The following is a 57,671-nucleotide window of genomic DNA, read 5'->3' on the forward strand; positions in this document are numbered from 1 at the left end:
ATATTGTTTTTAGTGATTCAACATTTTAGCATAGATTCTTATTAGATGTGTCTTTTTTTTTATTTATTTGTGCAATTAATTATACAATGTTCCAAATTTTAAGGATATTTTAAAAAGAAAATTATAAAATCAAAATAAAGAGAGTCTAAATTTAACATAAAAGCTTCAAATATAAAAAAATTTGATATTTATAAAAAAATACTTTACAAAATTTTAAATATATTTTAAGCTAAGATATACTAAAAGAGTTAGAAAAAACTCAATTATTTGTTTTTACTAAAAATAAATCATAAAATATATGAATGCGGGGATAAGATGAAACATATTTTAAAAAAAAGAAATATAATTTTTGTAATAATAGTTTTTATAATAACAATATACTTCATGTTAAAAAATAATTACATACATAAAGAAATGTTTAAAAATTTGAATTATTTTTATTTGTTGATAGGAATATTGATTTCTTTTGGTGTTTGGGTTAGTGAAATTTTAATGCTAAAATCGATTTTACATAAAGATATATCAATTCATGATAGTTTTGAAAATATTGCACTTGGACAGCTATTTAATGGATTAACTCCTTTTGCTAGTGGAGGTCAAGTAGTTCAAATATATCATATGAATAGTAAAAAAGTAGCATATGCAAAATCTACAGCGACTCTTTTTATAATGTTTTTTATTTATCAAATAATTCTTACAATTTTAGGAATAATTAGCATATTTTTTAAATATAGTTATTTTAAAGTCGTTTTAAAAGAAAAAATATATTTTATTTTTTTTGGATTTACATTAAATTTAATAATAGCAATATTTTTAATATCATTATTTTTTATATCTAAAAATAGTGGTAGATTTATGTTTGGAGTAATCAAAAAAATACCTTTTTTAAAAGAAAAATATAAAAATAAATTATACATAAAAATAAGAAAATTTATAAAAGAATTTTATTTAAGTATAAATATTATAAAAAATGATAAGAAAATAGTAGTAAAGTTAATAGTACTAAATTTAATAAAATTATTTTGCATGTATATAATGCCATATTTTATAATACTGTCGCTAAAAGAAAATATAAAATTGGAAATATTACTTCCTGGAATGGCATTTTTAAATATGATAACATCATTTATTCCTTTACCAGGCGCAAGCTTGGGAGCAGAAGGTGGATTTATACTTATATTTCATAAATTTTTATTACAAAAAAATATATTTTTTATAATGTTTTTGTGGAGAGTTTTATCATATTATTTAAATATTTTAGTAGGTTCATTAATAATGATATATATTATTTTAAAAGAAGAAAAAGAGATAAAAAATTTTATTAAATAAAGAGGAGGGGTTATGAAAGTACTACTTTATTCTGAAGGAAAAAATTTATTTAGTAAATCAGGAGTAGGAAAAGCATTAGAACATCAAATGAAAGCTCTAGAATTGAATGGGGTTTCTTATACTTTAAATCCAGAAGATAACTATGATATAGCACATATAAATACAATAGGGATAAAAAGCTTGAAATTACTTAGAGAATTAAAAAAAAGAAAAATCCCTGTTATATGTCATACTCATACAACATATGAAGATTATAAAAATAGTTTCTTTTTTAGTAACTTTACATCTAAAATTATAAAATTTCAGTTAAAACTCATGTATAATATGGCTGATTTTTTAATATATCCAAGTAATTATACAAAACAATTGATAAAGAGTTATGATATACATAAAAAAGGGGCAGTAATATCAAATGGAGTAGATATTAATGAATTTGAAAATAAAAAAGAAAAATTAATAGAAAAATTTAAAAAAGAATTTGAAATAGATAAACCGATAATAATGTCGGCAGGACTTCCATTTGAAAGAAAAGGTGTAATAGATTTCTATGAGTTAGCACAAGAGATGCCAGAGTATAACTTTATATGGTTTGGTGCTAAAATGACAAAATTATTGCCTAAAAAAATAAAAAATATTCTTGAAAACCCACCAAAAAATCTTATTTTCCCCGGATATGTATCAAGAGAAGTTTTATTAGGAGCTTACTTAGTTGCAGATGTGTTTTGTTTTCCAAGTTATGAAGAAAACGAAGGAATAGTAGTACTTGAAGCTTTAGCAGCAAAGACTCCGATTATTATTAGAGATATACCAGTTTATAGAGATTGGTTAAAAGATAAAAAACATTGTATGAAAGCTAAAAATAAAGATGATTTTAAAAAATTAATATCTCTAATAATAGAAAAAAAAATTAAATTAAATGGATATGAAGTAGCAAAAGAAAGAGAATTAGAAACTATAGGAAAATATCTAAAATCAATATATGAATATCTTGTATATGAAGAAAAAGAAGAAATTCATAATGGAATAATATAAAGTTTTGGTAATATTCTCCGATAAAAAATATATAGATATTCAAGGAGTGAATATTAAGTAATTAGTCCAAGGAGGGATGAAAAATGAAAATCGGAAGAATAAATGGATATACTGCTTATTATAAAAGTAGTATAAAAAAAGAGCCACAAAAAACAAAAAAGCAACAATATGTTGCACCACATGTTGAAAAAAATATTGATAAACTAGCAAGTAAATTACAAAAAATAGGATTATATAATAAACAAGGTGCCAAAATTGTTGCAAAATCCATTGTAACGGGCAATATAAATATTGTAGCTTAAAACTAGAAGTTTTTAAACTTCTAGTTTTATTTTTATTTATTCTATTAACGTTTCCAAAATATTATAAAAAAATTCCAAAAAATATAGAATGAATATTGACTTTTTTGTTCTAATATGATATATATTATACTGTAATAAGATTTTTATTAGAATATAGTGGAAAACAAATTATTTTTTAATAAAGATTGATTTGTAATTATACTTTTAAGTTTATTTTTTTTAAATAAATATTGGAAACGATATTGAAAAAAGTTTTATTAAATAAAAAAGGAGGATTATATGAAAAGAAATATTAAGGCAGTATTTTTATTAGTTATTTTATTTAGTTTTGTTTTTACTAGTTTTTCTTTTGCTGAGGAGAAACTAGTTGTTTTACCGGGGACAATACAAAGTGCACTTGGGGGAACAGATTGGGATCCAGCAGGCGATGTAACAAAAATGACAAATATTGGAAACGATATTTATCAATTTAAAGGAATTTTTCCAGCTGGAAAATATGAATATAAAGTAGCAGTAGGTGGAAGTTGGGCAGAGAATTATGGAATGAATGGAGAACAAGATGGAAAAAATATTAAATTAGAAATTCCAGAAGATAATACAGAAGTAACATTTACATTTGATTATAATACTAAAAAAATTACTGATAGTATTAATGGAGAAGCTGTTGTAGAAGAAACAGCACCTAAAGTAGCTGTATTAGGAGGATTAGAAATAAGATTACCAGGGACAATACAAAGTGTACTTGGGGGAACAGATTGGGATCCAGCAGGCGATGTAACAAAAATGACTCATATTGGTGATGATGTATATGAATTTAAAGCTATATTACCAAAAGGAAACTATGAGTATAAGGTAACAGTAGGTGGAAGTTGGGATGAAAACTATGGTAAAGATGGTGCAGCAGATGGAAGTAATATAGAGTTAACAGTTCCAGCTGATAATACAGAAGTAACATTTACATTTGATTATAAAACAAAATCTATTTCTCATAATTTAGAAATAGTAGGAGTTAATTTTATACCTGTATTAACAAATACATTTGAAAAAAAAGGTAAAGATGCAGATATTAATGTAACAAATGAATTTGAATTTGGAATATTATCAAAAAATTTAACAGTTAATTCAAAAACTAGCTTAAATTTTGATTTAGATCATAAAAAATATACTATTGTAGATAGTTCAATAGAAAAAGAAAACTTATCATTAAAAGATGTAGAAATAGAAGATTTTTCAGCGGATTATAAAATAGGAAACTTAACAGTTGGAGGAATGATAAATAAATCATCATATGAAAAATCTACAGATTTTTTAGGAGTAATAGATCCAAATACAGGTAGTGATGATAGAGATAATACTAAAAATCCAGAAGATATAGCAAATAATAATATAGCAGGAAAAGTATCATACAATAATGGAATAAAATTAAATGCGGCAGTATCTAGTTATAAAGCAGATATATTTGAAGAATCAAAAACTAAAAAAACTTTTGGATATTTGAATTTAGAAAAAACATTTGCAAACGATAAAATAAAAGTAGGAACATCAAATGGTTTATATTCTGTAAAATATGATGGTAAAAAAGAAAATACAGCAATTGATTCAACAGTATATGGAGAAATTAAAGTAAATGATAAATTTTCTTTAAAAACTGAAGTAGGATATGTACCAACAGGAACAATTGAGACAGCTATTACAGGTACACATAAAAATGGAACTAATTGGGACTTTATATTTGATCCAGCGGATTATGATATAACTGATGATATTTCAGAAGTACATTTAGTAGGTGCGTTTAATGGTTGGGATCCAGCAGATAAAACTTATACATTAACAGAACAATCAGATGGAACTTGGACAGGAACATTTGCAGACTCAGTAGTAGGTGGAAAAGAATATAAATTTATATATGATGCAACTTCATGGAATGGAAATGAAAAAGGATTACCTGAAAGTTCTGGAAGTAATGCAAAAGTAGAAGAAACAAATAGACTTGATCCAAAATTAGATTATGGATTAAATTTATATTTTGCAGAAGCAAATTATAATTTATTTGATAAAGGAAACTTAAAAGTTGGAACTAAATTTTTAAAAGCTAATACATATATGCCATTTGCAAGTGATGATTTATTAGATGACAGCTCAACAGGGTATGTGGATAATTATTTAAACGCAGATTATAAAGTATTAAAAAATTTAAAATTATATGTAGAAAAAACTCATAAAACACAAGAAGTAAATAGAGATAAATTATTATCAACTAGATTAAAAGCAGGATTTGAATTAACAGAAACTCCAGTAGTAAGCTATGTAAAAGGATATTATTTAGCAGATCCACAAGATTCTAATTTTAATGCAGAATTAAAAGAAATATTTATAGAAACAAAAACAGAAAAATTACCATTAGTAAAATATATAACTGTAAATACAACTCAAAGATTTGAATCAAAAACATCTCAATACTATGTAGAATCAGAATTAAAAGAATTTAGTAAAATGATAGAATACGTAAAAGGTAACTTAACTTATGCAGTAGATGATGTTTATTATTCTGATCAAGATGGTAAAGCAGTTCAATACTGGACAGAAGCAAAAGCGCACAATTTACCAATAGTATCATATGTAAAAGCAGGATATGAGTCAGATGATAATGGCGGAGATGGAATAGTTGAAAGAAGTGATTATAAAGATCAAGATGATAATGATTGGTTGAAAAAATTCTATGCTGAAACAAAATTAGAAGCAAAATCATTAAAAAATTGGGATGGACTTACAGTTAATTATGAAACAAGAAAATTAGAAGAAGGGAAAACTGATTATACTCCTTCTGATTTAAATCAAGATGAGCAATATTATGTAGCATCAGAAAAATCATTTATTGATTGGTATTCAATATTAACATTTACTACAGGATATAAACTTCCTTTTGATATACAAACTAATTTTACATATAAATATGATTTAGCTCATAAAAATACATCAGAATTTGAAGATGACGCAATGAAAGTAGAGTTAGAGAAAAAAATTGGTATAACTACAATAAATGCTTCATATAATAAACAAGATGGAGATGAAGGAGAAGATTATACTAAAGTAAGCTTTAAATCAGTATTTTAATCTAAAGGGGGGGATCCCCTTTAGAATTTTAAAAAATGAAATCAATCAAAAGGAGTGATTAGTTTGAAAAAAATATTAAATATATTTTTAATATTATTATCTTTAGCAATAATAGGTTGCGAAGGTATGTTAAAAGATGCAAGTGAGGCAGGAGCTGGATTTGGAGATATAATAGTAAAACAATCAAATATTTTAATAGATTCAAATTTAGAAACAACATCAGGTTCAGGAGTAACAGTAACAGAAGGCGGGATAGATTTCACAACAGCAGAAGTAAAAATAAATGGAACATCTAAAGGGATAGGTGAAAAATTTGAAGGGTTAAAATCTGGAGAATATAAAGTAACAGTAGAAGTAAAATCAATAGATAAAAAAGACTTATATTATGGAACAGAAGTAGTAAAACTGAAAGTAGCAGAAGTATTACAACCAAAAATAACTTTAGATAGTTGGGAATCTGCTGTAAATTCATGGAAAATAACATTTAATCCGACAGAAGCAGGAGTAACAGTAGCAAATGAAGTACATTTAGTAGGTACGCTTAATGGTTGGGACCCAACAGATAAAACTTATTCGTTAGTAAAACAATCAGATGGAACATGGTCAGCAATATATGATTTAGATGAAGGAACAGAATTTAAATTTATTTATGATAGTACAGAATGGAATGGTAATGATATAGGAAATAATGGTGCTAATTATAAATTAGGAACAAATACAGATGGTGTAGCAGAACCAGTGCTTGCATGGAAAATAACATTTAATCCGACAGAAGCAGGAGTAACAGTAGCAAATGAAGTACATTTAGTAGGTACGCTTAATGGTTGGGACCCAACAGATAAAACTTATTCGTTAGTAAAACAATCAGATGGAACATGGTCAGCAATATATGATTTAGATGAAGGAACAGAATTTAAATTTATTTATGATAGTACAGAATGGAATGGTAATGATATAGGAAATAATGGTGCTAATTATAAATTAGGAACAAATACAGATGGTGTAGCAACAATGGACTTTTAATATAAAGTGACATCAAAAAAACTCCTCTTTTTTCCGCTAGAGTTTGAGAAATCTAACTTTAGCGGTTTTTTATTTTACTTGAAATATTTAAATATTTCAAGTAAAATAAAAATAACATTAAAAATGAGAGTATTTTATAAAAAAATCAAGTGTTATAAAAATTATTTAATAGATTTAAAAGGGGAGAAAAAATGAAAAAAATCTTAAAATTATTAATATTATTTTTATCATTATTTGAATTAAGCTTTGCAAGTAATATATCTATTTTAGAAAAAAATATAAATGAAAATGCAAAAAGTTTTATTGAAAAAACTGATTTAGCTATTTTTTATTATACTTTATCTAATGTATCAAATGAATTATCTAATGAAATAAATGCAAATGAAAAATTAAATAATATAATATCAAATAATTTGAAATCAGAAAAAATAAATAATATGGAGATGTTTAATAAAGATTTTTTTTATAGACAGTCTATATTAGATAATCTATATTTTGGAAAACGTATAGGGAAAAAAATTCCAGAAAAATTTAAAGATTTAAATTGGAATATAACAAATGTAGATGATGATAAAGGAAATATAATATTAAATTATATTTTTAAAAGAATTTTAAATGATTTAAAATATAGAAAAATAAATATAAAAAATATGGAAAAGAATATAGAAATAGAATTAAAAAACAAACCATTTTATTATGGATATTTTTTAACCCATATTATTTTATATGATTCAGAGTTTTTTTCTAAAAATATAAACATTTCTCCATATTATAAAATAATAAAAGAATTAGAAAATTTAGTAGATTATGTAATCAAAAATAAAGAGTATGATTTAGGTTATGAGTTGTATATGTGTCTTAGTTATTTTCAGTTATTTGAAAATAAAGAGTATAAAAAACTAGAAAAATTTTTATTCAAAAAAAATGTATTCAAAGATACTATATTAAAAGGTGATACACATTTAAAAGTAGTATATGGTATATCATATGCAATGAAATATGAGTATACTCCAAAAGAAAAAGGTTTTATTGAGTCAATTAATGGTAAAATTTACTATGAGGTATACGGAAGTAAAAGTAAAGAAGAACCGTTAATTCTTATATCAGGTGGTCCAGGTTGGTCACATGAAATATTATACCCATTATTAAATCTTTCTAGAAAAAGACAAGTAATATTGTATGATCAAATCGGAACAGGAAAATCAAATAAAGTTTTAACTATAGAAAATTTATCAATAAATGATTATATTATTGATTTAAGTAATATAATTCAAAATTTAGGGTTAGAAAAAGTAAGTATTTTAGGTCATTCATGGGGAACTATGGTAGCAATAGATTATACTTTAAAATATCCTAAAAAAGTATCAAAGTTAATTTTAGCTTCACCTGTTATAAGTGCAAGTGACTGGGCTAGAGATACAAAAATAAAATATAATACTCTCAAATCTAGTGATAAAGATGATGAATATACAGAAAAATACTTATTAAAAGATTTATATAAATATATGGATTATTTTATAGATTTTAATGAAAATATTTATTTAAAATTATGGGGTGAAAGCGAGTATAATATAAATGGATGGTCTAAAGTATATGAAAAAAAAGAAGAATTAAACAAAATAGATAAGAAAGTTCTTATAACAGCAGGAGAGTTTGATGAAATATATCCTGAAACTATAAAAGATTGGAATAATTATTTAGAAAATAGTAAATATATTATTTTTAAAAATACAAGGCATGTACATTATATAGAAGATAGAGTAAACTTTATAAATGAGGTAAATAACTTTTTAAAAGAAGAAAATTAAATAATATTAAAATATAAAATTCTTGACAAAAACATTAAATAGGAATATAATTATAAAAAATAAAATATAAAATCTTTAGGGGCAGGGTGAAATTCCCGACCGGCGGTAAAGTCCGCGAGTTAAATCATTTAATATTTGTCAAATGATTTAACATGAACTGGTGAAATTCCAGTACCGACAGTAAAGTCTGGAAAGGATAAAGATTAAATAAAAAATAAAATATAGATGAAGAATTTATATTTATTATTGATTTAAAATGCCCCGATTAAAATCGGGGTTTTTTATTTTAAGTTTGATGATCGAAAGGAGAAATAAGAATGGAAAAGAAAAAAATATGGTTAGGCTCAATATTTGTAATAATAGCAGCAGTTTTATGGGGGCTTGATGGAGTTGTTTTAACACCGAGACTTTATAATTTGCCAGTGCCATTTGTAGTATTTTTATTACATGCTATACCATTTGCACTAATGAATTTTATATTTTATAAAGAATATAAAAAATTAAAAGAATTTAAAATACATGATTTGATATTTATGGGGTTAATTGCTTTATTTGGAGGAGCAATAGGAACATTATCAATAGTGAAAGCACTATTTTTAGTTAATTTTCACCAATTATCTGTAGTTGTTCTTTTACAAAAATTACAACCAATATTTGCTATTATTTTAGCTAGATTAATATTAAAAGAAAAAACAGGTAAAGATTTTATAGTATGGGCTTCAATAGCAATAATAGCAGCATATTTTTTAACATTTGGATTAAATGCACCACATATAGATGCAGGAAATAAAAACACAATATTAGCGGCGATGTACTCTATAATAGCGGCATTTTCATTTGGTAGTGCAACGGTTTTTGGAAAGTTTATAGTTACTAATTTTGATTTTAAAACAGCAACATTTTTTAGATATGGATTTACTACTGTAATTATGGCAGGTATACTTTTATTTACAAAAGGATTTATTCCATTAGTAAATGTTACAAAAGCAAATTGGATAATATTATTAATAATTACATTTACAACAGGAGCAGGTGCAATAGCACTTTATTATTATGGTTTAAAATTCATAGATGCTCATATATCTACAATTTGTGAATTAGCATTTCCTCTTTCAGCAGCATTTTTTGATGTGATAATTAATAAAAGTATATTATCTCCTGTACAATGGATAGCGGCTTTTGTATTGATGATAACAATAGTTAAAATTAGTTTAAATCAAAATGAAATAATAGAATATAAAAAAGCATAAAAAATAACAGGAAGAAGCTTAATATTTCTTCCTGTTATTTCTTTTATCTTGATACATCAAATTATCACTTTCTTTTAATATTTCATTTAAATTTTTAATATGCTTTAATTGTTTTATTACACTTCCAATAGAAAAATGAATATTATTATCTTTACAAATATTTGAAATACGTTCAAGAATTAAATTATGAGTATTAATTGTACACTTAGTAATAATTAATACAAATTCATCTCCACCAATTCTAAAAATATAGTCACTATTTCTTATTTCACTTGATATTATTCGTACAAATTCTTTAATTAATTTATCTCCATTATTATGTCCTTTTAAATCATTTACTTTTTTTAGATTATCAATATCCAAAAAATTAAAAGAGATATAGTCATCTGAATCAAGTTCTAGCATTAATTTATCAAAAATTCTGAAAAGAGCTTTTCTATTATAAGCAGTTGTAAGTGAATCATAAAGAGTTTCTTTCTCTAAAATATTTTGTAGAATTACTTTTTTTTCTATTTCTTTTTCAAGTTCTTTAGTTTTATTCATTAAGGTTAATTTTGTAATAAAGAAAGTTTTATCTTGCTTTTTATAAAAAAAAGCAATTATTGAAAAAATAATAGAAAGTAATATTGGAAATATTAAAGTATAAAAATGGTTTGTATTAACTTTATTGTATAAAATTAGTAAAACTAAATTTATATAAAATGGTATTATAGTTATTAATAAAATCAAAAAATAATTTAAAGAAATACTAAAAACAAATTGAAAGAAAAAAATAAATATGATTGTATGAAATAAATTATAATTTGTTTTTAAATTGTTTTCAAAGTTAAAAAAAATTAAAAAATTAAAAAATATATTTGGTAAAAAAATTAGAATAATACCCAAGAAATATGTAATTTTTTTATTTTTTTTATGAGTATAATAAAAATAAATATATATAAAAGATGAAAAAATTAAAGTTATTAAAAAATATATGTTAAAATATTTTAATTTGGTATGAAACTGTAAAAAATATATAGGAACTATAAATAAATTTAATATAGATCCTACAATTAAATTTTTAATAAAGGTTTCAAAACAATATTCTTTATATTTAAGAATAAATTTATTATTTAACATAAAATCTCCTACTTTTTATTTTTAAATTAAATTTTTAAAAAAATACTCTTGAAATTAGAATAAGTAACAAATCCTGGTTTTGAATTAGGGATTTTTTTTACATATTTTTTTTGAGTATAATCAATGGTAATATTACCAGAATTTATTTTAGAATATTTTGCTGCAATTTTTGCAGCTTCTAAAATAATATTTTCCGAAGGATTTTCTCCTTTTATAATTACATGACTTCCTGGGATATCTTTTATATGAAGCCAAATATCATTTTTATCGGCTAATTTAAAAGTTATATATTCATTTTCTTTGTTATTTTTTCCAAAATAAATTTTAAAATTATCTACTATAATATATTCTATATTAATAGTATTTTTCCTTTTTTTTCTGTTATTCTTTTTTATTTTTCTTTTTAAAATATTTTGTTCAATTAATTCATCTTCTATAGAGATTAAAGTGTTTAGATTATCAGCTAAAACAATAAAATTCTTTAAAGTAAATAGATATTCTAATTCTTTTTTTATTTCTTCTTCTCTAATTATATTATACTCTAATTTTTTCTTTAATTTATTGTATTTTTTATAATAAATATTTAGATTTTCTTGAGGAGTTAAATTTTCATCTAAATGTATAGTAATATTTTGATTATTATAAAAATCAAATAGTTCAATGTTTTTTTGATAAGGTTTTATAGAATATAAATTTGCAGCTAAAATATCGCCGATATTTTTATATTTTTCATAATCAGAGTATTTTTCTTTTTCTTTTATTATATTTTTGATAATATTATTGTTTTTTTTGATTTTATTAGTAATGACCTTTAAATAATTTTGTTTTAATTTATTTATTTTTACTGATGAAATAGTAGTTGAAATATAATTATTTAACATATCAGAAATAGAATTAAAAGATTGTTTTTCAAAACTTTCTAATGACTGATATCTAACAAAAGAAGCTATTTTTATTTCATTATTTTCTTTATAAAGAATTGGTGATTTTCTTTTATTTAGATTTTTAATAAATTCATTATAAGAATTACTATTAATAGATGTTAATTTACCTATACCAGATATATATTTATGTAAATTATATTGTTCTTTTATTTTATTATATTGTTCTTCAGAAATATCAAAAGGAGAAAGTTTATTGTTTGATGTAAAAAATTCAAAATCACTTCCATTAAATAAATTTCTTTTATTTTCTTCTAGAAATAAAGGTTTTAAAGAATTGATTATTTTTAGCTTGTTATCACATAAAAAAATATTACTATGTTTCCCCATCATTTCAAATATAAGATTATAAATATTTTTTTTACCCAACTCATCTATTTTTTCAAATTTGAAAATCATTATCCTTTCAAAATTATATTGTAAAATGTCAATAAGAGTTGCTCCTAATAAATTTTTTTTTAAAATTAACGCAAAATTTAACTGTTCTTTTGGGGCGTTATCTTTATTTGCATTAATATAACAAATCGATAAATTTGGTAAAGCAGAAAAAAACAAATTATTTTTATTAAAAAATAATGATATATTTAATTTATCATATTGTACAATTTTTGTTATTTTTTTATTTAAAATAATTGATTTTAATTCATCAATAAGTAATTTTAAATGTATTCCTTCAAAGTATATCATAATAACTCCTTTCAAAAAAAATAGGCCTAGAAAGGCCTGTTTTTAATCTTTTAATAGTAATCCAATAATATTTTTACTGTCAATAGTATCAATTTCTACTTTATTATTATCAACTAATAAAGTAATATTATATTTGTTTTTATCAAGTATTTTAACTTCTTTATTTTCTACAATACCATTTTCTTTAAAGAATTTTTTTATTAAAGTACTACCTTTTATTTCAGTAATTTTAATTTTACAACCTTTCATAAAATTATTAATAATATCAGGTTTTACAAATTCAATTTGATTTTCTAAATTAGTAAGAATTTTACCAAAAACTGTTGTAAAGGATTCTAATTCAGCATTCGATAAATTTTTAGTTATCTTAGAAATAATATCTTGATGAAAAGTTTCATGATATTTTAAAGCTTTTAGTCCTTTTCTTGATAATTCTACAAAAACTTTTCGTCTATCTTTATCACTACGTTTTCTATTTATAAATCCTTTATCATTAAGTTTATTTATTGCAACAGTGGCTGTTCCCATTGTTATACCAAGTCTATCAGAGAGTTCATTCATGGTAAGAGAATCATTTCCTATAGCTTCTACAACATGTAGTTCTGTAGTAGTAAGACATTTTATTCCTTGTTTTAATATAAGCTCTTCTGTTTCATAAAACAATTTATAAAATTTTTCGATCATTACATTTACGTTTTCAAAAGACATATATTCCTCCTAATCTTTTAAAGAAGAGATTCTCTCTTCGTAATCCCCATTAAAAATATATGAGCCAGCAACCAATATATTTGCTCCAGCAGTGATACACTTCTTTGCTGTTTCATTATTTATACCACCATCTACTTCAATGTCAATACTTTTACTTAAAGCTCGAACTTCTTTTATTTTATCAATAGAAAATTCAATAAAATTTTGGCCACCAAATCCTGGATTAACGCTCATAATAAGAACCATATCAATATCATTTATAATTTGTGATATATTATTTACTGGGGTACCAGGATTTATAGATACTCCAACTTTCACATCAAAATTTTTAATAAGTTGAATAGTCCTGTGCAAATGAACAGTAGATTCTGCATGTATTGTAATAATATCGGCACCAGCATCTACAAATTCTTTTATATATCTTTCTGGTTTATCGATCATTAAATGAACGTCAAATATTTTATCTGTTTTATCTCTTATACTTTTTATAACTAATGGCCCAAAAGATATATTTGGTACATAGTTACCATCCATTACATCTATATGTATATAATCAGCCCCAGCATTTGATATGGCAATTATTTCTTCTCCTAATTTACTAAAATCAGCTGATAAGATAGAAGGAGCTATTTTAATCATATTTATTCCACCTTTCATTTTTTAATGTATTATAAGTTTTAATATAAAAATCATATCTTATTTTTGATAATTTATTTTTTTCAACCAAATCTTTAATATAACAATTTGGTTCGTTTATATGTAAGCAATTGTTAAATTTACAATTAATTGAATATTCATAAAATTCACTAAAAAGTTCTAATAACTCTTTTTCATTTCTTATATTAGGAAGTTCAAGAGATGAAAAACCTGGAGTATCAATAATGTAACCACCATAATTAAGATGAAGAATAGTTGCTCCTTTAGTTGTATGTCGTCCCCTTGATAACTTTTTACTTATTTCACCAGTTTCAAGCTCTTTTTCGTTTTGTAGTAAATTTATAATTGTTGATTTACCTACTCCACTAGGGCCACCAAAAGCAGTTACTTTATTCTTTGTGTATTCTTTAATAGTATCAATATTTTCTGTAATTGTAGAAATATAAAATACATCAATATTTAAATTTTTTAAAAAAGATAATGAATTTTTAAATATTTTTAATTCTTTGTTATTTACTAGATCTATTTTATTAATTATTACAAAAGGTTTCACATTGTAGTAAAAACAGTCTAAAAGTAAAAGGTTAAATCTTTCCATGTCAAAATTTGGAGATTTTATTGAAAAAACTATACCTAATAAATCGATATTTGCAACTAAAGGTCTTTTTAAAATGTTTTTTCTTTCTAAAATTTTATTTATAATTTTTTCACGTGGGTCAAATTCTACAATATCTCCAACAACACAGTTATCTTTACGGTTTATCCTTTTGTTTATACCTTTTAATTTACATTCAAAAATATTTTTTTCTTCATTTTCAATATAATAAAATCCTTTGATTTTATATAAAACTCTTCCTATTGTTGATGTAGTTGAAATTTTTATCACTCCTTAATTTATTTTATTATTTAGAAACAATAATATTTATACTACTCCCTTTTTTTATTTTTTCATTTACAGATATACTTGCGTCAAATACAATGTTAGGTTCGATTAAATCATTTTCAATATATTCAATACTTCCTATAAATAATTGATTTTTTTCTAATTTTTTTCGAGCATCATCAATATTAAGACCTATTATATCAGGCATTCTAACAAATTCATTTATTGGGCCGCTGCTTACTAAAAAAGAAAGATGTTTATCAGAAGACATAATAGTACCTTCTTTTGGATCAGTAGTAATAATTGTGTTAATTTTTTGATTAGAATGAGTATAAACGATCTCTTTGATAGAGAAACCTTTTTGTTCAGCCATTACTTTTGCATCTATTATATCTAGATTAGAAAAATCAGGTACAACAATTCTATTTTTACCTTTACTAACCCATACTTTGATAGTTCGACCTTTTTTTATAGCACTTCCTGCTTCTGGAATTTGTAGATATATTTTTCCTTTTTCAAATTCTGAAAAATCTTCGTCAATTTTTTTTAATTTTATATCTGAATTTTCAAGAAGAACAACAGCTTCATTAAAAGTAAGATTTGATAAATCAGGAGTTTCTAATAAAAAATCATTAAAGAAAAACTTTAAACCTGTATTTATACTAAAATAAATTATAAATATAATCAATATAAAGTCTAAAAAAATAATTATATTTTTTTTGTTCATAAAAAAACTCCTTGCTTTTAAAATGTTTTATAATCAAATATATTACCAATTACAAATATATCATATAAAAAAAAAAATATCAATAAATACTTGATAAATATTAACCTAAATGATAAAATAAATCAAGTTTATTGAAATATAATGGAGGTTTTTTATAAAAATGGCTAAAAAAGATTGGGAACACGGAATAATAAAAGTATTACTTACAGAAGAGCAAATAAAATCTAGGATAAAAGAATTAGGTGAAGAAATAACTAGAGATTTTAAAGATAAAGAAGAGGAAGTTATTGTTGTTTGTTTATTAAAAGGTTCAGTTTTATTTTTCGCAGATTTATGTAGAGAAATAAAAATACCTATGAAAATGGACTTTATGACAGTATCTAGTTATGGAAATGAGTTTGAAAGTTCAAGAGAAGTAAAAATAGTAAAAGATTTAGATGAAAATATAATGGGAAAACATGTTATAGTAGTAGAAGATATTATAGATTCAGGATTAACATTAAAAAGAGTATTAAAAATGTTAGGACATAGAGAACCAAAGTCAGTATCACTTTGTACTTTATTAAATAAAGAGGCTAGAAGAGAAGCAGAGGTAGATGTACAATATATAGGATTTGATATAGCTGATGAATTTGTTTTAGGTTATGGGTTAGATTTTAAACAGGAATATAGAAATATTCCGTATATAGGAATAATGGGAGCGTTTGATGGAGATGAGTAATACAGACTCTAAATTAAAAGAGTTATTAGATAAAAGAGAAGAAGAAAATGCAAAATTCAGGAGAAAAAAGAAAATATATCTATTTTCTTTTTTTTCCTTTTTATTTGTTTTTGTAATTTTATTTTTCTTTTATAAAATATTTATTCAAAAACCTAACATAAAAATAAAAACAAATAAAGAATTAGTAGACAATGTAGTTTATTTACCGGTTTTTGATTATTATAAATTATATTCTACTAAGAACAAAGAAACTACAATTGATAGCTATAGTAAAATTTTAAATGTAAAAATTAATAAAAAATATATTGTTCAATTAGGGATTTTTAAAGAATTTTCAAATGTTAGAAGAGAAAAAGAAAGATTAGAAAAATTAGGCTACAAAATATATTATGAAAAAAATGGTGATTATTATAAATTGAGATTTAATGTTGAGTTTGATAATAGAGAAAAAGCGGAAAGTTTTGCAAAAAATTTAATGAAAATAAACGTTATTAATGATTATTGGATTCGATTAAAATAATGGAGGATGAATGAATTTTAAACATAAAAAAAAATTTGGACAAAATTTTTTGACTAATCAAGATGAAGTGTTAAATAAAATAATAGAAGTATCTAGTGTAAATGCAAATGACTCTATTTTAGAAATTGGCCCTGGAGAAGGAGCTTTAACAGGGTATTTATTAGATATAGTTAATGATGTTATTTGTGTAGAAATAGATAAAGAATTAGAAAAAATATTATTAAAAAAATATAATACAAGAAAAAATTTTAAATTAATAATGCAAGATATTTTAAAAGTAGATTTTGATAAAGAAATTTCTAAAAAAGTTAAAGTTGTAGCAAATATTCCTTATTACATAACATCTCCAATAATTAATAAACTTATAGAAAACAGAAAATATGTAGAAGAAATTTATATAATGGTTCAAAAAGAAGTTGCAGAAAGAATTTGTTCTAAAAAAGGAAAAAATAGAAGTATATTAACTTTATCAGTTGAATATTTTGGAGAAGCAGAATATTTATTTACAATACCAAAAGAATATTTTACACCAGTACCCAAAGTAGACTCAGCATTTATGTCTATAAAACTTTATAAAGATAATAGATATTTAGATAGAGTAGATGAAAAAACTTTTTTTAGATTTGTAAAAGCAGCTTTTTCGAATAAAAGAAAAAATATAGTAAATAATTTAAAAACTTTAGGATATTCTCGAGAGATTATAGAAAAAAATTTAGAAAAATTATATTTAAGCAATAATTTAAGAGCAGAGAATTTATCAATCGATAATTTTATTGATTTAATTATTTTATTTAAAAATGGTGATGTTAATGTATAGTTATGAATTTTTTATTAAAACAGAAAAAAAACATATAGATTTTATAAATAAAATTATAGAAGCATATGAAGGGGTAGGAGTTGTAAGAACTTTAAATCCTAAAGAAGGCGAGATAAAAATTATTACTCTAAATTATTTTATAAAAGATATAGAAAAAATATTAGAAAATTTAAGAAATAAAGGTGTTAAGTTAGAAATAACAAAACAAGGAAAATGGGGAGGAATAATATAATGAAATTGGGTGTGAATATAGATCATGTAGCAACACTTAGACAAGCAAGGCTTGCTAAAGAACCTGATTTAGTAAGAGCGGCAGTTTTAGCAGAAAAAGCTGGAGCTGATGGGATAACAATACATCTTAGAGAAGATAGAAGACATATCCAAGATAAAGATGTGTATATTCTTAGAGAAATAGTGACAACAAGACTTAATTTAGAAATGGCTACATCAGAGGATATAATAGATATTGCAGTAGAAGTAAAACCTGACATGGTAACTTTAGTACCGGAAAAAAGAGAAGAATTAACTACTGAAGGAGGCCTTAATATCCAAGATAAAGAAGTAAAAGAAAAAACAAAAAAAGCAATAGAAAAATTACATACAGCGGGAATAGAAGTAAGCCTTTTTATAGACGCTAGGACAGATATAATGAAAATAGCAAAAGAGATAGGTGCAGAATTTGTAGAAATACATACTGGTAAATACGCAGATGCTAAAACAGAAGAGCAAAGAAAAGAAGAATTAAAAAATATAGAAGATGCAGTAAAAGCAGCAAAAGCACTTAAATTAAAAGTAAATGCAGGGCATGGATTAGATTATAAAAATGTAAAAGATGTTGTAAAAATAGAAGACATTGTAGAGCTTAATATAGGTCATTCTATTGTAGCTAGATCAATTTTTATAGGAATAGAGGAAGCTATAAAAGAGATGAAAAGGTTAATTGAAAATGTATAACGATATTTTTCATAGAGTTTATTATAATGAAACAGACCAAATGGGAAGAGTTTATCATTCGAATTTTTTAATTTGGATGGAGAAAGCAAGAACGGAATATTTTAGAGTAAGAGGAACTAGTTATAAAGATTTAGAAAAAATTGGAGTAATGCTTCCTGTAAGTGATATTCAAATAAAGTATTTCCATGCAGCATTATATGATGATTTAATTAGAATAAAAACTAAAATAAATGAATTTAGTAGAATAAAAATAGAATTTGAATATGAATTTTATAACGAAGAAAATATTTTACTTGCAAAAGGAAAAAGTATAAATATTTTTACAGATAAAAATGGAAAAATAAAAAGAATTTCAAAAGAAATATTTGAAAAAATAAGGGGGCAAAAATGTCAAAGAGATATACAAAATTAGAAGAATTATTAAAATATATATTAGAGCAACTTGTAGAGGATAAAGAATCTATTCAAATAACTACTACAGAAGAAAGAGATTTGATTATATTAAAAGTAAGATTAGCTGATGGTGAATTAGGAAAAGTAATTGGTAAAAATGGTCTTACAGCTAATGCTATAAGAGGAGTAATGCAAGCAGCAGGAGTAAAAGACAAATTAAATGTAAATGTTGAATTTTTAGATTAAGAGGTGGTAAAAAAAATAATGGAATTATTTTATTTAGGAAGAATAAATGGAACACATCATTTAAAAGGAACAGTTAAAGTGTATTCTTTTTTTGAAGATGTAGAAAAAATTATAAATAATAAAATTATTGCAGAAAAATCGAATGGTGAAAAGAAAATTTTAACTATAAATAATATTGAAATTGGTGGCGATAAATTACTTTATGTAGATTTTGAAGAAATTAAAAATAAAACAGAAGCATTAAATATAATGAATGCTAAATTGTATATTAGGAGAGATATTTTAGGAACAATAGAAGATGGAAATATTTATCAGAGTGATTATATAGGATTAAATGTTTATGATAAAGAAGATAATCTTTTAGGAACAATAGAAGATATAATGGAAACAGCAGCTCATGATATTTTTATTATTTTAGATGAAAATAATGAAGAGATTATGATACCAAATGTTGAAGTTTTTATTAAAAAAATTGATTTTTATAATAACAAATTGATTGTAGATATACCTGAAAGTTTAAAAAATATAAATAAGAGTGAAGAAAAATGAAAATAAATATTTTGACTTTATTCCCTGATATGTTTAGTGGATTTTTAAATGAAAGTATAATTAAAAGAGCGTTAGAAAAAGAACTTATAAAAATAAATGTAATAAATATACGTGATTTTACATTTGATAAACATAAGCAGGTTGATGATACTCCATTTGGAGGCGGAGGAGGAATGGTATTAAAGCCAGAACCTCTTTTTAGAGTTTTAGAAAAATTTAAAAAGAGTAAAATAATTTATACTTCTCCACAAGGAAAGACACTTACACAAAATCTAGTAAAAGATTTATCAAAAGAAAAAGAGATAACTATAATAGCCGGTCATTATGAAGGTATTGATGAACGTGTGATAGAAGAACTTGTAGATTTGGAGATATCAATAGGCGATTATGTTCTTACTGGTGGTGAACTTCCGGCAATGATTATAACTGATGCTATATCAAGGCTTATTCCTGGAGTTCTTGGAAATACTGCATCATATGAAAATGATTCATTTTATAATGGTTTATTAGATTATCCTCATTATACAAGACCAGCAGAATATAATGGATTAAAAGTTCCAGAGGTTTTACTTTCTGGACATCATAAAAATATTGAAATTTGGCGAAAAAAAGAAAGTATAAAAAGAACATATATTAGAAGGCCAGATTTATTAGAAAAAAAGCTTGAAAATAAAGAATTTTCAAAATTGGAAATAAAATTATTAGATGAAATAAAAAAAGAGATAAAAGATAAAACAGAGGGTGAATAGAATGAAAATATATAGTTTAGGAAATAAAAAACCTAAAATATCAAAAAAAAGCTATATATTTGAAGGAGTAACTATAATAGGAGATGTAGAAATATCAGAAAATGTAAATATATGGCCTGGAGTAGTTATTCGAGGAGATTTTGATAAAATATATATTGGTAAAAATTGTAATATACAAGAAAATTCTATTTTACATAATGACTATAATAAAGCAATTATTTTGGAAGAAAATATAACAATAGGACATGGAGTTATTTTACATGGTTGTTATATAGAAAAAAACTGTATAATTGGAATGGGGACAACTATTTTAGATAATAGTAGAATTCCTAAAAATTGTATAGTTGGAGCAAACTCTTTAGTAACTAAAAAATCGAAATTAGAAGAAGGAACTTTGATACTTGGTTCACCAGCTAAAAGCATTAGAAAATTAATAAAAGAAGAAAGAGAGCATATAGAAAAAAATTATAAAGAATACTTAGATCTTAGTAAAAAGTATAAAAAAGAATTGATTAAGGAGATAAAATGAGAGATAAAATATATTTAGCATTAGTTCATTATCCAGTATATAATAAAAGAAAAGAAACAGTTGCAACTTCTGTAACTAATTTTGATATTCATGATATTTCTAGAAGTTGTAGAACATATGATATAAAAGAATATCATCTTATTACTCCAGTAGATGCACAAATTGAATTAACTAAAAGAATTATAGGATATTGGCAAGATGGTGAAAGTGGTGGATTTAACAAAGATAGAGAAGAAGCATTTGAAAACACTTATATTACAGAAAGTGTAGAAAAATTAATCGAGATAATAGAGAAAAAAGAAGGAAAAAAGCCACTTATTATTACAACAAGTGCTAAAACATTTTCTAATTCAATATCTTATATGGATTTATCAGAAAAAATATTTAATGATAACAATATTTATTTACTTTTATTTGGTACTGGTTGGGGATTAACTCAAGAAATAATGGATATGTCAGATTATATTCTTCATCCAATTAGACCTGATGGCAAGTATAACCATTTGTCTGTTAGAAGTGCGGTATCTATAATATTAGATAGATTATTAGGAGATAATTAAGGAGGAATAATTTGAATATCATTAAATTTGATTCTCTAGATTCTACAAATAACTATCTTAAAAATTTAAAAACAGTAGTTGGAGATGAAGTTATTATAGCTAAAACTCAAACAAATGGAAGAGGAAGACGAGGCAATGAATGGGCTTCTTATGAAGGTGCAGCACTTTTTAGTTTTGTTTTATTAAAAGATTATAATTTAAGTATAGAAAAATACACTAAACTTCCATTTATAGTAGGTATATCAGTTTTAAAAGTTTTAAAATCTATAGTTAATTTAGAGTTTAAGTTTAAATGGACAAATGATATTTATTTAAATAATAAAAAAATATCTGGAATATTAGTAGAAAATATAAATAATAGATTTATTATAGGAATTGGAATAAATATAAATAATACAAATTTTGGAAAATTTAAAGATATAGCAACTTCTCTTAAGCTTGAAACAGAAAGAGAATTTGATATAGAAAGTATTATAAAAAAAGTTATAGAACAATTTGAAAAAGAATTTTCGAATTATAAAAATAATGGATGGAAAGAGCAACTTGAATATATAAATAATTATAATTATCTTTTTAACAAAGAAATTATAGTAAAAAATATAAATAATAGCTATCAAGCTAGAGCAAAAGAAATAGATATTACAGGTAAATTAATAATTGAAAAAGATAATAATATAGAAAAAATAGATATTGGAGAAATAAGTATAAAAAAACTAGATGAAGAATAATCATCTAGTTTTTTATTTTTAGCTTCCCTTTTTATTAACAATAAAAGATATAGGAGAACCTTCGAAACCAAAAGCTTCTCTAAATTTATTTTCTAAATATCGCATATAGGAAAAATGTAATAATTCTGGATAATTACAGAATAATACAAATTTTGGTGGTGCAGTACTAATTTGTGTTACAAAGTTTATCTTAATAGCATGTCCTTTTCTAGTAGGTGGCGGATTAAGAATAAGAGCTTCATTTAATACTGTATTTAAAAGTCCTGTAGTAATTCTTTTTGTGTATTCTTCATATATATTTATTGAAAGAGTTAAAATATCTAAAACCTTTTCACCGTTTTTAGCTGAAATAAAAAGTATAGGGGCGTAACTTAAAAATGGTAAATGACTTTCTAAAATTTGTCTATATGTTTTTTTATTTATTTCACTTTTATCAACAGCATCCCATTTATTTACACAAATAATAATAGGTTTTTGTTCTTCATGGGCAACTCCAGCAATCCGTTTATCCTGTTCAGAAATTCCTTCTACTCCGTCAATCATAAGTACACATAAATCAGCTCTTTTTATTGATTTTAAAGCACGAAGAACAGAATAATATTCTAGATCTTCTTCAATTTTTGATTTTCTTCTAATACCAGCTGTATCAATAAGAACAAAATTTTGATTGTTAAATACTAAAGGGGTATCAATAGCATCTCTAGTAGTTCCAGCTAAACTACTTACAATTGTTCTTTCTTCACCAACAAGTGTATTAACAAGAGAAGATTTACCAGCATTTGGTTTTCCTATAATTGCAAGCTTTAATCCTTCTTCTTCTTCAGGTAAATTTATATGTTCTAAATCTTCGACTACAGCATCTAGCATATCACCTAAATTTGTATTATGTTCAGCAGAGACAGGAACAAGTTTTTCAAAACCAAGGCCGTAAAACTCATAAGTATCTTCTAATTGACTGATATAATTATCAATTTTATTTACAGCTAAAACAATAGGTTTATTTTTTTTTCGTAAAATAGTTGCGATTTCTTCATCAAGAGCAGTAATTCCAGCCCTTCCATCAACTACAAAAATTATAACATGTGCTTCATTCATAGCAACTTCAGCTTGTTTTTTAATGTTTTCCATTATAAAGTCACTATTTCTAGGTTCTAGCCCTCCGGTATCTACTAACATAAATTCTTTTCCTGTCCATTCACACTCTCTATATAATCTATCCCGTGTAACTCCAGGTGTATCAGCAACAATTGAAATTTTATCTCCAATAAGTCTGTTAAATAAAGTTGATTTACCTACATTAGGTCTACCAACAATTGCAACAATTGGTTTCATTTATACCTCCTTTTTTTTCTAAAATTATTAGAATTTATTAAAATGTTTTTTTGATTATATTTTTTATTTATATTTTTTTCTACAAATATTTTTTTCCCAGTAAAAGGATCGATTTCAGTATAATACATAAGGGTAGAATAAGTAGAAGGTGTCGGAGTGAATATTTGTACTTGTTCTGGATTTACACGTAATTCTTTACTAGCAAATTTTTTTAACTTTTTCATTTCATTTTCATCACATCCGGGGTGAGCAGCAATAAGATAATATGTTAAAAATTGTTTTTGATTGTATTCCCTATTTAGTTCATAAAATTTATTTTTGAATTCAACTAATACATTTTTAGATTGTTTTCCCATTTTATTTAAAATATTATCTTCGCTATGTTCAGGAGCAATTTTTAATTGTCCTGAAATATGATATTTAATTAAATTTTCTAAAAATTTATTACCAAAGTTCTTATCACTTAAAATTAAATCATATCTTATACCAGATGCTATAAATATTTTTTTTATATTTTTAATTTTACGTGCTTTTGTAAGTAATGAATTATATTTTTTATGACTTGGCTTTAGTGATTTACAAGTATTAGGAAACATACATCTTTTATTTTTGCAGCTACCTAGTTTTAATTTTTTTTCGCACTCAATACCATACATATTTGCAGTAGGACCACCAATATCATTAATATATCCTTTAAAGTTTTTTTCAGAAGCAATGGATTCAATTTCTTTTAAAATAGATTCTTCACTTCTTTGAATAATAGTTCTTCCTTGATGGACTGCAATAGCGCAAAAATTACATTCACCATAGCATCCTCTATGAGTAGTTACAGAATTTTTAATAGTATCAAGAGCTTTTACTATTCCATCTTTTTTATAAAAAGGATGAACATCTTTTTCATATTTTAAATCATAAACAAAATCAATTTCTTTTGTAGTCAAATGATATGCTGGAGGATTTTGAATAAGATATCGATTATCATGTTTTTGATAAAGGCCTTTTGCAGTTAAAGGGTCATTATTTAAATAAAATTTATTAAAAGCATCAATAAATTTATATTTATCGCTTTTACATTCTTCAAAGCTAGGTAATTCAATAAAGTTATTTTTAGGTTTATTTGATATATAACAAAGCCCTCTTATATCGTTAGGAGAAGTATTATTTTCAATAGCTTTCGAAAATTCTAATATAGGTTTTTCGCCCATTCCATAAATTAAATAATCAGCTTTTGAATTAAATAGTATAGATTTTCTAAGAGAGTTCGACCAAAAATCATAGTGAACAATTCTTCTTAAACTAGCCTCAATTCCACCGATTAAAATAGGTCTTTTATTTTCACCTTTGAAATATCTTTGAATAAGATTAACATATTTTATAACAGCCCTATCAGGTCTTTTGTTATTGATACCTCCAGGGGTAAAATCATCATTTTGTCTTTTTTTCTTTGTAGCGGTATAGTTTGCTACCATAGAATCTACACAGCCACTAGACACCCCAAAATAAAGTTTTGGGACACCCAATCTTGTAATATCTTTATCAGAATTTATATCAGGTTGCGCAATTATTCCTACTTTATATCCTTGACTAATAAGATATTTTCCAATAACGGCACTTCCATTATAAGAACTATCAATATATGTGTCGCCAGATATTAAGATAATATCCAGTTGATTCCATTTTAAAAATTTTAATTCTTCTTTAGTTGTTGGGATAAACATCATTACTCCTTAAAAATTAATTGTTTCTACAAAACATTTCATATTATACCACAAATTTTAAGAAAAAATAATAATAATTTTATAAAAAAGAAGTAAAAAAAAAATCTTATATGTCGATAATTGGAATGGGTATATAGGAGGTGAAGTATGGAAGCAAACATATTGCAAACTCCCAATATATCTGGTGTAGAAAAAGTTACTAGTAGTAAAGTGAGTACTAAAGATATTAAGAATGGTAAAAAGATATTTGATTTTACTAAAATATTTAACACTACTAAAAATAAAAAAAGTTTACTTGAAGCAAATAAAAATAACATTCTTAATATCACAAATAAAGAACTAGTTGATGCTAAAAAACACACAGATAAAGATGTTACAAAAGAAGTTTTAGCAGGAATTTTATTAGCAAACGCTAATGAAAAATCAAGTGATACGAAAATAGCAGAGATAAAAACTACTAGTACAAAGGACATTGGCAATAGAATATCTAGAGCTCAATTAGGAATTAAACTCGCTAACTCTAATGAAATTTTATCAAAAGATGAAGGTCTTAAGATAAAAGAATTAAGTTCTGAAAAACAAAAAGTTGCAACAGAATTAATAGCAGGGAAAGAACTAGCAACTAAATCTAAAGTAAAAAATAATGATGATATTTTTCAGAAAAATAAAATTAGAGTAAAAAAACATGAAAATAATAAAGATGTTTTTATAGGTGAAGGTTTAAATTCTGATAGCCAAGTTCAATTTTCTAAAACAGATGTAAAAGGGAGAAATGATTTAGCATTTATATCATCTTATGGATTAAAAAAAGTAAACAAAAAAAACAAAGATGATGAGATTCAAATAACTAATATTGATTCAAAAAATATGAATTTTGAATTAAAAACAAAAGAAGGAACAGAAAAAGTATTTGCACCTAATCAAAGTATTACATATGAAACAGTAATGGAGCAAATAGAAAATGGTTTAAAAGTTAATTATAATTCTCAATTAAAAGAGATGAAAATTAAATTAAAACCAGAAGAACTTGGAGAAGTAGAAGTAAAGTTTAAAATCGAGAATAATATAATGAAAGCAGAGTTTGTAGTACAAAATCAAACAGTAAAAGAAATAATAGAAAACAAGTTTAATGATTTAAAAGAAAATCTTTTAAAACAAGGAATTGATGCACAAGAAGTAAATGTATATGTATCTTCCGATAATCAAAATAATCAAAATAATCAAAATAATTTTAGAGAAAGATATCAATTTTTAGCAAACGATAACAATACTAATACTCCAATTATAAATGATATACATTTAAATGCTGTAGAATCAACAGCAAGATTAAATAATAATATCACTAAAAATGGAGTAAATATAGTAGTTTAGGAGGTAATAATGCAAATAACAAATACAGGATTAAAAATACCAAAAGAATTACAAGAAAGCTCTCCAGTAGTTAATGAATCTCAACAATTAGGAAAAGATGATTTTATGAAGCTTTTAGTAGCTGAAATGACTAATCAAGACCCTTTAGACCCTAAAACAAATACAGAATCAATTGCTCAAATGGCTCAATTTTCAGCGCTTGAACAAGGAGAAAATTTAAATAAATCTTTTAATTCAATGTTAAGATTTCAAACATTAAATACATTAAGTTCAAGTGCTCAAATGATAGGGAAATATACAAGAGCAAAAATAGACGGTGAAGAAGTAGTAGGTCAAATTAAAAGTACGCATTTGGAAAATGGTCAAGTGTTTGCTAATGTAATTGATTCAGAAAACCAAGAAATAAAAATACCGTTAGAAACTATTGTAGCATTGTCAAAAGAAAAATTTGAAGAAAAAGGCAAAACTGATAGTAAAAAAGAGTCGCTTCCTAAAAATGTTATAGACCTTTCTTAAGTTAGATAAGGAGGTGTGTTATGGCTAGGCTTTTAAATTCAACTTATATTCAGGGATTGAAGAGTGTAAATAATAACATAGACAATAGCAATAAAAACAACCACGGAAACAAGCCATCAGTGGCTTTTGAAAATGTTTTAGAAAATGAAAAAAAATTGAAATTTTCTGCACACGCACAAAAAAGAATAGAGAGCAGAAGAATGGAGATAAAAGAGGAAGAACTTAAGAAGGTACAAGAAGGAGTGAAAAAACTAAGAGAAAAAGGGTGTAGAGATTCAGTTGTTATAGCAAAAAATAGAGCTTATGTAATAAGTATAAAAAATAATACTGTTGTAACTATCGTGGATGAACCAAATTTAAAAGACAATTTATTTACTAATATAGATAGTCTAGCATTAGTTTAATTCTGTATTGTTTAAATTATTACCTTGTTTTTCTCTAAAATGAATAGGCTGGACCTGAAAAGGAAGCCTTTAATCATTGAACGACTGAGATGATAAAAGGAGGAAAAATATGTTAGGAGCATTATATTCAAGTATTAGTGGATTGAAAGCCCACCAAACTAAACTTGATGTAGTTGGAAACAACATTGCAAACGTAAATACAGCTGGGTTTAAGAGATCTAGTGTTAATTTTGAAGAAACAATGACAAGAACTTTGAAAGGAGCTAGAGGACCTGTAGAGGGAAGAGGAGGTACAAATCCTTCAGCAATTGGCCTTGGAACATCTGTATCTAGTATTAATACGGATTTTAAATCTGGGGCTCAACAAACTACAGGAAGAAAAACAGATTTAAGAATTGATGGAAATGGTTTTTTTATTTTAAAAGAAGGAAATAGTAGATTTTATACAAGAGCAGGAAATTTTAATTTAGATGCAAATGGGAATCTAGTAACCCCTAGTGGAATGAAAGTACAGGGTTGGCAAGCTACAGTAAGAGAAGATGGAACTATGGGGATAGACTCAACTACACCATTAGGTGATTTACAGATTAGAGTAGGGAGTTCTCTTCCAGGAAAAGCTACAGATACTTTAAATTATACAGGAAATTTACAACAAAAAGCAGGGATATCAGATCTTACTTTATCAGTAGATGATCTGAGTGGAACAGGGAAAAAGGTAGATGTAGGTATAAAGTTTTCTTATGATAAAAATTCAGATAAATGGTATTGGAAAGCTCAAGGAGAAGGAATAGTAGGACAAGGAGCTTTTCAACTTGATGAAGATGGAAATATTAAAAGAAGTTTTCCAAGTGAAACAATCCCTATTCAAAACGCAAATGGAGTATTAATAAATTCACCAGTAGCTGGTAAAATAACATTCTCTGAAATAGCTGATGTGAAAAATAAAAAGACTGCTTCATTTACAGAAAACTCTTATGTTACATCTAGTGAAGTTTATGATTCGCTAGGGAAAACACATACTTTGGGTATTAAATATACTAAATTAGCAGAGAATGTATGGGATTTTGATGTTACTTCAGGAAGTGGTGAACCAGTGAAAAATGGTAAAGGATTTGTTACGTTTGATTCGGTAGGACAAATAAACGGAAAATATAAGTATGCAGATCCAAATGATCAAACAACTTGGCCAGAAGGGGTAACAGCAATGTATTTTGAGAATGGAGTTGTAGATCCAACAACAGGACAAGTTACATATGGAGATGTAAATAGTGAATACAGTATGGATGCAAATGGAGTAGTAAGATTTAGAGGCGCAGAAGTTCCAGGCGGACCTAAAAAAGGACAAATAATGAACAGTCAATTTGATGAAAAACTTATATTTGACCCAGCAGAAAAAGGATCAGCGCCACCGCCAGAAGGAGGAGCATCACCACTTGAAATTAGTTTAAACTTTAATAATGTTACTCAATTTGCAGCACAAACAACAATTACATTAGAATCTCAAAATGGATATGGAATGGGAGAATTAGAAACGTTCAATATTACAGATTCTGGAGATATTATGGGATTCTATTCTAATGGATATGAACAAACAATAGGTAAGATTGCATTAGCTAAATTTACTAATTCAGAAGGATTACAAAATATAGGTGGAAGTGCATTTAAACAAACTTCAAATTCAGGAGAAGCAATGGTTCTTTCGCCGGGAACGGCAGGAACAGGAAAAGTTGTTGCAGGAGCTCTAGAGATGTCTAATGTCGATTTAGCACAAGAATTTACTGATATGATTATTGCTCAAAGAGGATTCCAAGCAAATTCAAAAACAATCTCTACATCAGATCAAATATTAGAAAATGTAATTAATTTAAAAAGATAAATTAAGTAGCGGGTAAACGCTCCCGCTATTTTATTAAAATGCTAGATTTTGATAATAAATAATGATATAATATAGGGGGAGTAAAATGATACTCTTAACAAAATTAGGCAAAGAAAAAAAAGAAATTGTAATAAATGCTGAATTAATTGAAACAATAGAAGAAAATCCAGATACAGTGATAAATTTAACTACAGGTAAAAAGTTTTTAGTTAATGAAAAAAAAGAAGAAATTATAGAAAAAATAATTAAATATAGGAAAAGTATACAGCTTATATAGGAGGCTAAGAATATGGATATTGCTACAATAGTTGGATTTGTTTTAATATTTGCACTAATGTCAATGGGAATGGGATTTAATTTTGGACCATTTATAGATCCACCTTCATTTTTAATAGTTGCGGGAGGAACGTTTGGAGCATTATTTATGTCATTTCCTTTAAATGTAGTATTAGGACTTCCAAAAATTGGGATGAAAGCAATTAAAAATCAAGTTCCAGACTCTGCAGGACTTATAGCAACATTAGTTAGTTTTTCTGAAAAAGCTAGAAAAGAAGGATTATTAGCAATTGAAGCAGATATAGAAACAATAGAAGATGATTTTTTGAAAAAGGGAATTCAACTTGTTGTAGATGGGACAGATCCGGAGCTTGTAAAAAATATTTTAGATACAGAAGTAGGTTTTACAGGAGAAAGACATGAATTGGGTAAATCTATATTTAAATCGATAGCATCATTAGGTCCAGCATATGGAATGATAGGAACACTTATTGGACTTATTCTAATGCTTGGTAGTTTGGATGATCCGAGTACAATAGGGCCTAAAATGGCAATAGCATTAATAACAACTTTATATGGATCAGTTTTAGCAAATGCACTAGGCGATCCTATTGCGAATAAACTAGAATTTTATAATACTAAAGAACTTGCTTTTAGAGAATTGGCAATAGAAGGTATATTATCTTTACAAGCGGGAGATAATCCAAAAGTTTTAGAGGAAAAGTTAAAATCATTTTTATCGCCAGATGAAAGAGCTTCTTTATCTAAAGAAGAAGGTGAATAAATATGGCAGAAAAAAAATGTCCACCTGAAGGTTTACCTGGATGGATGGGAACTTATGGTGATTTAGTTACGTTATTACTTTGTTTTTTCGTTCTTTTGTTTGCTTTTTCTACAGTGGATTCTCAAAAGTATAAAAATTTAATTATGTCTTTTAAAGGTACAATGGGAGTAATGAAAGGTGGAAAAACAATAAGTCCAGATGAATTACTTACAAATAGTAGAATAGAATATAAAGGTAGTGAATATAGATATCAATATCTTTCAAAAAAAATTGATGGTGAATTAAAAAAGTACTCGGGTGATGAATATACACAAAATAGAAATGAAAATTCTAGTGAATCTACGGAAAATCAAAACAAAGAAAATCAAACTAAACAAACAAAAAAGAATTTAGGAGAAATAACAAATGAAGACACAAATGTAAAAGTAACTGAAAGAGGAATAGAAATTAGTTTAGGAGATAGAGTGTTATTTGATTTAGGAAAAGCTTTTTTAAGAAAAGAAGCGAAGCCTATTTTAGATATAGTGTATAATAACATTAAAGATATAGAAAATAATATTATTATAGAAGGAAATACAGATAACCTTCCAATAAATAATAAAGAATTTAAAAGTAACTGGGAATTGTCAACAGCTAGAGCTATCGCAGTTCTTAGATATTTTATTTCAAAAAACAGTAATATAGAAAAAAGAATGTCTGTAGCGGGATATGCAGACACTAGACCAATAGCTACAAATGATACGAAAGAAGGAAGACAAAAAAATAGACGAGTTGTAATAGTAATACTTAAAAGTTTAGATGAGCGCTTTCAAGAAAAAGTAGCATCTGAAAATCCCGTAGTAAGTGACCAAGGAGGAAATTAGTATGGCAGATGAAGCTAAAAATAATGTTCAAGAACCAGAAAAAAAAGGAACTCCTTTTTTGGTAAAAGCATTAATAATTGCTACTTTAGCGATTCTTGTAGTTGTTATTTCTACAGCGACAGCCTTTTTTGTTGCAACTAAAATAAGTAGTAAAGCAAATAATCAGCAAGAGCTGGTTCAAAAGGATACAAATGTTGATAGTGTTGAAAAAATAGAATATGGACAAACAGCTTATTTTGGAGATTATACTGTAAATTTAAATGAAGATAATCCTAGATATTTAGTTGTTAGTATATATTTTGAATATAGTCCAAAAATAAAAGCTAAAGAACTTGAAAAAATTAAAGCAGAAGTAGAAACGAATAAAGTGATACTTCAAGATAGAGTTATCTCTATTTTGATGAGTAAAAGTATTGCTGATTTAAAAGCTGATAATGATTTTATTAAACTTAGAGAATTGATAAAAGACGAAGTAAACAAAGTTTTAGGGAAAGAATATTTAATTAATATAAGATTTAGTAATGTACTAATTCAATAGCCAACGTTAGGTGGTGAGGTAAATGGCAGATGTATTATCACAAGATGAGATTGATGCACTATTATCAGCAATCTCCACAGGTGAAGTTGATATAGATAAAGCAAAATCTGAAGAAGAAGAAAAGAAAATAAAGCTTTATGATTTTAAAAGACCAGATAAATTTTCTAAAGATCAATTAAGAACATTACAAATGATACACGAGACATTTTCTAGATTAATAACAACAATGTTATCAGGACAATTAAGAACTAGTGTTCAGATCCAAGTTACTTCAGTAGATCAAATATCATATCAAGAATTTATTAGATCTATTCCAGAATTAACTTTATTGACTATTTATGAAATGGGAACTTTAGAAGGAAGTGCAATTCTTGAAATTAATCCAAGTATAGCGTATACTATTATAGATAGGCTATTTGGTGGAAATGGATTTAAAGAATTAGAAATTTATCGAGAGCCAACAGATATAGAATCAAAAGTTATGGAAAAAATATTATCTAAAATTTTAGGGTATTTAAGTGAAGCATGGAAAGATGTAACGGAAGTAATGCCAAGGATAGAGCAAATGGAATCAAATCCTCAATTTATTCAAATTGTGGGACCAAATGAAATGGTAGTAGTAATAAGTTTTGAAATAAAAGTTGGAAATAAATCAGGAATAATGAATATTTGCTATCCATCACCTTTAATTGATCCTATAGTATCTAAACTTTCAGCACAATATTGGTTCTCAAATCTAAAAAAAGAAAAAACAGAAGAAAATTTTGAAATTATTAGAGAAAGATTAAATAAAGTAAAAGTACCATTGATTGTAAATTTAGGAGAAATAGATATTAATTTTAATGAATTTATAAAGTTACAAGTTGGAGATGTATTATCATTAAATACATCAATTGATAAATCGTTATCGGTATTAGTTGGAAATAAAGAAAAATTTAAAGCTTTACCTGGATTACAAGGGAAAAAAATGGCGATATCAATTGAAGAAGTTATAGAAGAAGGGAGTGAATAAGCTGTGGAAGGAGTATTATCACAAGAAGAAATAAATGCCTTGCTTGCTGGAACGGACTTAAGTGATGAACCGGAAGAAAGTAATAGCTCTGGGTATAACTTGACAAAAGAAGAAGCTGATGCAATAGGAGAAATAGGAAATATTTCGCTAGGGTCATCTTCTACGGCTTTATCAACTTTACTTTCTAAAGAAGTTCAGATAACAACACCAAAAGTAAGTGTGATGTCATATAATGATTTTATTTCAGAAAGTGGAGCAGATGAGAAAGTACTTTGTCAAATAGAATATAGAACAGGGTTTATAGGATTAAATATATTAATTATTGATAAAAAAGATGCAATATTAATTGGTGATTTAATGATGGGAAATGATGGGTCAAATCCACCTGCAGAATTAGATGATATTTATTTAAGTGCAGTAAGTGAAGCAATGAACCAAATGATGGGTTCTTCAGCAACTTCTTTAGCTGGAATGTTCTCAAAAGAAGTAGATATTTTACCCCCCCAATTAACAGTTACTGATCCAGAAGAGATAAAAAATCAGACAGAATTTTTTAAATCAAATGATGAATTTATAGCAGTATCATTTGATATGGAAATTGAAAATTTAATAAAAACAAAAATATATCAAATTATGGATATAAATTTTGCAAAAGAATTAATAGATGAAATGTTTGGTATGATGAATGCGACTTCAGAACCGCCAAAAGAAGAAAAATTAGAACCACAAGCGCAGCCGACATATCAAGCGCCACCACAACCACAAGCGCAGCCGACATATCAAGCACCACCACAATCACAAGCACAACCAATGTATCAAGCGCCACCACAACCACAAGCACAGCCAATGTATCAAGCGCCACCACAACCACAAGCACAGCCAATGTATCAACCAAATTATAATGTACAACCAGCACAATTTCAAAATTTTGGGACAGCATCACAAGCAAGCATTGATGCAAATTTAGATATGATAATGGATATTCCGTTAAGAGTAACAGTAGAATTAGGGAGAACAAAACTTCCTATAAAAGAAATACTTGACTTAGGTGCGGGCTCTATAGTAGAATTAGATAAGCTGGCTGGTGAACCGGTAGATATACTAGTTAATGGTAAATTAATAGCAAAAGGTGAAGTTGTTGTAATTGATGAAAGTTTTGGTGTTAGAATAACAGATATTGTAAGTAAAATGGAAAGAATTAATAAAGTACAGTAAAGGGAGGATTTATAATGTCTAAAGGTAAAATCTTAATAGTAGATGATGCTGCTTTTATGAGAATGATGATTAAAAACATATTAACAAAAGAGGGATATGAAATAGTTGGCGAAGCAGAAAATGGAGCTATCGCAGTAGCAAAATTTAAAGAACTTAATCCTGATTTAGTAACAATGGATATAACAATGCCGGAAATGGATGGAATAAGCGCTGTAAAAGAGATTATGTCATCAAACCCAGGAGCAAAGATTATAATGTGTAGTGCTATGGGTCAACAAGCTATGGTAATTGATGCTATTCAAGCTGGAGCAAAAGATTTTATTGTAAAACCATTTCAACCGGATAGAGTTATAGAGGCAGTATCTAAAGTAATGGGAAGCTAGTATGGGGAATACCTACTTTTTAAATTTGATATTATTTTTGATTTTAATGTTACTTGTAATAATCTCGTACACATTAAAAAAAAATGGTATTAAATTAAATAAAAAAAGTAATGTAATAAATGAAATTACCAGATATTATTTTAATGCAAAATGTTATATTTCATTAATAGAAATCAATAAAAAATATATTTTAGTAGGTATATCAGAAAACAGTATTGTAAAAATTGATGAATTTGATGAGTTATTTTTAAAAGATGAATTTGAAAAAAAAGAGTTTACCTCTTTTTTAGACAGTTATAAAAATAAAAATTCGAATATCGAGATTAATAATTTTAAAGAAAAACTTAAAAAGATGAGGGAAGCAGAAAATGAGAAAAAAAATTAGTAGTATTTTTTATGTTTTATTTGCTATTAGTAGTTATGCAGCAATTGAATTTCCACAAATAGAATTGAAAGTTGGAAGTGGTGCTGGGAATAATAACTTAGTTGCAAGTTTACAAATACTACTAATTATGACAATACTAACTCTTGCTCCCTCAATAATTATATTAACGACAGCTTTTGTGAGGATAATAATCGTTTTACATTTTATTAGACAAGCTTTAGGATTACAACAAATGCCTCCGAATCAAGTCTTAGTAGGATTAGCCTTAGTACTAACGTTTTTTATTATGCAACCTACTTTTAATGATATTTTAGAAAATGCAGTTAATCCTTATTTAGATAACAAAATAAGTGAACAATTATTTTTTAAAAATATAGAAAAACCTTTAAAAACATTTATGTTAAAACAAACAAAAACAGAAGATTTAGAATTGTTTTTAAAAATTTCAAAAAGTAATATACCTAAAAATAGAGAAGAAATTTCTATTTTTGTAGTAACACCAGCATTTTTAATAAGTGAATTAACGAGAGGGTTTGAAATAGGAATACTTATTTTTATACCATTTATCATAATTGATATGATTGTTGCAACAGTACTCATGTCTTTAGGGATGATGATGCTCCCACCAGCTATGATATCCATGCCGTTTAAATTAGTTGTTTTCGTTATGGTAGATGGATGGAATTTAATATTAGATTCCTTAGTAAAAAGTTTCTTTTAGGAGAAGATAATGACAGAAGAAATGATAATGGAGCTTATAACTAGTGCTCTTATGACGATTTTAAAAATAAGTTTGCCTATACTAATTGTAGGATTATTAGTAGGTTTGATTGTAGGAATATTTCAAGCGACTACACAGATCCAAGAAATGACACTTAGTTTTATACCTAAGATTATTTCAATATTCATTGTGGTATTTGTATTGGGACAATGGATGCTTGTAACTCTAATAGAATACACTAAAGATTTAATAAAAATGATATCTAGATTGGGGTAACAATGGAAAATTTTTATGTAAAAGTTATAATATTTCTTTTGATTTTTTCTAGGATAGCAGGAATATTTATTATTTCTCCAGTATTTAGCCATAATGCGATTACTCAAAAAGTTAAAATAGGTATATCTGCTTTTATTGCTTTATTATTATATAATTCTCTAGCAATACAGGAATCAAAATTTTATGATATAACTTTTTCAAATCTTACATCATTTTTAATAAAAGAGATGTTGTTAGGAGCTATTTTAGGCTATGTAATATTATTAATATTTTCTATTGTTCAGACAGCATCGCAAATATATAGTGTAAATATGGGATTAGTAATGGCAAGTGTTTTTGACCCTATTTCTCAATTTCAGATACCTGTTTTAGGACAAATAAAGTATTTGGTTTTGATGGGTCTTTTTTTTATTTATGGAGTACATAGAAAAGTGTTATTTTTGCTAGCTGATACATTTTATAAATATCCAATTGGTGATTTAAATTATAATATTAATGGGATAACAGAATTTTTAATAAAATTTTTTATATATAGTTTTATTCTATCTATACAGGTCGCAATGCCTATTTTAATGGTATTATTAGCTGTAGATGTAGTTTTAGGTGTAATGTCAAGAATAGCACCTCAAATGAATGTATTTTTTATAGGAATGCCTTTAAAAATTATAGTAGGATTAATATTATTAATTAAATTTATACCAATTTTTATCTTGTATTTTAATAATGTTTTTGAAAAAATGTATTTGCATTTAGGAGAAATTATTAAAATAGCATTTAATAGTTAGATGTGGTTAATTATGAGTAAAAAAATATTAAAAATAAAAATAAATCTTCAATTATTTGCAGATAGCAGTGGAGATAAAACAGAAGAAGCAACACCGAAGAGAAGACAGGAAGCTAGAAAAAAAGGACAAGTAGCTAAAAGTCAAGATTTAGGTCAAATCGCAACATTATTAGTTGGAATAATTGTATTAAGATATTCAAATACTTTTTTTTTAGTAAATATAAATAATTACGTTTCCAAGCAGCTTAGTAATTTAACTTTTAAAGAATTAACTCAAGAAAAAATTTTAGAAATAATTAGTGAATTTACAGAAATGTTTTTTACAACAGTTTTTCCTATTTTGATAAGTGTATTAGCAATTGGGCTTATTATAAATTATGTTCAAGTTGGTTTTATATTTACATTAGAATCATTGAAAATTGATTTAAATAAAATAAATCCTTTAAATGGACTTAAACAATTGTTTTCAATTAAGAAAATCATTGAATTAACTAAAACAATCATTAAATTAATTTTAATAGGTTTTTATGCTTATTATGAAATAAAAGATAAGCTAGAAGAAAGTTTAAAAGCACCTTTTTTTAGTGTAGAAAATGACTTTATTTTAATGTTAAATTTATGTTTTTCGGTTATAATAAAAATTTCAGTAGCTTTATTAATAGTTGCTTTAATAGATTATATGTATCAAAAATGGGAATTTGAAAAAGGGTTGAAAATGACTAAGCAAGAAGTAAAAGATGAATTTAAACAAACTGAAGGAGACCCTCAGATAAAATCAAAATTAAGACAAATGCAAAAAGATTTATTGAATAAAAAAATGATAGAAAAAGTACCAGAAGCAACGGTGATTATAACAAACCCAACACATATTTCAATTGCATTGAAATATGAAAGAGGAATGGGAGCACCAGAAGTAGTAGCAAAAGGAATAGACTTTATGGCTTTAAGAATAAGAGAAATTGCAAAAGAACATAATGTTCCATTAATTGAAAATAAACCTTTAGCAAGAGCAATGTACCCTATTGTTGAAGTAAATCAAGAAATACCAGAAGAATACTATCAAGCGGTAGCTGAAATTCTAGCAGTAATTTTAGAGTAATGTTAAGGAGAGTAATATGGCAATTTTAGATAGTGGTATAAAAAATGCTTCGATTAGCACTTTAATACCAATAGGTCTTATAGGTGTTATATTGATGTTTTTTATGCCTATACCTACTTTTTTACTAGATACATTTCAAGCGTTTAATATAACTATTGCAATAACGATATTTTTATTGTCTATGTATATAAAAGAACCGCTTGATTTTTCTGTTTTTCCATCTGTTTTATTAGTAACAACATTATATAGATTAGCTTTAAATATGTCATCTACAAAACTTATTTTATTACAAGGATTAAATTTTAATGGGAAACTAATTAAAACTTTTGGTGATTTTGTTGTAGGTGGAAACTATGTAATAGGGATTATTGTTTTTGTAATATTAGTTGTAATAAATTTTATAGTTATAACAAAAGGTTCTGAAAGGGTAGCAGAAGTAGGAGCTAGATTCACGTTAGATGCTATGCCTGGGAAACAAATGAGTATTGATGCAGATTATAATGCAGGAATAATATCAGAAGAAGAAGCAAAAGAAAGAAGAAAAAAAATTCAAATGGAATCTGATTTTTATGGTTCTATGGATGGGGCATCTAAATTTGTTAAAGGAGATGCTATTGCAGGGATAATAATTACTATTGTAAATATATTAGGAGGATTCTTAGTAGGAATTTTAAGAGGAGAAGGATTAGCAGAGGCAGCTTCTACGTACACTATACTAACTATAGGTGATGGACTAGTCAGTCAAATACCAGCATTATTGATTTCAGTAGCTACAGGTATGGTTGTTACAAGAAGTGCTTCAGAATCAGATTTTGGAACTGATATAATTGAGCAATTTTTTCAAGAGCCTAAAATTTTATACCTTATATCAGGAGCATTATTTATTTTAGGTGTAATACCAGGGATGCCTAAATTATCATTTTTTTCACTTTCGATTTTTTTAGGCGGACTAGGATATATATTAACAAAATCAATAAAAGAAGCAGAAGCAAAATCAGAAGAAGAAGAAATTGAAAATGTATCAAATACTGAAGAAAATCAAATTGAAGAAGTTAAAAATTTATTAAAAGTAGATCCAATGGAATTAGAATTGGGATATAGTTTAATACCGATTGTAGATAAAGAACAAGGTGGAGATCTTCTTGAAAGAATAACAATGATAAGAAAACAATTGGCAATGGAATTGGGAATAATGATTCCTTATATGAGGATAAAAGATAATATGCAGTTAAATCCAAATGAATACAACATAAAGATAAAATCTTCTGTTGTTGCAGTTGGAGATATTATGATAGGGAGTTATTTAGCCATGAATCCTGGAAATATAGAAGAAGAAATAGTAGGAGTTCCTACTATTGAACCAGCTTTCAAACTTCCTGCTATTTGGATAAATGAAGAGCAAAGAGAAAAAGCAGAATTATTAGGATACACTGTTGTAGATCCAACTTCTGTATTAGCAACACATATTACAGAAACCATAAAAAGACATGCAGCAGATATTTTAGATAGAGAAGCTGTAAAAGAATTGATCGATAATATTAAAGATGAATATAATGTGATTGTAGAAGAAGTATATCCTAAAAAATTTGATTTAGGAGAAATTCAAACAGTTTTACAAAATTTACTTAATGAAGGAATTTCAATACGAAATTTACCTTTGATTTTAGAAGCTATGGCTGATGCTTCAAAATTAACACAAAATATTGAAACTTTATCAGAATATGTAAGAATAGGATTAGCTAGGCAGATTTGTAATGAATTTAAAGGCCCAGATGGAAAATTAAGAGTTTTAACTTTGTCACCAGAAACAGAAGAATTTTTAAAAAACAATTTACAAGAAACAGAATTAGGGAATTATATATCACTAGATCCGGTATCAAATAATAAATTATTATCGAGTATTTCTGAAGAAAATAATAAATGTGTTATGTCAGGATATCCGACAGTAATATTAGTAGCACCGGAAATAAGAAAACCACTTAGAGGATTAATAGAAAGAGATTTTAAAGGGATAGCAATAATTTCATATAATGAAATAATAGCAGATATTGAACTTGAAGCAATTGGGATGGTGAGTGTTGAGTAATGTTAGATATAAAAAATATTAAATTAAAAAAAGTAAAAACATATATAGAAGATGAATACAGAATAGCCTATGCAAAAGCAAGAAAAGAATTAGGAAATAATTTGATATTGATTGATAAGAAAGAAATAAAACAAGGTGGAGTATTTGGATTTTTTGGGAAGAAAAAAATAAAAGTAACTTATGGTTTAGAAGAAACACAAGATTATATTCAAAAAAAAGAGATAAAAGCAGGGAGTAATGTTGAATTATTGCAAGCATTAAAAGATGCAGCAAAAAAAACTATAGAGAATAATACTGAAAATAATGCTGAAGAAAAAAAAACTGGTATTTATTCACCATTTAAAAAAGAAAATTTTAAAAGTATTGATAAAATTAAAGAGGAAATCTCAATAAAAGAAGTAAATAATTTTAAACCATTAAGTGAAACTTTAAAAAATAATGAAAAAACAGAAAGTTTTACATTTATTGAAAAAACAGATGAACCTAATCTTGAAGATATAAAAAAAGAAATTCAAAAAGAATTATCAAGAGAGTTAAGAAATGAAAAAACAGAATTTTTTAATGTTGATGATGAAACAGAAGAATTTATTGAAAAACTAAGGGAAAATGATATCCCAAAAGATATAGCGATAGAAATAAATAATTTTTTTACTGAAAAAGGATATTCTAAAAAAAATTTTAAAGAAGGGTTAGGAGAATATTTTTTACAACATATAAAAACTTCTGAAAATGTACTAGATAAAAAGTTTTTAATGCTTGTAGGACCTACGGGGGTAGGAAAAACAACATCTTGTGCCAAAATAGTAGCAAATAATTGGAGAAATGAAAAAGAAGTGGCTTTTATAACAGCTGATACATATAGGCTGGAAGCAGTTAGTCAAATAAAAGCATATGCTAATATAATGAGAGTTCCGGTAGAAGTAGTTAAAAGGCCAGAGGATTTAATTAAAGCGGTAGAAAAATTTAAAGATAAAGATATTGTTCTCATGGATACAGCGGGAAGAAGTCCGAAAAATACAGAACAAATGAATGAACTTAAAGAGTATGTAGAAAATATAGGAAGTGAAATAGAAGTTGTTCTTGTAATGAGTGCAACCTCAAAGTTAAAAGTGTTATATGAAACAATTGAAAAATTTAAATATATAGGATTTTCAAGTATTATTTTTACAAAAATAGATGAAACAAGTAGTGTAGGCTCAATACTTACAATAATGAAAAAATATAATATACCAATATCGTTTATTACTACAGGACAAACAGTGCCTGATGATATAGAAATAGCAACGAAAGGGAAATTAAAAGAAATATTTATTGAGGGGATAAATTAAAATGGCAATAGATCAAGCAGCTAATTTAAGAAGAATAGTTAAAGAGAAAGATTTAAATTTAGATAAAAATAGTTTTAAACATGCAAAAATATTGGCTGTTACTTCTGGAAAAGGAGGAGTAGGAAAAACTAGCCTAAGTGTTAATTTGGCAGCTCTTTTAGCTAAAAGCGGGAAAAAAATATTAGTTATAGATGCTGACTTAGGTTTATCAAATGTAGAAATAATGTTAGGAGTAACACCTTCATATACATTAAATGATATTATAACAAATAAAAAAAAGATAGAAGAAGTAATAATAAAAGGACCATTTAAAATAGATTTTATATCAGGGGGGAATGGTTTTTTAGAATTAGCAGAACTAACAGATATAGAAAGAGAAGAAATTTTAATAAAAATTCAAAAATTAGATGAAATTTATGATATAATAATTATAGATACAGGCGCTGGAATCTCTAAAAACGTTACTGCTTTTTTAGAAATAGCAGATGAAATATTAGTAATAACAACGTCAGAACCAACTTCATTAACAGATGCATATAGTATAATAAAAATATTAAAAGAAAATGGTAATTTAGAAAAAGTTGGATTAATTATAAATAGAGTTAAGAGTGAAAATGAATATATACAAGCTTCTAAAGTTTTGATTAACACAACAAAAAGATTTTTAAAAGTTGATATAAAAGATATTGGATATATCTTTGAAGATGTATCAGTAAGAAAAACAATATATAAAAAGACACCGTTTACGATATATTATCCAGATTCAAAAGCAAGTACATGTGTAAAAAATATATTGTCGAAAATTACAGATACTAAAATTGTTGGAAAAGAGGAGACATTAATTGATAAATTTAGAAAATGGTTTAAAAGTTCGAGTGGGTGATGAAAATGATAAAAGTTCTAATAGTAGATGATTCTTTATTTATGAGGAAAATAATAGGAAAAATATTAGAAGAAGATGATGAAATAGTAGTAGTAGGTAGTGCTAAAAATGGAAAAGAAGCAGTTGAAATGAATTTAAAATTAAATCCAGATGTTATTACTTTAGATGTAGAAATGCCAATTATGAATGGATTAGAAGCTTTAAAAGAAATTATGAACACAAAACCAACAAAAGTGATAATGCTAAGTAGCTTAACAACAGAAGGCGCAAAGGAAACAATAGAAGCTCTCGAAAATGGAGCGTTTGATTTTTTATCAAAGCCAGATGGGAAAAGTGTATCTTTAAATATAGAAAAAATATCTGATGAACTTATCCAAATGGTAAAGGAAGCTAAAAAGGCTAATATTAATTTATTAAAAGTTAATAAAGTCAAAAAAAGTAAAGAAGAAAAAATTAGTTTTTCAAGTATATTAAAAAAGAAAGCTAAAAAAGAATTACATAAAGGACATAAGAAACCTTCTAAAATAGTAAGTATAGGAATATCAACGGGCGGTCCAAAAGCATTACAAACGATTATACCTAAAATACCAGAAGATATTGATGCAGGTATATTAATAGTTCAGCATATGCCACCTAAATTTACAAAATCTTTAGCTGATAGATTGAATGAATTATCAAATATCGAAGTTAGAGAAGCCCAAGATGGAGATAAAGTTGAAAGAGGTGTAGCATATATTGCCCCAGGAAGCCATCACATGACTTTATCAAAAGATAAAGAAACAATAAAATTAAATTTAGATCCGCCAAGTCAAGGGCATAGACCTTCGGTTGATGTTATGTATAACTCATTAATTAAAAATTATGATATGAAAAAATTAATTGCTGTAATTATGACTGGAATGGGTAAAGATGGAGCAGAAGGTATTAAAAAAATTAGAGAATTAGGAGGTATTACTATAGGTCAAAGTAAAGAAACTTGTGTGGTATATGGAATGCCTAGAGTAGCTGATGAATTAGGTGGTGTAGAATACGTCGCTGATTTAGAAAAAATACCTGAGTATATTTTAAAACATATTAAATAGTAATAGGGGGAATATTTTATGAGCATGTCACAATATATGTCAGTATTCATTGATGAATCAAGAGAACATTTACAACTTATGAATGATTCATTATTAGAATTTGAACAAGATACAGAAGATGTAAAAATAGTAAACGAGATTTTTAGAGCAGCACATACGTTAAAAGGTATGTCTGCAACAATGGGTTTTAATAGAATAGCAGAGCTTACACATCATATGGAAAATGTATTAGATAATATAAGAAATGGTGTTTCTATTGCAGATGGGACAACAGTGGATATTTTATTTGAATGTTTAGATACTTTAAATTTATTAGTCGATGAAGTAATTGAAACAGGACAAGAAACAACAGAGGTATCTGATTTGATGTCTAAATTAGACGAAATGGTAAAAGGAGCGGGTAAAACCACAACAAAACCATCGTCTAAAATAGAAAAAAAAGAAACACCAGAAGAAAAAAAAGAAGAAATACAAGCTGAAAAAGAAATCGATGAGCAAGTAGAATTTAATGAATATGAAAAAGAGATTTTAGCAGCAGGTAAAGGGAAAGAGATGGCACCGTATTTAATAAAAGTAGAATTAGATGAAGGGTGTTTATTAAAAGCAGCTAGAACTTATATGGTTTTTAGAAATTTAGAAGAAATAGGAGAAGTAATTAAATCTATTCCTAGTGTTCAAGAATTAGAAGAAGAAAAATTTGATAATAGTTTCTTAGTTGCATTTATATCAAAGAAAAGTATAGAAGAAATAAAAAATTCTATTTTAGAAGTAAGTGAAGTAAAAGATGTCTTAGTATCAGATATTGATATAAATATGTCGGAAAAAACAGAGGCTAGAGAAATTAAAGCAGTTAAAAAAATATCTGAAAAGCAAAATAAAGTTAAAAAATCAAAAAGTATGGTTAAGAAAACAACAACAACTGTAAGAGTAGATACAGAAAAGCTGGATTTATTAATGAACTTAGTGGGAGAATTAGTTATAAATAAAACAAGACTTGCACAGTTAGGTTTAGAGTATAATCTTCAAGATCTTTCAGAAACGTTATCACATGTAGATAGAGTGACTTCTGATATACAAGCAGTTGTAACAAAAGTAAGAATGGTACCAATAGAAACTGTATTCAATAGATTCCCTAGAATGGTCAGAGATCTCTCAAAAGATTTAGGAAAAGATATAGATTTGATAATAGAAGGAAAAGAAACAGAATTAGATAGAACAGTTATTGATGAAATTGGAGATCCATTAGTGCATCTTATTAGGAATTCAGTTGATCATGGAGTAGAGCTTCCTGATAAAAGAGAAAGTAAAGGGAAACCAAGAACAGGAACTATTTTATTGAAGGCAGAACATGAAGGAAACTCAGTAGTAATTACTATTAAAGATGATGGTAAAGGAATGGATACAGAAGTATTAGCAAATAAAGCAATAGAGAAAGGAATTCTTACTCTAGAAGAAGTTGAAAAATTGTCTCATGAAGAAAAATTGAATTTAATTTTTGCACCAGGTTTTTCAACAGCTTCAGAAATTACAGATTTATCTGGGCGTGGAGTAGGTATGGATGTTGTAAAAACAAAAATAGAAGCTTTAAGTGGTAGTATTGAAATGAGTTCCGAAGTTGATAAAGGAACTGAAACTAGAATTAAATTACCATTAACACTTGCAATTATAGAAGCATTAATGATAAAATTAGAAGAAGAAGTTTATGCAATACCACTTGCGAACATAGTTGAAACAATTGATATAGCTAAAGAAGATATTAGAACAGTTCAAAATGAAAAAGTTATACTTTTAAGAGGTGAAATTGTACCAATTTTAAATCTTTCAAGTATTTTAGAAGTAAAAACAGAAAAACCAGAAATAGAAGATAGAAATACTGTAGTCATAGTAAAAGCGGGAAATAAAAAAATTGGGTTTATAGTAGATGTGCTTATTGGGCAACAAGAGATAGTAATAAAATCTCTTGGAAAAATGTTCCAAGGAACTAAAGGTATAACAGGAGCAACTGTACTAGGAAATGGAGAGGTTGCGCTCATATTAGATGTGTTAACTTTAGTTTAATAAAATTTTTCTAGGGAGGAATATTATGTCAGAAAATAGTAAAAATGAGACATTACAAATAATAGGTTTTAAATTAAATGATGAGGAATATGCACTTGAAATTGAAAATGTCCAAGAGATAATTAAAAAAACTAAAATGACAAGAGTAGCAAGATCAAAAGATTATATTAAAGGAGTTATTAATTTAAGAGGAATAGTATTTCCTATTATAGATTTAAAATATAGGTTTAATATGTCTAGTCAAACTTATGATGATAATATGAGAATAATTATATTAGAAGTCAATGGTGTATCAGCAGGAATTATGGTAGATTCAGTTTCAGAAGTAATAGAGGTAGATAAAAGTAAAATACTAGCAAATCCACAGCAATCTAATTCTGAAATTAATACTGATTACTTAAAAGGTGTATGTAAAGTTAATGAAGATAGACTTATGACATTATTAAACATTGAAAAAGTTTTAGAAATAAAGAATAATTAATTTTTAGGAGAGATAAGATGTCAATAACAATTGATAAATTAGGAGAAAGAGAATTAGATATACTAAAAGAATTGGGAAATATAGGAGCTGGAAATGCTGCAACAGCTCTTTCTCAAATTCTTGCTAGAAAAGTAGATATGAATGTACCACAGGTAAAAGTTTATAATGTTACAGATGTTCCAGAACTTTTAGGCGGAGCTGAAAACATTGTAGTTGGAGTATTATTAAAGATGTTTGGAGATTTACAAGGGAATATTATGTTTTTACTTCCTGAGGATTCTGCAAGAAAACTTTTAGGGATGATGGTGGGACAAGAAGTTGAAGATGTTACCGATGATATGTCAAGATCTGCTATTATGGAAGTAGGTAATATTATTGCGAGTTCTTATTTAAATTCTTTAAGTTTTTTTTCAGAATTAACTTTGATACCATCAACACCAGCTTTTGCGTATGATATGGCAGGAGCATTATTGAGTGCTGTATTATTTGAAGTCAGTGAATTAAGCGATCAAGTAGTATTAATAGAAACAGATTTTTCTGGAAATGGTGAAGCAATAAAAGGACACTTCTTTGTACTACCTAATTTAGAATCATTGAATGCTTTACTAAAATTGGTGGTGGCAAAAGTAGATGGAAAATAATGTAATAAAAGTAGGAATGGCTGATTATAAAGTGGGAAGCGCACCTGCAAAACTTATTACATTAGGACTAGGATCATGTATCGGAATTACTTTATATGATAAAAGAAAAAAAGCAGGAGGAATGGCTCATATAATGCTTCCTAAAAATAATACTAAAGATCAAAATTCGCTTAAATTTGCAGATACAGCAATAACTCTTATGATAAAAGACCTTGAAAAAATGGGATTAAATAAAAGAAATATGGAAGCTAAAATAGCTGGTGGAGCACAAATGTTTTCTTTTGGGAAATCCGATCAATTAAATAGTATAGGATCAAGAAATGCAATAGCTGTAAAAGAAATTTTAAAAGAAAATAATATACGAATAGTAGCAGAGGATACAGGTGGAAACAAAGGAAGAACAATAGAATTAGATTTAGATACAGGGAAGTTAAGAATTAAAACAATTGGTCAGGGAGAAACGTATATTTAAGGGCTACTTATTTGGAGGTTGACATGATAGACGATAAAGAGCTATGGATAGAATACAAAAAAACAGGAAACTTAGAAGTTCGTGAGCAACTTATTATAAAATATATTCCATTAGTGAAATATGTAGTTGGGAAAATGATAACGAATCTCCCTAGAACTGTTGAATATGATGATTTAGTTGAGTACGGAATCATTGGATTGTTAGATGCTGTAGAAAAATATGATTTATCTAAAAATATTAATTTCAAAACCTATGCCGTAACAAGAGTACGGGGTTCTATTTATGATGAATTAAGATCTCAAGATTGGGTTCCACGTTCTGTAAGAAAATTAGCAAAAGATATTGAAAAAGCTTATATTCAATTAGAAAAAGAAACTGGAAAAGAACCAACAGAAGAAGAAATAGCAGTTTTTTTAGGGATACCACAAAAAAAAATAGAAGAGTTATATTCAAAAGTTGATTTAGGAAACATTTCTTCTTTGGACGATATAGTTTATGATAATGGAGAATCAAAAACAACGTTGGTTAATTTAATAGAAGATAAAAATGTAGAAAGTCCAGAAGAAAAATTACAAAAAGAAGAAGTGAAGCAATTATTGATAGAAAAATTAAAAGAATTAAAAGAAAAAGAAAGACTGGTATTAACATTATATTATTATGAAAAATTAACTTTAAAAGAAATAGGGGAAATATTATCAATTTCTGAATCAAGAGTATCTCAAATACATTCAAAGGCAATATTAAAATTGCGATCTAAAATAGCTACTAAGTTTGGAAATTATGCAGAATTTTTTTAATGATTAACCTAAAACATTCTACTAATCTTTAGTTGAATGTTTTAGGTTATTTATATATTTAAGGAGAATAATTATGAAAAAAATAGATTTTGGTTTAATTTTTAAAAATTCAGAAATAATATCTAAATTATTTACTAGTCAAGAAAAAATATTATTTAATCAACAAAAAAATATAAAACTTAATATAGAAAAATCAAAGAATTTAAAAAAAGAAGAAATAAATAGAATAGAAAAAATAGAATTGAGTAAAATAAATACTAATATAAGGAAAAATAAAAAACAAAAAAATAAAAATAGATATAGAGATAATAATAATGGAAGATGGATAGATTTTGAAGGGTAGTGATATGGATGAATATAGGTTATTTTAAATTTATTAATAATAGAGATAGCTATATATCGGGGTTGCTTATAGTGGATAATAGAGGTATACCGATAGAGTTTAAATATACAAATGAAATAATTCCAAGTAAGAAACAAAAATTGTTATATGGAACTACATTAAAAAGTTATTTAAAAGAAGAGTTGATGTTTAAAAACCTTGTTACTTCATTAGAAAATATAGTAGATATAGTTATAGTAGATAGTATAGAAGATATTTCATTAAATAAATATATAGATAATAAAGTTGTTGTAATAAGAAAAACACAAGAAAGGCAACTTAAAGATTTAAAAGAGTTTCAATTTGTGGCAAAAGATGAGCTGTTATATCAATATGAAGAAAAAGAAAATCCAATAAGAGTAATATTTAAAGAAGAATTTTCAGAAGAAATAATAGATATCTTAAATGAAATAAAAATAGAAGACATATTAGAACCGATAAATAGAATAGAGGAGGTTTTAAATGAAATATGCAATGGAAATTAGAAAAAATTTTTAATAAAAAAAATAAAAAAGATGAAAAAATAAAAATAGAAATTAAAAACAAAGAAATCAAAAAAAATATTTTAAATATAAATAATGTGAAATTTAATAACAAAGAGATAGAAATAAAAGATGGATTTAATAAGATAAAAACTATAAGAATAAGAGGATATAAATTTAAAAAAAATACAAAAATTAACAAAGAAGAGGATATAAAAATAACTAATTTAATAATAAATAAGAAAAAAATTTAAATTTAACTATTGTGAAATATTTGTTTGAAAAATGCTTGTATTTATGATAAAATTTAAAAGGTGATTAAAACATTAGGAGGAATGAATAAATGAGAAAAACAATAGTAGCAGGAAATTGGAAAATGAATAAAACGAATGCAGAAGCTGTAGAGACTTTAAAGAAATTAGCAGAATTAACTAAAGATATAGATGGAGTAGAAATAGTAATAGGAGCACCTTTTACAGCACTTTCTGATGCTGTAAAAGCAGTAGAAGGAAGTAAAATTAAAATAGCAGCACAAAATATGAACCCAAATGAAAAAGGAGCTTTTACTGGAGAAATATCTCCATTAATGTTAAATGCTATTGGAGTAAAATATGTAATATTAGGACATTCTGAAAGAAGAGAATATTATGGGGAAACAAATGAATTTATAAATTCTAAAGTTAAGACAGCTTTAGCGCATGATTTAACTCCTATTTTATGTGTAGGTGAAAAATTAGAGGATAGAGAAGCTAATAAAACAGAAGCAGTAGTAGAAGACCATGTAAAAGGAGGGTTAAAAGACCTTACTAAAGAAGAAGCTAAAAAAGTAGTTATTGCATACGAACCAGTATGGGCAATTGGAACAGGGAAAACAGCTTCTCCTGAGCAAGCACAAGAAGTACATAAATTTATAAGAAATTTATTAACTGATATGTATGGAGAAGAAATAGCAAATGAAATAACTATTCAATATGGGGGGTCAATGAAACCTGAAAATGCAAAAGAATTAATGAGCCAAAAAGATATAGATGGTGGATTAGTAGGGGGAGCTTCATTAGAAGCAGATAGTTTTGCAAAAGTTGTAAAAGCAGGACTTTAATTATTACTACAACAAACTTATGGCATATTATATGTTTAAAGAAAGGGTGAAAAAATGGCTAAGAAACCTTTAGTATTAATGATATTAGATGGTTGGGGGATAAATCCTCATAAAAATGAAAAAAATGCAATAGAAGAAGTACATCCAAAAAATTATTATGATATTTTAGAGAAATATCCAAATACTCAAATATTAGCAGCAGGAGAAGCAGTAGGACTTCCTGATGGTCAAATGGGGAATTCTGAAGTAGGACATTTAAATCTTGGAGCAGGTAGAGTAATATACCAACCATTGGTAAAAATTAGTAAAGATATAAAAGATGGTGTATTATTTGAAAATAAAGTATTAAAACCAGCATTTGAAAGAATAAAAAAAGAAAATAAAGCATTACATTTAATGGGTTTATTATCTGACGGAGGAGTACATTCTCATATCGAACACTTATTTGGATTACTAGAAATGGCAAAAAGAGAAAATTTAGAAAAAGTATATATTCATGTAATAACAGATGGAAGAGATACTCCACCTAAATCTTCTCTTATATATATCGAACAATTAGAAAATAAAATAAAAGAATTAGGAGTAGGGAAAATAGCTACTGTATCAGGAAGATACTATGCTATGGATAGAGATACTAATTGGGAAAGAACAGAAAAAGCATATAGAGCTATTATATTTGGAGATGGTGAAAAACACCTTTCAGCTAAAAAAGCTGTAGAAACATCTTATATGGAAGAGTTAACAGATGAATTCGTAAAACCAACAGTAATCACAGATATGGCGGGAAATGCACATTCAAAAGCTGAAAATGGAGATTTATTTGTATTTTTCAACTTTAGACCGGATAGAGCAAGACAAATTACTAGAGCAATAAATGATAAAGAATTTAAACATTTTGTAAGAGGTAATAATTCGGAAGTTGAATTTATATGTATGAGACAATATGATTCGACGATTGACGCTAAAATAGCATATGAAGATGATGATATTAATAATACGTTTGGAGAAGTTATTTCAAAAGCAGGATTAAAACAATTAAGAACAGCTGAAACTGAAAAATATGCACATGTAACTTTCTTTTTCAATGGAGGAGTAGAAACAAGTTTTGAAGGTGAAGAAAGAGTGTTAGTAGATTCACCAAAAGTAGCAACTTATGATTTACAGCCTGAAATGTCCGCATATGAAGTAACTGATAAATTAGTTGAATCAATAGAAAATGAATTATATGATGTAATAATAGTAAATTATGCAAATCCAGATATGGTTGGACATACTGGTATATTTGAGGCAGCAAAAAAAGCAGTAAGCGTAGTTGATGAATGCTTAGGAAAAGTAAAAGAAAAAGTATTAGAAAAAGATGGAGTTTTATTAATTACTGCAGACCATGGGAATGTAGATTTGATGGAAGATCCGAAAACACATGTACCATTTACAGCACATACTACTAATCCGGTTCCATTTATAGTTGTAACAAATGATAAAGGAATTGAATTAAAAGATAGTGGGAAATTAGCAGATGTTGCACCTACTATGTTAAAATTATTAGGAATAGAAAAACCTAAAGAGATGACAGGTGAATCTCTAATAAAATAAATTGGAGGGAAAAATGCTATTACTTTTTAAAATAACACTTTTTATAATTTCAATATTTTTAATTGGACTTGTATTAATTCAACCCGATAAAAGCCACGGAATGTCTGGAAGTATAGGTGGAGGGGCAGTTAATACAGTATTTGGTGTTAATGAAGATGGTGGTCCATTAGCTAAAGCAACACAAATAGTTGCAGCATTGTTCATAATAAATGGATTGATTGTTTATTTATTAACTTTATAAAAAGTATGCCATTTTGGCATACTTTTTTTGTAGTACAGTACTTGAGAGTAGATAAAAATTATGATATAATTTGGTGATATGATGAATAATTTATTTGAAATTAATTACAAGAGAAAACAACCACTCGCTTATAGAATTAGGCCAACAACTTTAGCTGAATTTTTCGGGCAAAAAAATATTATTGCTGAAGGGAGTCCTTTAAGAGAACTTATAAAAAAACAAAAATTTATAAATTCTATTTTTTATGGTGAAAGTGGGACGGGAAAAACAACTTTAGCTGAAATTATTGCAAAAGAATTAAAGTTTTATTTTGTAAAACTAAATGCAACTAATTGCAGCATAAGTGATATAAAAAAAATATCTGAAGAATCAGAAAAAAGATTGAAAATAGAAGGAAAGGAAACACTTTTGTTTTTAGACGAAATACATAGATTTAATAAATTACAACAAGATAGTTTGCTTAGTTTTATCGAAGAAGGAATATTCAAAATTATTGCGGCAACAACAGAAAATCCTTTTTATAATTTGAATAATGCGTTATTATCTAGATGTTTGAGTTTTAAATTTGAAAAATTAAAAAAAAATGATATTATTAGTATTATTAATAGAGCCGAAGAAATAGAACAGATTAAGATAGAAAATGAAATAAAAGAATTTATTGTAGAAACATCAAATGGGGATGCACGTATAGCATTAAATTATTTGGAGCTTATTCTAGAAGTTTATGATAATATAGATAAAAATGAATTAAAAAAAATAATTATTACAGAAGAATTTTTTCATAAAAAAGAAGATAAATATAATTTGATATCAGCTATGATAAAAAGTATAAGAGGAAGTGACCCCGATGCTAGTGTATATTGGCTGGGAAGACTATTAAAAGGAGGAGAAGATCCTAGATATATAGCAAGACGTCTTGTTATTTTGGCAGCTGAAGATATAGGATTAGCAAATCCAGAAGCACTTAATTTATCAACGAGTGCATATATAGCAAGTGAAAAAATAGGAATGCCAGAAATAAGGATAATATTGTCAGAAGTAGTGATATATTTAGCAATTTCAAGTAAATCAAATAGTGTATATAATGCGATAAATAGTGTATTTCAAGATTTAGAATCAGAAGAAACATTAGAAGTGCCTAAATATTTAACAAAAGAGTATTCTAAGAATTATAAGTATCCACATAATTATGATAATAACTTTGTAAAACAAGATTATTTGAAAAAAAACAAACGTTTTTATATTCCTGGAAACAATAGGATGGAAAATAAGATAAAAGAAAAATTAATAAAATTATGGGGGAAAAAGTATGGAAAATAAGATAGGTGAAATACTAAAAAAAGCAAGAGAAGAAAAAGGTTTTGATATAGCTTATATAGCAGAACAAACTAAAATACAAAAACGATATTTAATAGCGTTAGAAGAAGGAAATTACAATGAATTACCGGGCGAAGTTCATATAAAAGGATTTTTAAGGAATTATTGTCGTGAAGTTGGATTAGATAGTAATAAAATAATAGAAATGTATAATCAATATAAAAATGAAAATTTTGAAGAAGAAGAAAATGAAGTAGATGATAAAAATGGGATATTAAATCTAATTATTGCAGGGATCGTTATTATTTTTTTAGGGATTATTTTATTAAATATTATTGACAAAAAAGATGAAAATATAGTACAAGAAAAACAAAATATTAGTAATAATAAAAATTCAAATATAAAAAAAATAGAAAAAGAAGCATTAAAAACAAATAAAGAAAATAATAAAGAAGAAAAAAATGTAGAAAACGAAAATAAATTAATAAAAAAAATTGAGATAATAGAAGAAAAAAAAGTTGCAAAAGAAGAAAAAAATGATAAAATAGATATCTATAAAGAAATAAAAATAATTGCTAATGGAATATCATGGATAGAAATCAAGAAAAATAATAAAGAATATTTTACAGGGTTTTTAAAAAATGAAGAAAAAATAATAAAAGTTAAAAAAGAAGAAAAAATATATATAAAAATTGGCGATGCAGGAGTTGTAAAATTAATAAATGATGGAAAAGATTTAGGAAAAATAGGAAATAAAGGTGAAGTTAAGAAATTTAATTTTTAATATAGATAGGAGCTAGTATGAATATTAGAGCGGTTAGAGGAACAAAAGATATATTTAATGACGATGCTATAAAATATAATTATATTACAGAAATAGCTAAAAGAATTTTTGAAAATTTTAATTATAATAGAATAATTACTCCAATATTTGAAGAAACAGCTTTATTTAAAAGAGGAATTGGTGAAGGAACCGATATAGTAGAAAAAGAAATGTATACTTTTTTAGATAAAGGAGAAAGAAGTATAACATTAAGACCAGAAGGAACAGCCTCTGTAGTAAGAGCTTATTTAGAACATAAAATATATGGAAATGAAGAAATTACAAAATGGTATTACTATGGACCAATGTTTAGATATGAAAGACCACAAGCAGGAAGATATAGGGAATTTAATCAATTAGGAGTAGAAGTATTGGGGAGTAAAAATCCTAAAATTGATGCAGAAGTAATTTATATGGGATATAAGTTACTTGAAAAAATAGGAATATCAGATTTAAGAGTAGAAATAAATTCTGTTGGTGGAAAAGAAACTAGATTAAAATATAGAAAAGATTTATTAAAATATCTAAAAGATAAAAAAGAAAATTTATGTAATGATTGTCAAACAAGATATGAAAAAAATCCATTAAGAGTACTTGATTGTAAAGTAGAAAAATGTAAAGAAATTGTTAAAAAAGCACCAATTTTAACAGAATATTTATCAGAAAAAGAAAAAAAACATTATGAAGAAGTAAAAAGATTATTAAATATATATAATATACCTTTTTCAGAAAATCCTAAATTAGTAAGAGGGTTAGATTATTATTCTAATATTGTTTTTGAAGTAATAACAGAGAAATTGGGAGCACAAGGAACAGTTCTTGCTGGCGGAAGATACGATGGACTTATATCTACTATGGGTGGAAAAGATACTCCAGCTGTAGGATTTGCAGCAGGAATAGAGAGAATAATGCTCTTGATGAATGAGAAAAAAACAAAAAAAAATAGAATTGGAATTGTGTGGCTGGGAGAAGAAAGTAGTGATTATGCTTTACTATTAGCTAACGAATTAAGAGTAAATAATTTTGATGTATATATGGAATATGAAAAAAAATCTTTAAGAGCACAAATGAAAAAAATAGATAAAATAAACGCAAAATATGCTATAATAGTAGGAGAAGAAGAAGTAAAAGAAAATAAATTAGTAGTGAAAAATTTAAAAACAGGAGAGCAAATAAAAATAAAAAGAGATACAATTTGTGAATACATGAAAGGAGAAATTAATGAAATATAGAACTCACTTATTAGGCGAACTTAGAGAAAAAAATATAGAAGAAAAAGTAATCTTAACTGGATGGGTTGATAATAGAAGAGATTTGGGAGGATTAATTTTTCTTGATTTAAGAGATAGAACTGGTATTACTCAAATTGTATTTAATCCAGAAGATTTGTCAGAAAATATAATAAATATAGCGCATAAAGTAAAATCAGAATATATAGTAAAAGTAGAAGGTACGGTAAAAGAAAGATTTAGTAAAAATCCAAATATACCTACTGGAAATATAGAAGTAATTGCAGATAATATTAAAATAATTAATAAATCTGAAGTTTTACCATTTGAAATAAAAGATGATATTAAATTAAATGAAGCAATTAGATTGAAATATAGATATTTAGATATAAGAAGACCTAAAATATTAAATAACTTATTAAAAAGAAATCAAATGATGTTTTCAATGAGAGAATTTTTAACAAAAAAAGGATTTATTGATATAGAGACACCTATTCTTACTAGATCTACACCAGAAGGGGCAAGAGATTTTATAGTACCAACTAGAACTGAAAATGGTAAATTTTATGCTCTTCCACAATCGCCACAATTATTTAAACAAATACTTATGATTGCTGGAGTAGATAAATATTATCAAGTAGCTAAATGTTTTAGAGATGAAGATTTAAGAGCAGATAGACAGCCAGAATTTACTCAATTAGATATAGAGATGTCTTTTGTTGATGAAAATGATATAATGGAAATGATAGAAGAACTTGCAAAAAAAGTATTTTTAGATATTGTAGGCAAAAAAATAGAATATAAATTTGATAGATTAAGTTATTATGATGCTATGGAAAGATATGGGAGTGATAAACCAGATACTAGATTTGATTTAGAATTAAAAGATTTATCAGATATAGCAAAAGAATGTAATTTTAAAGCATTTAAAAATGTAGTAGAAAATGGAGGAGTTTTAAAAGGGATAAATGTAAAATCTGCTGCAAAAGATTATTCTAGAAAATTAATAGATGAATTAACAGAATTTGTCAAAATATATGGCGCTAAAGGGTTAGCATGGATAAAAATAGAAGAAAATTATGAAATAAAATCTCCAATAGCAAAATTTTTTACTAAAAAAGAATTGGACGAAATTATAGAAAAAATGGATGCGAAAGAAGGCGATATATTATTTTTAGTTGCTGATAAGCTAAAAATAGTGTATGATAGTTTGGGGGCTTTAAGATTAAAAATAGGAAAAGAAAGAAAATTAATAGATGAAAATCAATACAATTTCTTATGGGTAGTAGATTTTCCTTTATTAGAATGGTCTGAAGAAGAAAAAAGATATAAAGCACAACATCATCCGTTTACTGCTATAAAGGATGAAGATATAGAATTAATAGAAAATTCACCTGAAAAAGTTAGAACTAAAAGTTATGATTTAGTATTGAATGGATATGAAATAGGTGGTGGAAGTGTTAGAATACATCAAGAAGAAATTCAAGAAAAGATTTTTAAACTTTTAGAATTATCAGAAGAGGAAATTCAAGAAAAATTTGGATTTTTCTTAGAAGCATTTAAATATGGAGCACCGCCTCATGGGGGGATTGCTTTTGGAGTAGATAGATTTTTAATGGTTCTGTTAAAAGAAAATTCGATAAGAGAAGTTATACCATTTCCAAAAACAAATAAAGGACAATGCTTATTAACGGAAGCACCAAATTATATTGATGATAGTCAACTTAATGATGTTGGAATCAACTTGAAAAAATAAAATAATAATTTTCATAGACTGTTCGAGATTATGGAAATATTTTGGCCTAACAATTTATTTCCGGGGTTGGCTCTGTAATTGGTAAATCAGGTAAATCACGAAAAACTTAGTTTTTACGGATTCTGTATGCCAGTTATATCTGACTACCACTTTGTGTCGTATTAGCGACCAAAATTTTTATAATTTACGGCAGTCTGGGATTTTTAATTAAAAATTTAAGATTTAGATATAAATTGTCTTAATCTTTAATTTTTAATTTTAAAATTTGCTTATAGAAGGAGTATAAAGATGACATTATTAGAAAAAAAGATTGAGTCATATTTATTAGATGCAATAAAAGAAACATTTAAAAATATTGAAATAGATGAAGTGAATATTCAACCTTCAAATAATGAAAAATTTGGGGATTATCAAACAAATTTTGCGATGGTAAATTCAAAAAAAATAGGAGATAATCCGAGAAAAATAGCAGAAAAATTAATTAATAATATTAAAAAAAATGAAATTTTTGAAAAAATAGAGATAGCAGGACCTGGATTTATAAATATTTTTATAAGAATAGATTATTTAGCAGAAGAATTGAAAAAAATAGGAGAAAAAATAGAATTTCAATTTTTAGATACAGCCGGAGATGTAGTTATAGATTATTCATCTCCTAATATTGCTAAAAGAATGCATATAGGACATTTAAGAAGTACAGTAATAGGAGATTCTATAAAAAGAATATATAAATTTTTAGGATATAATGTTATAGCAGATAATCATATAGGAGATTGGGGAACACAATTTGGGAAACTTATAGTAGGTTATAAAAATTGGTTAAATAAAGAAAATTATAAAAAAAATCCTATAGAAGAATTAGAAAGGATTTATGTTGAATTTTCTAAGAAAAGCGAAGAAAATGAATCACTAGAAGATTTAGCTAGAGAAGAACTAAAAAAATTGCAGCAAGGCGATAAAGAAGCAAGAAATTTATGGAAAGAATTTATAAAAGTTTCTTTAGAAGAGTATGAAAGAATATA

Annotated in this window: 63 protein-coding genes and 1 riboswitch (1 of these 64 running past the window's edge); of the genes, 55 read left to right on the forward strand and 8 right to left on the reverse strand. The window is 26.0% G+C overall.

Going from position 1 to position 57,671, the window contains the following annotated elements; all coding sequences use genetic code 11:
• Positions 1–315 precede the first annotated feature (315 nt).
• From EV215_RS07850 to EV215_RS07880, 7 genes are all read left to right on the forward strand, one after another.
• Entirely contained in the window at positions 316–1,329 is a 1,014-nt protein-coding gene (locus tag EV215_RS07850) for a lysylphosphatidylglycerol synthase transmembrane domain-containing protein (protein ID WP_134113456.1), read from the forward strand.
• A 12-nt stretch (positions 1,330–1,341) separates the two neighbouring features.
• The gene (locus EV215_RS07855) at positions 1,342–2,361 is read left to right on the forward strand and encodes a glycosyltransferase family 4 protein (protein ID WP_134113457.1); all 1,020 of its coding nucleotides are present in this window, start codon (positions 1,342–1,344) and stop codon (positions 2,359–2,361) included.
• Positions 2,362–2,444: 83 nt separating this feature from the next.
• Entirely contained in the window at positions 2,445–2,663 is a 219-nt protein-coding gene (locus EV215_RS07860; protein ID WP_134113458.1) for a hypothetical protein, read from the forward strand.
• A 279-nt stretch (positions 2,664–2,942) separates the two neighbouring features.
• Entirely contained in the window at positions 2,943–5,777 is a 2,835-nt protein-coding gene (locus EV215_RS07865) for a pullulanase X25 domain-containing protein (RefSeq protein ID WP_134113459.1), read from the forward strand.
• A gap of 63 nt (positions 5,778–5,840) precedes the next feature.
• Positions 5,841–6,800: an early set domain-containing protein gene (locus EV215_RS07870; RefSeq protein WP_134113460.1), complete on the forward strand. Its 960-nt coding sequence runs from the start codon at positions 5,841–5,843 to the stop codon at positions 6,798–6,800.
• 191 nt (positions 6,801–6,991) lie between these two features.
• Positions 6,992–8,608, forward strand: a complete 1,617-nt coding sequence (locus EV215_RS07875) for an alpha/beta fold hydrolase (protein ID WP_134113461.1) — start codon at positions 6,992–6,994, stop codon at positions 8,606–8,608.
• Between the two features lie 68 nt (positions 8,609–8,676).
• A riboswitch (FMN riboswitch) is annotated at positions 8,677–8,815 on the forward strand.
• A 110-nt stretch (positions 8,816–8,925) separates the two neighbouring features.
• Entirely contained in the window at positions 8,926–9,858 is a 933-nt protein-coding gene (locus tag EV215_RS07880; protein WP_134113462.1) for a DMT family transporter, read from the forward strand.
• Between the two features lie 18 nt (positions 9,859–9,876).
• Here the strand turns inward: EV215_RS07880 and EV215_RS10520 are convergent, their stop codons facing one another.
• The 6 genes from EV215_RS10520 to EV215_RS07910 all read right to left on the reverse strand — a co-directional run bounded on the left by EV215_RS10520 (position 9,877) and on the right by EV215_RS07910 (position 15,580).
• The gene (locus EV215_RS10520) at positions 9,877–10,401 is read right to left on the reverse strand and encodes a GGDEF domain-containing protein (RefSeq protein ID WP_166667380.1); all 525 of its coding nucleotides are present in this window, start codon (positions 10,399–10,401) and stop codon (positions 9,877–9,879) included.
• 602 nt (positions 10,402–11,003) lie between these two features.
• Entirely contained in the window at positions 11,004–12,605 is a 1,602-nt protein-coding gene (locus EV215_RS07890) for an Rqc2 family fibronectin-binding protein (RefSeq protein WP_134113464.1), read from the reverse strand.
• 42 nt (positions 12,606–12,647) lie between these two features.
• On the reverse strand, positions 12,648–13,313 hold the full coding sequence (locus tag EV215_RS07895) for a MarR family winged helix-turn-helix transcriptional regulator (RefSeq protein ID WP_134113465.1): 666 nt from the start codon (positions 13,311–13,313) through the stop codon (positions 12,648–12,650).
• Positions 13,314–13,322: 9 nt separating this feature from the next.
• On the reverse strand, positions 13,323–13,952 hold the full coding sequence (rpe, locus tag EV215_RS07900; RefSeq protein ID WP_134113466.1) for a ribulose-phosphate 3-epimerase: 630 nt from the start codon (positions 13,950–13,952) through the stop codon (positions 13,323–13,325).
• Complete coding sequence (rsgA, locus tag EV215_RS07905) at positions 13,945–14,856, reverse strand: ribosome small subunit-dependent GTPase A (RefSeq protein ID WP_243832407.1); 912 nt, start codon at positions 14,854–14,856, stop codon at positions 13,945–13,947. The genes rpe and rsgA overlap by 8 nt, the downstream gene beginning before the upstream one ends.
• A 16-nt stretch (positions 14,857–14,872) precedes the next feature.
• Entirely contained in the window at positions 14,873–15,580 is a 708-nt protein-coding gene (locus EV215_RS07910) for a PASTA domain-containing protein (RefSeq protein ID WP_134113467.1), read from the reverse strand.
• Between the two features lie 160 nt (positions 15,581–15,740).
• Here EV215_RS07910 and hpt point away from each other — a divergent pair, with 160 nt between their 5' ends.
• Genes hpt through EV215_RS07970 form a run of 12 tightly spaced genes read left to right on the forward strand, consistent with a single transcriptional unit; the run spans position 15,741 to position 22,346 of the window.
• Positions 15,741–16,301: a hypoxanthine phosphoribosyltransferase gene (gene hpt / locus EV215_RS07915; RefSeq protein WP_134113468.1), complete on the forward strand. Its 561-nt coding sequence runs from the start codon at positions 15,741–15,743 to the stop codon at positions 16,299–16,301.
• Positions 16,294–16,821, forward strand: coding sequence for an SPOR domain-containing protein (locus tag EV215_RS07920; protein ID WP_166667381.1), 528 nt, complete (start codon positions 16,294–16,296; stop codon positions 16,819–16,821). Before hpt ends, EV215_RS07920 begins: the two co-directional genes overlap by 8 nt.
• Before the next feature lie 10 nt (positions 16,822–16,831).
• Complete coding sequence (gene rsmA, locus EV215_RS07925; RefSeq protein WP_134113470.1) at positions 16,832–17,638, forward strand: 16S rRNA (adenine(1518)-N(6)/adenine(1519)-N(6))-dimethyltransferase RsmA; 807 nt, start codon at positions 16,832–16,834, stop codon at positions 17,636–17,638.
• Positions 17,631–17,870, forward strand: coding sequence for a DUF4911 domain-containing protein (locus tag EV215_RS07930; protein ID WP_134113471.1), 240 nt, complete (start codon positions 17,631–17,633; stop codon positions 17,868–17,870). Before rsmA ends, EV215_RS07930 begins: the two co-directional genes overlap by 8 nt.
• Positions 17,870–18,592, forward strand: a complete 723-nt coding sequence (locus tag EV215_RS07935; RefSeq protein WP_166667382.1) for a pyridoxine 5'-phosphate synthase — start codon at positions 17,870–17,872, stop codon at positions 18,590–18,592. The genes EV215_RS07930 and EV215_RS07935 overlap by 1 nt, the downstream gene beginning before the upstream one ends.
• Entirely contained in the window at positions 18,585–19,004 is a 420-nt protein-coding gene (locus tag EV215_RS07940; protein ID WP_134113472.1) for an acyl-CoA thioesterase, read from the forward strand. The genes EV215_RS07935 and EV215_RS07940 overlap by 8 nt, the downstream gene beginning before the upstream one ends.
• Positions 18,980–19,231, forward strand: a complete 252-nt coding sequence (locus tag EV215_RS07945; RefSeq protein ID WP_134113473.1) for a KH domain-containing protein — start codon at positions 18,980–18,982, stop codon at positions 19,229–19,231. The genes EV215_RS07940 and EV215_RS07945 overlap by 25 nt, the downstream gene beginning before the upstream one ends.
• Before the next feature lie 18 nt (positions 19,232–19,249).
• Positions 19,250–19,780 carry a ribosome maturation factor RimM gene (gene rimM / locus EV215_RS07950; RefSeq protein WP_134113474.1) on the forward strand — a complete coding sequence of 177 codons (531 nt, stop codon included), beginning with the start codon at positions 19,250–19,252 and terminating at the stop codon, positions 19,778–19,780.
• Positions 19,777–20,529, forward strand: a complete 753-nt coding sequence (gene trmD, locus EV215_RS07955) for a tRNA (guanosine(37)-N1)-methyltransferase TrmD (protein WP_134113475.1) — start codon at positions 19,777–19,779, stop codon at positions 20,527–20,529. Before rimM ends, trmD begins: the two co-directional genes overlap by 4 nt.
• Position 20,530: 1 nt before the next feature.
• Positions 20,531–21,058 (forward strand): gamma carbonic anhydrase family protein, encoded by a 528-nt coding sequence (locus EV215_RS07960; protein ID WP_134113476.1) that lies wholly within the window; start codon positions 20,531–20,533, stop codon positions 21,056–21,058.
• Positions 21,055–21,618 carry an RNA methyltransferase gene (locus EV215_RS07965; RefSeq protein ID WP_134113477.1) on the forward strand — a complete coding sequence of 188 codons (564 nt, stop codon included), beginning with the start codon at positions 21,055–21,057 and terminating at the stop codon, positions 21,616–21,618. Before EV215_RS07960 ends, EV215_RS07965 begins: the two co-directional genes overlap by 4 nt.
• An 11-nt stretch (positions 21,619–21,629) precedes the next feature.
• On the forward strand, positions 21,630–22,346 hold the full coding sequence (locus EV215_RS07970) for a biotin--[acetyl-CoA-carboxylase] ligase (protein ID WP_134113478.1): 717 nt from the start codon (positions 21,630–21,632) through the stop codon (positions 22,344–22,346).
• 18 nt (positions 22,347–22,364) lie between these two features.
• Here the strand turns inward: EV215_RS07970 and der are convergent, their stop codons facing one another.
• Together der and EV215_RS07980 are read right to left on the reverse strand one after the other, a co-directional pair.
• Complete coding sequence (der, locus tag EV215_RS07975) at positions 22,365–23,678, reverse strand: ribosome biogenesis GTPase Der (RefSeq protein WP_134113479.1); 1,314 nt, start codon at positions 23,676–23,678, stop codon at positions 22,365–22,367.
• The gene (locus EV215_RS07980; RefSeq protein WP_134113480.1) at positions 23,675–25,399 is read right to left on the reverse strand and encodes a YgiQ family radical SAM protein; all 1,725 of its coding nucleotides are present in this window, start codon (positions 25,397–25,399) and stop codon (positions 23,675–23,677) included. Before EV215_RS07980 ends, der begins: the two co-directional genes overlap by 4 nt.
• 144 nt (positions 25,400–25,543) lie before the next feature.
• Here EV215_RS07980 and EV215_RS07985 point away from each other — a divergent pair, with 144 nt between their 5' ends.
• The 36 genes from EV215_RS07985 to argS form a co-directional block, all read left to right on the forward strand.
• A complete protein-coding gene (locus EV215_RS07985) occupies positions 25,544–26,767 on the forward strand; it encodes a flagellar hook-length control protein FliK (RefSeq protein ID WP_134113481.1) in 1,224 nt (407 codons plus the stop codon).
• Between the two features lie 9 nt (positions 26,768–26,776).
• Positions 26,777–27,283, forward strand: coding sequence for a flagellar hook assembly protein FlgD (locus EV215_RS07990; protein WP_134113482.1), 507 nt, complete (start codon positions 26,777–26,779; stop codon positions 27,281–27,283).
• A 20-nt stretch (positions 27,284–27,303) separates the two neighbouring features.
• A complete protein-coding gene (locus tag EV215_RS07995; protein WP_134113483.1) occupies positions 27,304–27,687 on the forward strand; it encodes a TIGR02530 family flagellar biosynthesis protein in 384 nt (127 codons plus the stop codon).
• 109 nt (positions 27,688–27,796) lie between these two features.
• Positions 27,797–29,563 (forward strand): flagellar basal-body rod protein FlgF, encoded by a 1,767-nt coding sequence (gene flgF / locus EV215_RS08000; protein WP_134113484.1) that lies wholly within the window; start codon positions 27,797–27,799, stop codon positions 29,561–29,563.
• An 85-nt stretch (positions 29,564–29,648) separates the two neighbouring features.
• Positions 29,649–29,840, forward strand: a complete 192-nt coding sequence (locus tag EV215_RS08005; protein ID WP_134113485.1) for a flagellar FlbD family protein — start codon at positions 29,649–29,651, stop codon at positions 29,838–29,840.
• A 12-nt stretch (positions 29,841–29,852) separates the two neighbouring features.
• On the forward strand, positions 29,853–30,623 hold the full coding sequence (locus EV215_RS08010; RefSeq protein ID WP_134113486.1) for a motility protein A: 771 nt from the start codon (positions 29,853–29,855) through the stop codon (positions 30,621–30,623).
• Positions 30,624–30,625: 2 nt separating this feature from the next.
• Positions 30,626–31,486 (forward strand): flagellar motor protein MotB, encoded by an 861-nt coding sequence (locus EV215_RS08015; protein WP_134113487.1) that lies wholly within the window; start codon positions 30,626–30,628, stop codon positions 31,484–31,486.
• A gap of 1 nt (position 31,487) precedes the next feature.
• A complete protein-coding gene (locus EV215_RS08020; RefSeq protein WP_134113488.1) occupies positions 31,488–32,024 on the forward strand; it encodes a flagellar basal body-associated FliL family protein in 537 nt (178 codons plus the stop codon).
• A 22-nt stretch (positions 32,025–32,046) separates the two neighbouring features.
• On the forward strand, positions 32,047–33,036 hold the full coding sequence (gene fliM, locus EV215_RS08025) for a flagellar motor switch protein FliM (RefSeq protein WP_134113489.1): 990 nt from the start codon (positions 32,047–32,049) through the stop codon (positions 33,034–33,036).
• A gap of 3 nt (positions 33,037–33,039) precedes the next feature.
• On the forward strand, positions 33,040–34,251 hold the full coding sequence (gene fliY / locus EV215_RS08030) for a flagellar motor switch phosphatase FliY (protein ID WP_134113490.1): 1,212 nt from the start codon (positions 33,040–33,042) through the stop codon (positions 34,249–34,251).
• Positions 34,252–34,265: 14 nt separating this feature from the next.
• The gene (locus EV215_RS08035; RefSeq protein ID WP_134113491.1) at positions 34,266–34,634 is read left to right on the forward strand and encodes a response regulator; all 369 of its coding nucleotides are present in this window, start codon (positions 34,266–34,268) and stop codon (positions 34,632–34,634) included.
• Between the two features lies 1 nt (position 34,635).
• Positions 34,636–35,019 (forward strand): flagellar biosynthetic protein FliO, encoded by a 384-nt coding sequence (locus tag EV215_RS08040; RefSeq protein ID WP_134113492.1) that lies wholly within the window; start codon positions 34,636–34,638, stop codon positions 35,017–35,019.
• On the forward strand, positions 35,003–35,740 hold the full coding sequence (gene fliP, locus EV215_RS08045) for a flagellar type III secretion system pore protein FliP (protein ID WP_134113493.1): 738 nt from the start codon (positions 35,003–35,005) through the stop codon (positions 35,738–35,740). The genes EV215_RS08040 and fliP overlap by 17 nt, the downstream gene beginning before the upstream one ends.
• A 9-nt stretch (positions 35,741–35,749) precedes the next feature.
• Positions 35,750–36,016: a flagellar biosynthesis protein FliQ gene (gene fliQ / locus EV215_RS08050; protein WP_134113494.1), complete on the forward strand. Its 267-nt coding sequence runs from the start codon at positions 35,750–35,752 to the stop codon at positions 36,014–36,016.
• A gap of 2 nt (positions 36,017–36,018) precedes the next feature.
• Positions 36,019–36,801 carry a flagellar biosynthetic protein FliR gene (gene fliR / locus EV215_RS08055; RefSeq protein WP_134113495.1) on the forward strand — a complete coding sequence of 261 codons (783 nt, stop codon included), beginning with the start codon at positions 36,019–36,021 and terminating at the stop codon, positions 36,799–36,801.
• Positions 36,802–36,813: 12 nt separating this feature from the next.
• A complete protein-coding gene (gene flhB, locus EV215_RS08060; RefSeq protein ID WP_166667383.1) occupies positions 36,814–37,899 on the forward strand; it encodes a flagellar biosynthesis protein FlhB in 1,086 nt (361 codons plus the stop codon).
• 16 nt (positions 37,900–37,915) lie between these two features.
• Entirely contained in the window at positions 37,916–39,985 is a 2,070-nt protein-coding gene (gene flhA, locus EV215_RS08065) for a flagellar biosynthesis protein FlhA (RefSeq protein WP_134113497.1), read from the forward strand.
• Complete coding sequence (flhF, locus tag EV215_RS08070; protein WP_134113498.1) at positions 39,985–41,313, forward strand: flagellar biosynthesis GTPase FlhF; 1,329 nt, start codon at positions 39,985–39,987, stop codon at positions 41,311–41,313. Before flhA ends, flhF begins: the two co-directional genes overlap by 1 nt.
• A gap of 1 nt (position 41,314) precedes the next feature.
• Positions 41,315–42,196: a MinD/ParA family protein gene (locus EV215_RS08075; protein ID WP_134113499.1), complete on the forward strand. Its 882-nt coding sequence runs from the start codon at positions 41,315–41,317 to the stop codon at positions 42,194–42,196.
• Between the two features lie 5 nt (positions 42,197–42,201).
• Positions 42,202–43,278 (forward strand): protein-glutamate methylesterase/protein-glutamine glutaminase, encoded by a 1,077-nt coding sequence (locus EV215_RS08080; RefSeq protein ID WP_208320359.1) that lies wholly within the window; start codon positions 42,202–42,204, stop codon positions 43,276–43,278.
• 18 nt (positions 43,279–43,296) lie between these two features.
• Entirely contained in the window at positions 43,297–45,336 is a 2,040-nt protein-coding gene (locus tag EV215_RS08085; protein WP_134113501.1) for a chemotaxis protein CheA, read from the forward strand.
• Between the two features lie 25 nt (positions 45,337–45,361).
• A complete protein-coding gene (locus tag EV215_RS08090) occupies positions 45,362–45,817 on the forward strand; it encodes a chemotaxis protein CheW (protein WP_134113502.1) in 456 nt (151 codons plus the stop codon).
• 17 nt (positions 45,818–45,834) lie between these two features.
• Positions 45,835–46,458 carry a chemotaxis protein CheC gene (locus EV215_RS08095; protein WP_134113503.1) on the forward strand — a complete coding sequence of 208 codons (624 nt, stop codon included), beginning with the start codon at positions 45,835–45,837 and terminating at the stop codon, positions 46,456–46,458.
• Complete coding sequence (locus tag EV215_RS08100) at positions 46,448–46,930, forward strand: chemotaxis protein CheD (RefSeq protein ID WP_134113504.1); 483 nt, start codon at positions 46,448–46,450, stop codon at positions 46,928–46,930. Before EV215_RS08095 ends, EV215_RS08100 begins: the two co-directional genes overlap by 11 nt.
• Before the next feature lie 23 nt (positions 46,931–46,953).
• A complete protein-coding gene (locus tag EV215_RS08105) occupies positions 46,954–47,727 on the forward strand; it encodes a FliA/WhiG family RNA polymerase sigma factor (RefSeq protein ID WP_134113505.1) in 774 nt (257 codons plus the stop codon).
• 73 nt (positions 47,728–47,800) lie between these two features.
• A complete protein-coding gene (locus tag EV215_RS08110; protein WP_134113506.1) occupies positions 47,801–48,070 on the forward strand; it encodes a hypothetical protein in 270 nt (89 codons plus the stop codon).
• An 8-nt stretch (positions 48,071–48,078) separates the two neighbouring features.
• A complete protein-coding gene (locus EV215_RS08115; RefSeq protein ID WP_166667384.1) occupies positions 48,079–48,594 on the forward strand; it encodes a hypothetical protein in 516 nt (171 codons plus the stop codon).
• Positions 48,579–48,845 (forward strand): hypothetical protein, encoded by a 267-nt coding sequence (locus EV215_RS08120; protein ID WP_134113508.1) that lies wholly within the window; start codon positions 48,579–48,581, stop codon positions 48,843–48,845. The genes EV215_RS08115 and EV215_RS08120 overlap by 16 nt, the downstream gene beginning before the upstream one ends.
• 89 nt (positions 48,846–48,934) lie before the next feature.
• Entirely contained in the window at positions 48,935–49,690 is a 756-nt protein-coding gene (tpiA, locus tag EV215_RS08125; protein ID WP_134113509.1) for a triose-phosphate isomerase, read from the forward strand.
• A gap of 54 nt (positions 49,691–49,744) precedes the next feature.
• Complete coding sequence (gpmI, locus tag EV215_RS08130) at positions 49,745–51,283, forward strand: 2,3-bisphosphoglycerate-independent phosphoglycerate mutase (protein WP_134113510.1); 1,539 nt, start codon at positions 49,745–49,747, stop codon at positions 51,281–51,283.
• A 13-nt stretch (positions 51,284–51,296) separates the two neighbouring features.
• Positions 51,297–51,524 (forward strand): preprotein translocase subunit SecG, encoded by a 228-nt coding sequence (gene secG, locus EV215_RS08135; RefSeq protein ID WP_134113511.1) that lies wholly within the window; start codon positions 51,297–51,299, stop codon positions 51,522–51,524.
• 78 nt (positions 51,525–51,602) lie between these two features.
• Positions 51,603–52,844 (forward strand): replication-associated recombination protein A, encoded by a 1,242-nt coding sequence (locus EV215_RS08140; protein WP_243832408.1) that lies wholly within the window; start codon positions 51,603–51,605, stop codon positions 52,842–52,844.
• Complete coding sequence (locus tag EV215_RS08145; RefSeq protein WP_134113513.1) at positions 52,834–53,625, forward strand: helix-turn-helix domain-containing protein; 792 nt, start codon at positions 52,834–52,836, stop codon at positions 53,623–53,625. Before EV215_RS08140 ends, EV215_RS08145 begins: the two co-directional genes overlap by 11 nt.
• A 17-nt stretch (positions 53,626–53,642) precedes the next feature.
• Entirely contained in the window at positions 53,643–54,896 is a 1,254-nt protein-coding gene (hisS, locus tag EV215_RS08150; protein ID WP_134113514.1) for a histidine--tRNA ligase, read from the forward strand.
• Complete coding sequence (aspS, locus tag EV215_RS08155) at positions 54,886–56,649, forward strand: aspartate--tRNA ligase (protein WP_134113515.1); 1,764 nt, start codon at positions 54,886–54,888, stop codon at positions 56,647–56,649. Before hisS ends, aspS begins: the two co-directional genes overlap by 11 nt.
• 288 nt (positions 56,650–56,937) lie before the next feature.
• Positions 56,938–57,671 carry the 5' portion of an arginine--tRNA ligase gene (gene argS / locus EV215_RS08160; RefSeq protein WP_134113516.1) on the forward strand. Its footprint extends 979 nt past the window's final position, so the window shows 734 of its 1,713 coding nt (coding positions 1–734); its start codon is at positions 56,938–56,940; the stop codon falls past the right edge of the window.

Source organism: Hypnocyclicus thermotrophus, from assembly GCF_004365575.1.
In the GTDB taxonomy this organism is placed as follows: domain Bacteria; phylum Fusobacteriota; class Fusobacteriia; order Fusobacteriales; family Fusobacteriaceae; genus Hypnocyclicus; species Hypnocyclicus thermotrophus.

What these genes read in the sequence shown, in the direction of transcription:
- EV215_RS08145 (WP_134113513.1), top strand. Translation starts at nt 52,834, where the DNA reads ATGGAAAATAAGATAGGTGAAATACTAAAAAAAGCAAGAGAAGAAAAA.
- EV215_RS07930 (WP_134113471.1), top strand. Translation starts at nt 17,631, where the DNA reads ATGTATAGTTATGAATTTTTTATTAAAACAGAAAAAAAACATATAGAT.
- fliQ (WP_134113494.1), top strand. Translation starts at nt 35,750, where the DNA reads ATGACAGAAGAAATGATAATGGAGCTTATAACTAGTGCTCTTATGACG.
- EV215_RS08040 (WP_134113492.1), top strand. Translation starts at nt 34,636, where the DNA reads ATGGGGAATACCTACTTTTTAAATTTGATATTATTTTTGATTTTAATG.
- gpmI (WP_134113510.1), top strand. Translation starts at nt 49,745, where the DNA reads ATGGCTAAGAAACCTTTAGTATTAATGATATTAGATGGTTGGGGGATA.
- EV215_RS07895 (WP_134113465.1), bottom strand. Translation starts at nt 13,313, where the DNA reads ATGTCTTTTGAAAACGTAAATGTAATGATCGAAAAATTTTATAAATTG.
- EV215_RS08110 (WP_134113506.1), top strand. Translation starts at nt 47,801, where the DNA reads ATGAAAAAAATAGATTTTGGTTTAATTTTTAAAAATTCAGAAATAATA.
- rimM (WP_134113474.1), top strand. Translation starts at nt 19,250, where the DNA reads ATGGAATTATTTTATTTAGGAAGAATAAATGGAACACATCATTTAAAA.
- EV215_RS07985 (WP_134113481.1), top strand. Translation starts at nt 25,544, where the DNA reads ATGGAAGCAAACATATTGCAAACTCCCAATATATCTGGTGTAGAAAAA.
- aspS (WP_134113515.1), top strand. Translation starts at nt 54,886, where the DNA reads ATGAAATATAGAACTCACTTATTAGGCGAACTTAGAGAAAAAAATATA.
- rpe (WP_134113466.1), bottom strand. Translation starts at nt 13,952, where the DNA reads ATGATTAAAATAGCTCCTTCTATCTTATCAGCTGATTTTAGTAAATTA.
- tpiA (WP_134113509.1), top strand. Translation starts at nt 48,935, where the DNA reads ATGAGAAAAACAATAGTAGCAGGAAATTGGAAAATGAATAAAACGAAT.
- EV215_RS08020 (WP_134113488.1), top strand. Translation starts at nt 31,488, where the DNA reads ATGGCAGATGAAGCTAAAAATAATGTTCAAGAACCAGAAAAAAAAGGA.
- hisS (WP_134113514.1), top strand. Translation starts at nt 53,643, where the DNA reads ATGAATATTAGAGCGGTTAGAGGAACAAAAGATATATTTAATGACGAT.
- EV215_RS07890 (WP_134113464.1), bottom strand. Translation starts at nt 12,605, where the DNA reads ATGATATACTTTGAAGGAATACATTTAAAATTACTTATTGATGAATTA.
- hpt (WP_134113468.1), top strand. Translation starts at nt 15,741, where the DNA reads ATGGCTAAAAAAGATTGGGAACACGGAATAATAAAAGTATTACTTACA.
- EV215_RS07965 (WP_134113477.1), top strand. Translation starts at nt 21,055, where the DNA reads ATGAGAGATAAAATATATTTAGCATTAGTTCATTATCCAGTATATAAT.
- EV215_RS08100 (WP_134113504.1), top strand. Translation starts at nt 46,448, where the DNA reads ATGGAAAATAATGTAATAAAAGTAGGAATGGCTGATTATAAAGTGGGA.
- EV215_RS07860 (WP_134113458.1), top strand. Translation starts at nt 2,445, where the DNA reads ATGAAAATCGGAAGAATAAATGGATATACTGCTTATTATAAAAGTAGT.
- EV215_RS10520 (WP_166667380.1), bottom strand. Translation starts at nt 10,401, where the DNA reads ATGAATAAAACTAAAGAACTTGAAAAAGAAATAGAAAAAAAAGTAATT.
- fliP (WP_134113493.1), top strand. Translation starts at nt 35,003, where the DNA reads ATGAGAAAAAAAATTAGTAGTATTTTTTATGTTTTATTTGCTATTAGT.
- EV215_RS08120 (WP_134113508.1), top strand. Translation starts at nt 48,579, where the DNA reads ATGCAATGGAAATTAGAAAAAATTTTTAATAAAAAAAATAAAAAAGAT.
- EV215_RS08115 (WP_166667384.1), top strand. Translation starts at nt 48,079, where the DNA reads ATGAATATAGGTTATTTTAAATTTATTAATAATAGAGATAGCTATATA.
- EV215_RS07940 (WP_134113472.1), top strand. Translation starts at nt 18,585, where the DNA reads ATGTATAACGATATTTTTCATAGAGTTTATTATAATGAAACAGACCAA.
- EV215_RS07855 (WP_134113457.1), top strand. Translation starts at nt 1,342, where the DNA reads ATGAAAGTACTACTTTATTCTGAAGGAAAAAATTTATTTAGTAAATCA.
- fliR (WP_134113495.1), top strand. Translation starts at nt 36,019, where the DNA reads ATGGAAAATTTTTATGTAAAAGTTATAATATTTCTTTTGATTTTTTCT.
- secG (WP_134113511.1), top strand. Translation starts at nt 51,297, where the DNA reads ATGCTATTACTTTTTAAAATAACACTTTTTATAATTTCAATATTTTTA.
- EV215_RS08010 (WP_134113486.1), top strand. Translation starts at nt 29,853, where the DNA reads ATGGATATTGCTACAATAGTTGGATTTGTTTTAATATTTGCACTAATG.
- rsmA (WP_134113470.1), top strand. Translation starts at nt 16,832, where the DNA reads ATGAATTTTAAACATAAAAAAAAATTTGGACAAAATTTTTTGACTAAT.
- EV215_RS07875 (WP_134113461.1), top strand. Translation starts at nt 6,992, where the DNA reads ATGAAAAAAATCTTAAAATTATTAATATTATTTTTATCATTATTTGAA.
- EV215_RS07920 (WP_166667381.1), top strand. Translation starts at nt 16,294, where the DNA reads ATGAGTAATACAGACTCTAAATTAAAAGAGTTATTAGATAAAAGAGAA.
- EV215_RS08140 (WP_243832408.1), top strand. Translation starts at nt 51,603, where the DNA reads ATGATGAATAATTTATTTGAAATTAATTACAAGAGAAAACAACCACTC.
- EV215_RS07960 (WP_134113476.1), top strand. Translation starts at nt 20,531, where the DNA reads ATGAAAATATATAGTTTAGGAAATAAAAAACCTAAAATATCAAAAAAA.
- EV215_RS07880 (WP_134113462.1), top strand. Translation starts at nt 8,926, where the DNA reads ATGGAAAAGAAAAAAATATGGTTAGGCTCAATATTTGTAATAATAGCA.
- EV215_RS07850 (WP_134113456.1), top strand. Translation starts at nt 316, where the DNA reads ATGAAACATATTTTAAAAAAAAGAAATATAATTTTTGTAATAATAGTT.
- EV215_RS07865 (WP_134113459.1), top strand. Translation starts at nt 2,943, where the DNA reads ATGAAAAGAAATATTAAGGCAGTATTTTTATTAGTTATTTTATTTAGT.
- flhF (WP_134113498.1), top strand. Translation starts at nt 39,985, where the DNA reads ATGTTAGATATAAAAAATATTAAATTAAAAAAAGTAAAAACATATATA.
- EV215_RS08035 (WP_134113491.1), top strand. Translation starts at nt 34,266, where the DNA reads ATGTCTAAAGGTAAAATCTTAATAGTAGATGATGCTGCTTTTATGAGA.
- EV215_RS08085 (WP_134113501.1), top strand. Translation starts at nt 43,297, where the DNA reads ATGAGCATGTCACAATATATGTCAGTATTCATTGATGAATCAAGAGAA.
- EV215_RS07980 (WP_134113480.1), bottom strand. Translation starts at nt 25,399, where the DNA reads ATGATGTTTATCCCAACAACTAAAGAAGAATTAAAATTTTTAAAATGG.
- der (WP_134113479.1), bottom strand. Translation starts at nt 23,678, where the DNA reads ATGAAACCAATTGTTGCAATTGTTGGTAGACCTAATGTAGGTAAATCA.
- EV215_RS08015 (WP_134113487.1), top strand. Translation starts at nt 30,626, where the DNA reads ATGGCAGAAAAAAAATGTCCACCTGAAGGTTTACCTGGATGGATGGGA.
- EV215_RS08090 (WP_134113502.1), top strand. Translation starts at nt 45,362, where the DNA reads ATGTCAGAAAATAGTAAAAATGAGACATTACAAATAATAGGTTTTAAA.
- EV215_RS07945 (WP_134113473.1), top strand. Translation starts at nt 18,980, where the DNA reads ATGTCAAAGAGATATACAAAATTAGAAGAATTATTAAAATATATATTA.
- EV215_RS07990 (WP_134113482.1), top strand. Translation starts at nt 26,777, where the DNA reads ATGCAAATAACAAATACAGGATTAAAAATACCAAAAGAATTACAAGAA.
- flhB (WP_166667383.1), top strand. Translation starts at nt 36,814, where the DNA reads ATGAGTAAAAAAATATTAAAAATAAAAATAAATCTTCAATTATTTGCA.
- EV215_RS08095 (WP_134113503.1), top strand. Translation starts at nt 45,835, where the DNA reads ATGTCAATAACAATTGATAAATTAGGAGAAAGAGAATTAGATATACTA.
- EV215_RS07935 (WP_166667382.1), top strand. Translation starts at nt 17,870, where the DNA reads ATGAAATTGGGTGTGAATATAGATCATGTAGCAACACTTAGACAAGCA.
- EV215_RS07995 (WP_134113483.1), top strand. Translation starts at nt 27,304, where the DNA reads ATGGCTAGGCTTTTAAATTCAACTTATATTCAGGGATTGAAGAGTGTA.
- EV215_RS07910 (WP_134113467.1), bottom strand. Translation starts at nt 15,580, where the DNA reads ATGAACAAAAAAAATATAATTATTTTTTTAGACTTTATATTGATTATA.
- trmD (WP_134113475.1), top strand. Translation starts at nt 19,777, where the DNA reads ATGAAAATAAATATTTTGACTTTATTCCCTGATATGTTTAGTGGATTT.
- EV215_RS08105 (WP_134113505.1), top strand. Translation starts at nt 46,954, where the DNA reads ATGATAGACGATAAAGAGCTATGGATAGAATACAAAAAAACAGGAAAC.
- EV215_RS08005 (WP_134113485.1), top strand. Translation starts at nt 29,649, where the DNA reads ATGATACTCTTAACAAAATTAGGCAAAGAAAAAAAAGAAATTGTAATA.
- EV215_RS08080 (WP_208320359.1), top strand. Translation starts at nt 42,202, where the DNA reads ATGATAAAAGTTCTAATAGTAGATGATTCTTTATTTATGAGGAAAATA.
- fliM (WP_134113489.1), top strand. Translation starts at nt 32,047, where the DNA reads ATGGCAGATGTATTATCACAAGATGAGATTGATGCACTATTATCAGCA.
- flhA (WP_134113497.1), top strand. Translation starts at nt 37,916, where the DNA reads ATGGCAATTTTAGATAGTGGTATAAAAAATGCTTCGATTAGCACTTTA.
- EV215_RS08075 (WP_134113499.1), top strand. Translation starts at nt 41,315, where the DNA reads ATGGCAATAGATCAAGCAGCTAATTTAAGAAGAATAGTTAAAGAGAAA.
- flgF (WP_134113484.1), top strand. Translation starts at nt 27,797, where the DNA reads ATGTTAGGAGCATTATATTCAAGTATTAGTGGATTGAAAGCCCACCAA.